51 protein-coding genes and 1 pseudogene (1 of these 52 running past the window's edge) are annotated in these 56635 nt (G+C 73.3%); 33 read left to right on the top strand and 19 right to left on the bottom strand.

Annotated features, from left to right (window positions below; all coding sequences use genetic code 11):
- The 3 genes from QRN23_RS12780 to QRN23_RS12770 all read left to right on the top strand — a co-directional run.
- On the top strand, positions 1 to 619 hold the final stretch of the coding sequence (locus QRN23_RS12780) for an MmgE/PrpD family protein (RefSeq protein ID WP_285063728.1). Its footprint begins 1049 nt before the window's first position; 619 of the gene's 1668 nt are visible here — the last part of the coding sequence; the start codon falls outside the window, past its left edge; it ends in the stop codon at positions 617 to 619.
- A complete protein-coding gene (gene prpB, locus QRN23_RS12775; protein ID WP_056049418.1) occupies positions 619 to 1518 on the top strand; it encodes a methylisocitrate lyase in 900 nt (299 codons plus the stop codon). Before QRN23_RS12780 ends, prpB begins: the two co-directional genes overlap by 1 nt.
- Positions 1519 to 1704: 186 nt before the next feature.
- On the top strand, positions 1705 to 2724 hold the full coding sequence (locus QRN23_RS12770; RefSeq protein WP_285063727.1) for a hypothetical protein: 1020 nt from the start codon (positions 1705 to 1707) through the stop codon (positions 2722 to 2724).
- 161 nt (positions 2725 to 2885) lie between these two features.
- Here QRN23_RS12770 and QRN23_RS12765 read toward each other — a convergent pair whose 3' ends face one another.
- Complete coding sequence (locus QRN23_RS12765) at positions 2886 to 4097, bottom strand: M20/M25/M40 family metallo-hydrolase (protein ID WP_082460627.1); 1212 nt, start codon at positions 4095 to 4097, stop codon at positions 2886 to 2888.
- 205 nt (positions 4098 to 4302) lie between these two features.
- Here QRN23_RS12765 and QRN23_RS12760 point away from each other — a divergent pair, with 205 nt between their 5' ends.
- The 3 genes from QRN23_RS12760 (at position 4303) to phoA (ending at position 10683) form a co-directional block, all read left to right on the top strand.
- Complete coding sequence (locus QRN23_RS12760; protein ID WP_285063726.1) at positions 4303 to 5499, top strand: exonuclease SbcCD subunit D; 1197 nt, start codon at positions 4303 to 4305, stop codon at positions 5497 to 5499.
- Positions 5496 to 8492 carry an AAA family ATPase gene (locus QRN23_RS12755; protein WP_285063725.1) on the top strand — a complete coding sequence of 999 codons (2997 nt, stop codon included), beginning with the start codon at positions 5496 to 5498 and terminating at the stop codon, positions 8490 to 8492. The genes QRN23_RS12760 and QRN23_RS12755 overlap by 4 nt, the downstream gene beginning before the upstream one ends.
- Before the next feature lie 256 nt (positions 8493 to 8748).
- On the top strand, positions 8749 to 10683 hold the full coding sequence (gene phoA / locus QRN23_RS12750; protein ID WP_285063724.1) for an alkaline phosphatase: 1935 nt from the start codon (positions 8749 to 8751) through the stop codon (positions 10681 to 10683).
- Positions 10684 to 10767: 84 nt separating this feature from the next.
- Here phoA and QRN23_RS12745 read toward each other — a convergent pair whose 3' ends face one another.
- Positions 10768 to 11022, bottom strand: a complete 255-nt coding sequence (locus tag QRN23_RS12745; protein WP_043593189.1) for a DUF6458 family protein — start codon at positions 11020 to 11022, stop codon at positions 10768 to 10770.
- A gap of 155 nt (positions 11023 to 11177) precedes the next feature.
- Between QRN23_RS12745 and QRN23_RS12740 the strand changes: the two genes are divergently transcribed.
- Positions 11178 to 11648: a DUF805 domain-containing protein gene (locus QRN23_RS12740; RefSeq protein ID WP_056049404.1), complete on the top strand. Its 471-nt coding sequence runs from the start codon at positions 11178 to 11180 to the stop codon at positions 11646 to 11648.
- A 298-nt stretch (positions 11649 to 11946) separates the two neighbouring features.
- Here the strand turns inward: QRN23_RS12740 and aroD are convergent, their stop codons facing one another.
- Together aroD and QRN23_RS12730 are read right to left on the bottom strand one after the other, a co-directional pair.
- The gene (aroD, locus tag QRN23_RS12735; RefSeq protein ID WP_285063723.1) at positions 11947 to 12786 is read right to left on the bottom strand and encodes a type I 3-dehydroquinate dehydratase; all 840 of its coding nucleotides are present in this window, start codon (positions 12784 to 12786) and stop codon (positions 11947 to 11949) included.
- 2 nt (positions 12787 to 12788) lie between these two features.
- The gene (locus QRN23_RS12730) at positions 12789 to 13664 is read right to left on the bottom strand and encodes a shikimate dehydrogenase (protein ID WP_285063722.1); all 876 of its coding nucleotides are present in this window, start codon (positions 13662 to 13664) and stop codon (positions 12789 to 12791) included.
- A gap of 129 nt (positions 13665 to 13793) precedes the next feature.
- Between QRN23_RS12730 and QRN23_RS12725 the strand changes: the two genes are divergently transcribed.
- The 4 genes from QRN23_RS12725 to recQ all read left to right on the top strand — a co-directional run bounded on the left by QRN23_RS12725 (position 13794) and on the right by recQ (position 19979).
- Positions 13794 to 14213: a GNAT family acetyltransferase gene (locus tag QRN23_RS12725; protein WP_159826766.1), complete on the top strand. Its 420-nt coding sequence runs from the start codon at positions 13794 to 13796 to the stop codon at positions 14211 to 14213.
- 196 nt (positions 14214 to 14409) lie between these two features.
- Positions 14410 to 16698 carry a bifunctional metallophosphatase/5'-nucleotidase gene (locus QRN23_RS12720; RefSeq protein ID WP_285063721.1) on the top strand — a complete coding sequence of 763 codons (2289 nt, stop codon included), beginning with the start codon at positions 14410 to 14412 and terminating at the stop codon, positions 16696 to 16698.
- A gap of 145 nt (positions 16699 to 16843) precedes the next feature.
- Entirely contained in the window at positions 16844 to 17839 is a 996-nt protein-coding gene (locus tag QRN23_RS12715; protein ID WP_173151942.1) for a type II CAAX endopeptidase family protein, read from the top strand.
- A 31-nt stretch (positions 17840 to 17870) separates the two neighbouring features.
- Positions 17871 to 19979 carry a DNA helicase RecQ gene (gene recQ, locus QRN23_RS12710; RefSeq protein WP_285063720.1) on the top strand — a complete coding sequence of 703 codons (2109 nt, stop codon included), beginning with the start codon at positions 17871 to 17873 and terminating at the stop codon, positions 19977 to 19979.
- Here the strand turns inward: recQ and QRN23_RS12705 are convergent.
- Entirely contained in the window at positions 19940 to 20398 is a 459-nt protein-coding gene (locus QRN23_RS12705) for a hypothetical protein (RefSeq protein WP_157485546.1), read from the bottom strand. The genes recQ and QRN23_RS12705 overlap by 40 nt on opposite strands.
- Positions 20399 to 20793: 395 nt before the next feature.
- Here QRN23_RS12705 and QRN23_RS12700 point away from each other — a divergent pair, with 395 nt between their 5' ends.
- A complete protein-coding gene (locus tag QRN23_RS12700; protein ID WP_502874819.1) occupies positions 20794 to 21543 on the top strand; it encodes a lysophospholipid acyltransferase family protein in 750 nt (249 codons plus the stop codon).
- Positions 21544 to 21549: 6 nt separating this feature from the next.
- A complete protein-coding gene (locus QRN23_RS12695) occupies positions 21550 to 22458 on the top strand; it encodes an NAD(P)-dependent oxidoreductase (protein ID WP_285063759.1) in 909 nt (302 codons plus the stop codon).
- 33 nt (positions 22459 to 22491) lie between these two features.
- On the opposite strand, the gene QRN23_RS12690 is transcribed toward QRN23_RS12695, so the two are convergent.
- Positions 22492 to 23082 (bottom strand): TetR/AcrR family transcriptional regulator, encoded by a 591-nt coding sequence (locus QRN23_RS12690; RefSeq protein ID WP_285063718.1) that lies wholly within the window; start codon positions 23080 to 23082, stop codon positions 22492 to 22494.
- 22 nt (positions 23083 to 23104) lie between these two features.
- Here QRN23_RS12690 and QRN23_RS12685 point away from each other — a divergent pair.
- The 5 genes and pseudogenes from QRN23_RS12685 to QRN23_RS12665 form a co-directional block, all read left to right on the top strand.
- A pseudogene (locus QRN23_RS12685) lies at positions 23105 to 24082 on the top strand (MFS transporter); the annotation flags it as partial.
- A gap of 261 nt (positions 24083 to 24343) precedes the next feature.
- The gene (locus QRN23_RS12680) at positions 24344 to 25429 is read left to right on the top strand and encodes an alkene reductase (protein ID WP_285063758.1); all 1086 of its coding nucleotides are present in this window, start codon (positions 24344 to 24346) and stop codon (positions 25427 to 25429) included.
- 215 nt (positions 25430 to 25644) lie between these two features.
- Entirely contained in the window at positions 25645 to 26079 is a 435-nt protein-coding gene (locus tag QRN23_RS12675; RefSeq protein WP_123572105.1) for an HhH-GDP family DNA glycosylase, read from the top strand.
- 187 nt (positions 26080 to 26266) lie between these two features.
- Positions 26267 to 26893 (top strand): CDP-alcohol phosphatidyltransferase family protein, encoded by a 627-nt coding sequence (locus QRN23_RS12670; RefSeq protein WP_192124097.1) that lies wholly within the window; start codon positions 26267 to 26269, stop codon positions 26891 to 26893.
- Positions 26894 to 26961: 68 nt separating this feature from the next.
- On the top strand, positions 26962 to 27924 hold the full coding sequence (locus tag QRN23_RS12665; RefSeq protein WP_285063717.1) for an SDR family NAD(P)-dependent oxidoreductase: 963 nt from the start codon (positions 26962 to 26964) through the stop codon (positions 27922 to 27924).
- A 79-nt stretch (positions 27925 to 28003) separates the two neighbouring features.
- Here the strand turns inward: QRN23_RS12665 and QRN23_RS12660 are convergent, their stop codons facing one another.
- The 4 genes from QRN23_RS12660 to QRN23_RS12645 all read right to left on the bottom strand — a co-directional run bounded on the left by QRN23_RS12660 (position 28004) and on the right by QRN23_RS12645 (position 32315).
- A complete protein-coding gene (locus tag QRN23_RS12660) occupies positions 28004 to 30718 on the bottom strand; it encodes a phosphoenolpyruvate carboxylase (protein ID WP_502874818.1) in 2715 nt (904 codons plus the stop codon).
- A 120-nt stretch (positions 30719 to 30838) separates the two neighbouring features.
- Positions 30839 to 31579 (bottom strand): aminoglycoside 3'-phosphotransferase, encoded by a 741-nt coding sequence (locus QRN23_RS12655; RefSeq protein ID WP_285063716.1) that lies wholly within the window; start codon positions 31577 to 31579, stop codon positions 30839 to 30841.
- Between the two features lie 106 nt (positions 31580 to 31685).
- A complete protein-coding gene (locus QRN23_RS12650; RefSeq protein WP_043595797.1) occupies positions 31686 to 31955 on the bottom strand; it encodes a GlsB/YeaQ/YmgE family stress response membrane protein in 270 nt (89 codons plus the stop codon).
- Between the two features lie 147 nt (positions 31956 to 32102).
- Positions 32103 to 32315, bottom strand: coding sequence for a hypothetical protein (locus QRN23_RS12645; RefSeq protein ID WP_056049364.1), 213 nt, complete (start codon positions 32313 to 32315; stop codon positions 32103 to 32105).
- Positions 32316 to 32511: 196 nt separating this feature from the next.
- Between QRN23_RS12645 and QRN23_RS12640 the strand changes: the two genes are divergently transcribed.
- Genes QRN23_RS12640 through QRN23_RS12630 form a run of 3 tightly spaced genes read left to right on the top strand, consistent with a single transcriptional unit; the run spans position 32512 to position 36028 of the window.
- Positions 32512 to 34266 carry a circularly permuted type 2 ATP-grasp protein gene (locus QRN23_RS12640; protein WP_285063715.1) on the top strand — a complete coding sequence of 585 codons (1755 nt, stop codon included), beginning with the start codon at positions 32512 to 32514 and terminating at the stop codon, positions 34264 to 34266.
- Entirely contained in the window at positions 34260 to 35186 is a 927-nt protein-coding gene (locus tag QRN23_RS12635; protein ID WP_056049358.1) for an alpha-E domain-containing protein, read from the top strand. The genes QRN23_RS12640 and QRN23_RS12635 overlap by 7 nt, the downstream gene beginning before the upstream one ends.
- Positions 35183 to 36028, top strand: coding sequence for a transglutaminase family protein (locus QRN23_RS12630; RefSeq protein ID WP_056049355.1), 846 nt, complete (start codon positions 35183 to 35185; stop codon positions 36026 to 36028). Before QRN23_RS12635 ends, QRN23_RS12630 begins: the two co-directional genes overlap by 4 nt.
- A gap of 16 nt (positions 36029 to 36044) precedes the next feature.
- Here the strand turns inward: QRN23_RS12630 and QRN23_RS12625 are convergent, their stop codons facing one another.
- The gene (locus QRN23_RS12625; RefSeq protein ID WP_285063714.1) at positions 36045 to 36917 is read right to left on the bottom strand and encodes an endo alpha-1,4 polygalactosaminidase; all 873 of its coding nucleotides are present in this window, start codon (positions 36915 to 36917) and stop codon (positions 36045 to 36047) included.
- A gap of 38 nt (positions 36918 to 36955) precedes the next feature.
- On the bottom strand, positions 36956 to 38038 hold the full coding sequence (locus QRN23_RS12620) for a hypothetical protein (protein WP_285063713.1): 1083 nt from the start codon (positions 38036 to 38038) through the stop codon (positions 36956 to 36958).
- Between the two features lie 175 nt (positions 38039 to 38213).
- On the opposite strand from QRN23_RS12620, the gene QRN23_RS12615 reads away from it, so the two are divergent.
- Positions 38214 to 39065 carry a cation-transporting ATPase gene (locus QRN23_RS12615; RefSeq protein WP_285063712.1) on the top strand — a complete coding sequence of 284 codons (852 nt, stop codon included), beginning with the start codon at positions 38214 to 38216 and terminating at the stop codon, positions 39063 to 39065.
- 144 nt (positions 39066 to 39209) lie between these two features.
- Positions 39210 to 40244 carry a YdcF family protein gene (locus QRN23_RS12610; RefSeq protein WP_285063710.1) on the top strand — a complete coding sequence of 345 codons (1035 nt, stop codon included), beginning with the start codon at positions 39210 to 39212 and terminating at the stop codon, positions 40242 to 40244.
- 23 nt (positions 40245 to 40267) lie between these two features.
- On the opposite strand, the gene QRN23_RS12605 is transcribed toward QRN23_RS12610, so the two are convergent.
- Together QRN23_RS12605 and QRN23_RS12600 are read right to left on the bottom strand one after the other, a co-directional pair.
- Positions 40268 to 41650, bottom strand: a complete 1383-nt coding sequence (locus QRN23_RS12605) for an MFS transporter (protein ID WP_159825865.1) — start codon at positions 41648 to 41650, stop codon at positions 40268 to 40270.
- The gene (locus QRN23_RS12600) at positions 41647 to 42108 is read right to left on the bottom strand and encodes a MarR family winged helix-turn-helix transcriptional regulator (RefSeq protein ID WP_055978010.1); all 462 of its coding nucleotides are present in this window, start codon (positions 42106 to 42108) and stop codon (positions 41647 to 41649) included. The genes QRN23_RS12605 and QRN23_RS12600 overlap by 4 nt, the downstream gene beginning before the upstream one ends.
- Positions 42109 to 42209: 101 nt before the next feature.
- Here QRN23_RS12600 and QRN23_RS12595 point away from each other — a divergent pair, with 101 nt between their 5' ends.
- Both QRN23_RS12595 and QRN23_RS12590 read left to right on the top strand, forming a co-directional pair.
- Complete coding sequence (locus QRN23_RS12595; RefSeq protein ID WP_285063707.1) at positions 42210 to 43436, top strand: multidrug effflux MFS transporter; 1227 nt, start codon at positions 42210 to 42212, stop codon at positions 43434 to 43436.
- A gap of 147 nt (positions 43437 to 43583) precedes the next feature.
- The gene (locus tag QRN23_RS12590) at positions 43584 to 44003 is read left to right on the top strand and encodes a VOC family protein (protein ID WP_285063706.1); all 420 of its coding nucleotides are present in this window, start codon (positions 43584 to 43586) and stop codon (positions 44001 to 44003) included.
- A gap of 112 nt (positions 44004 to 44115) precedes the next feature.
- Here QRN23_RS12590 and QRN23_RS12585 read toward each other — a convergent pair whose 3' ends face one another.
- Positions 44116 to 44820: an HAD family hydrolase gene (locus QRN23_RS12585; protein WP_285063705.1), complete on the bottom strand. Its 705-nt coding sequence runs from the start codon at positions 44818 to 44820 to the stop codon at positions 44116 to 44118.
- A gap of 171 nt (positions 44821 to 44991) precedes the next feature.
- Here QRN23_RS12585 and QRN23_RS12580 point away from each other — a divergent pair, with 171 nt between their 5' ends.
- From QRN23_RS12580 to lplAB, 6 genes are all read left to right on the top strand, one after another.
- Entirely contained in the window at positions 44992 to 45744 is a 753-nt protein-coding gene (locus tag QRN23_RS12580; RefSeq protein WP_056047333.1) for an SDR family NAD(P)-dependent oxidoreductase, read from the top strand.
- Positions 45745 to 45877: 133 nt separating this feature from the next.
- Positions 45878 to 46555, top strand: a complete 678-nt coding sequence (locus QRN23_RS12575; RefSeq protein WP_056047329.1) for a response regulator transcription factor — start codon at positions 45878 to 45880, stop codon at positions 46553 to 46555.
- On the top strand, positions 46548 to 48155 hold the full coding sequence (locus QRN23_RS12570) for a sensor histidine kinase (protein ID WP_236556911.1): 1608 nt from the start codon (positions 46548 to 46550) through the stop codon (positions 48153 to 48155). The genes QRN23_RS12575 and QRN23_RS12570 overlap by 8 nt, the downstream gene beginning before the upstream one ends.
- A 230-nt stretch (positions 48156 to 48385) precedes the next feature.
- Positions 48386 to 49063: a PepSY domain-containing protein gene (locus QRN23_RS12565; RefSeq protein WP_159825868.1), complete on the top strand. Its 678-nt coding sequence runs from the start codon at positions 48386 to 48388 to the stop codon at positions 49061 to 49063.
- 72 nt (positions 49064 to 49135) lie between these two features.
- On the top strand, positions 49136 to 50011 hold the full coding sequence (locus QRN23_RS12560) for an alpha/beta fold hydrolase (RefSeq protein WP_285063703.1): 876 nt from the start codon (positions 49136 to 49138) through the stop codon (positions 50009 to 50011).
- 9 nt (positions 50012 to 50020) lie between these two features.
- Positions 50021 to 51070 carry a lipoate-protein ligase LplAB gene (lplAB, locus tag QRN23_RS12555; RefSeq protein WP_285063702.1) on the top strand — a complete coding sequence of 350 codons (1050 nt, stop codon included), beginning with the start codon at positions 50021 to 50023 and terminating at the stop codon, positions 51068 to 51070.
- A gap of 93 nt (positions 51071 to 51163) precedes the next feature.
- Here the strand turns inward: lplAB and QRN23_RS12550 are convergent, their stop codons facing one another.
- Complete coding sequence (locus QRN23_RS12550) at positions 51164 to 51448, bottom strand: GNAT family N-acetyltransferase (protein ID WP_123571960.1); 285 nt, start codon at positions 51446 to 51448, stop codon at positions 51164 to 51166.
- Positions 51449 to 51519: 71 nt separating this feature from the next.
- On the opposite strand from QRN23_RS12550, the gene QRN23_RS12545 reads away from it, so the two are divergent.
- Positions 51520 to 52380, top strand: coding sequence for a DNA-methyltransferase (locus QRN23_RS12545; RefSeq protein ID WP_159825869.1), 861 nt, complete (start codon positions 51520 to 51522; stop codon positions 52378 to 52380).
- A gap of 114 nt (positions 52381 to 52494) precedes the next feature.
- Here QRN23_RS12545 and QRN23_RS12540 read toward each other — a convergent pair whose 3' ends face one another.
- The 3 genes from QRN23_RS12540 to QRN23_RS12530 all read right to left on the bottom strand — a co-directional run bounded on the left by QRN23_RS12540 (position 52495) and on the right by QRN23_RS12530 (position 55634).
- Complete coding sequence (locus tag QRN23_RS12540) at positions 52495 to 52665, bottom strand: hypothetical protein (RefSeq protein ID WP_157485415.1); 171 nt, start codon at positions 52663 to 52665, stop codon at positions 52495 to 52497.
- A 143-nt stretch (positions 52666 to 52808) separates the two neighbouring features.
- Entirely contained in the window at positions 52809 to 53405 is a 597-nt protein-coding gene (locus tag QRN23_RS12535) for a MarR family winged helix-turn-helix transcriptional regulator (RefSeq protein ID WP_285063701.1), read from the bottom strand.
- 399 nt (positions 53406 to 53804) lie between these two features.
- Complete coding sequence (locus QRN23_RS12530; protein ID WP_285063700.1) at positions 53805 to 55634, bottom strand: MDR family MFS transporter; 1830 nt, start codon at positions 55632 to 55634, stop codon at positions 53805 to 53807.
- Positions 55635 to 55771: 137 nt separating this feature from the next.
- Here QRN23_RS12530 and QRN23_RS12525 point away from each other — a divergent pair, with 137 nt between their 5' ends.
- Positions 55772 to 56581, top strand: a complete 810-nt coding sequence (locus QRN23_RS12525; protein ID WP_123571957.1) for a M15 family metallopeptidase — start codon at positions 55772 to 55774, stop codon at positions 56579 to 56581.
- The last annotated feature ends 54 nt before the right edge of the window (positions 56582 to 56635 follow it).

Below are 56635 nucleotides of genomic sequence, written 5' to 3'. Positions count from 1 at the left end.
CCGGCGGCTCGGCCGCGCGCACCCCGCCCTCCGCGACCCGGCGCAGGTGCGCCGCATCGTGCTGCACACCAGCCACCACACGCACGTCGTGATCGGCTCGGGCGCCGGCGACCCGCAGAAGTACGACCCCACGGCCAGCCGCGAGACGCTCGACCACTCCATCCCCTACATCGTCGCCGTCGCCCTGCAGGACGGCGAATGGCACCACGAGCGCAGCTACGCCCCGGCCCGGGCGCAGCGTCCCGACACCGTCGAGCTGTGGCAGCGCATCACCACGGCGGAGGACCCCGCCTGGACGGCCCGCTACCACTCGACCGACCCCGCCGAGAAGGCGTTCGGCGGCCGCATCGAGGTCGAGTTCGTCGACGGCACGACCCTCGTCGACGAGATCGCCGTCGCCGACGCACACCCCCTGGGGGCGCGGCCCTTCGGACGCGAGGACTACGTGCGCAAGTTCCGCACGCTGGCCGAGGGCGTGCTGCCCGACGCCGAGGTCGAGCGGTTCGTCGACCTGGCCACGCGCCTCCCCTCGTTGACGGCGGTCGAGGTGCGGCAGCTGGGCATCGTCGCTCCCGACGCCCTCGCGGGTGCCGCCGCCCAGCCGGGCGGGCTCTTCTGATGCTGTACTCGACGGTGTCGCCTGCCGACAAGCGCGCGGCGTTCCGGGCCGGGCTGGCCGACGAGCGCACCCTGGTCTTCCCCGGCGCGTTCACGCCGCTCACCGCGCGCCTGATCGAGCAGAAGGGCTTCGACGGCGTCTACGTGTCGGGCGCCGTGATGGCCAACGAGCTCGGGCTGCCCGACATCGGCCTCACCACGCTCACCGAGGTCGCCACGCGGGCCGGGCAGATCGCGTCGATGACCGACCTGCCCGTGCTCGTCGACGCCGACACCGGGTTCGGCGAGCCGATGAACGTCGCCCGCACCGTCCAGGCGCTCGAGGCCGCCGGCGTGGCCGGGCTGCACGTCGAGGACCAGGTCAACCCCAAGCGCTGCGGCCACCTCGACGGCAAGCAGGTGGTGGACGCGGCGACGGCGGCCGGTCGCATCCGGGCCGCGGTCGACGCGCGCCGCGACCCGTCGCTCGTGATCATGGCGCGCACGGACGTCCGGGCGCTCGACGGGCTCGAGGCCGCGGTCGACCGGGCCCGGGCCCTGGTCGACGCGGGGGCCGACGCGATCTTCGCCGAGGCGATGGCCGACCTCGGCGAGTTCGAGGCGATCTGCTCGGCGCTCGACGTGCCCGTGCTCGCCAACATGACCGAGTTCGGCAAGAGCGCCCTCTTCACGCACCAGCAACTGCACGACGTGGGCGTGAGCATGGTGATCCACCCGGTGTCGCTGATGCGTGCCGCGATGGGTGCGGCGTCCCGGGCGCTCGACGCGCTCGTGGCCGACGGGTCGCTCGACTCGCAGGTGCCGACGATGCAGACCCGTGCCGAGCTCTACGAGCTGATCGACTACCCCGGCTACGCCCGCTTCGACGCCGGCGTCTACGACTTCACGCTGGAGGGCTGAGGTCGGGCGCCGGTGCCGGACGCCGCCGAGTGGACAGCGCGCCGCGTCATGCGGCGGCGCGCTGTCCACTCGGCGGTTCTCGGTGCGCATAGGTCGTCTCGTCGACATGACGCGGTGGGCGGGCGGTCGTCCACAGCGAAGTTCTGGAGGCGCGGCCGGGTCCGATCGACGGGCGAGCATCGAGGGATGGACGACGACCTCCCCGATCTGATCTTCTCCGCCACGCCGGGTGCGCAGTCCCGTGAGGCGCGCGCCCTGCGACGCGACGCCGCCGCGGGACGTCTCGTGCGCGTCCAACGGGGCGTCTACGTGGCGACGGAGGACTGGGGCCGACTGAGGCCCTGGCGTCGCCACGTCGTCCGGGTGCGGGCCGCCGTGTCCGCGCTCCCCGCCGACTGCGTCGTGTCCCACGGCTCGGCCGTCGCCGTGCACGGGCTGCCGAGCGTCCAGGGCGACCCGCGCCGGGTGCACGTGATCGACCGACGTCGGGCCTCGACCCAGTGCACGCCGGTCCTCGTCAAGCACGGGGTCGGTCTCGAGGACGACGAGATCGAGTCGGTGGGCGACCTGCTGGTCACGAGTGAGCTGCGCACCGCCTTCGACGTCGCGAGGTCATCCGGGTTCGACGACGGCGTCCTCTGTCTCGACGGCGTGATGCGTCGTCGGCTCTTGGTCACGAGTCGGCTTCCGAGAGCCGCCGAGATGCGCACCCGAGTCGACGATCTGCGTGACGAGTTCCGGCTCCGGTTCGGGGCGATGGCCGACGGCGTGGTCGGACGGCGGGGTGAGCTGGCACTCGGGCGAGCGATCTCGTTCGCCACGCCCCTGTCCGAGAACGGCGGGGAGTCGCTCGTGCGAGTCGCGTTGCATCGGCTCGGTGCGCCTCAGCCGATCCTGCAAGAGGAGTTCTTCGACGCCCGGGGATTCGTCGGACGATGCGACTTCTTCTTCGAAGGGTTCGGGTTCGTGCTCGAGTTCGACGGTTTCGGCAAGTACTCGGACCCTCGCTTGCTCGCGGGCTCGTCCCCGGCCGAGGTCGTACGCCGTGAGAAGAAGCGCGAGGCTCGATTGTTGGGCACGGGGCGGGTCCGACGCATCGAGAGATGTGACATCGATGACGCGCTCGATCCGCGACGGCTGGCGGCGATCGTGCGCCGTGGCGGGGTGCCGCTGCGGTCGGGCCGCACCTCGGCGTCGTGGTCGTGAGGGTGCGCTATTCGCACAGCGTCGTCGGCGCCGCGGCAGCGAACCGCCGAGTGGACAAGGCGCCGTGTCGCGCGGCGGCGTCGTGTCCACTCGGCGGTGCGGAGCGGTGCAGAGCGGTGCAAAGCACTGCAAAGCGGTGCGGTGGGGTTGGTTGGGGCGGACTAGGCGAGGTCGGCGAACAGGGCGCTGACGAACTCGGTGCGCTCGACCATGCCGTGCACGCTTATCCACTCGTGTCGGGCGTGCGCTCCGCCGCCGACGCCGCCGACCCCGTCGAGCACCGCCAGGCCCAGCGCGGCGGCGAAGTTGCCGTCGCTGGCGCCGCCGACCGACACCTCGCGCAACTCGAAGCCGAGCGAGGTGGCGACCCGGGCGGCGCGTTCGTACAGCGCGCCGGTCGCGACCGAGCGCTCCATCGGCGGGCGGTTCCAGCCGCCGGTGACCTTCAGCGTCGCGGCGGGATCGTGCGCCGCGAGTCCGGCGAAGACCCGCTCGATGCGCTCGGCCTCGGTCGACGAGGTGACGCGGACGTCGACCATCGCGCGGGCGTAGCCGGCCTTGACGTTGGTGCGGGTGCCGCCCTGCAGCACTCCCACGTTCAGCGAGGTGCCCGCCTCGACGTCGGCGGCGGCGTGCAGGGCCAGGACGACGCGGGCGATCTCGTCGACGGCGCTCGCCCCGGAGCGCGGATGCAGGCCGGCGTGCACCTCGACCCCGAAGGCCTCGACCTCGAAGATGCCGACGCCCTTGCGGGCGGTCTTCACGGCACCGTCGGCGGCCGACTCGAAGACGAACACCGCGCCTCCTCGTCCGACCTCGCGCTCGATCGCCTCACGCGAGGCGATGCTGCCGACCTCCTCGTCGCCGTTGAGCAGCAGGCGCACGTTCGGACGTGGCAGCCCCAGGCGGTCGCCGATCGCGAGGGCGTTGCCGAGCTGGATCAGCCCGGACTTCATGTCGAAGACGCCCGGGCCGGTCATGCGGTCGCCCTCGACCGTGACGGGCCACCCGGCCAGCGTCCCCTCGGACCAGACCGTGTCGTAGTGGCACAGGGCCGACACCCACTCGGTCGAGCCCGACGGCGACGGGTAGTCGAGGGTCACCGTGTCGCCGTAGCCCTCGACGACGTGCACCCGGCGCTCGGCCGGCGGGCCGACGGTCTCGCCGAGCCAGGTCTCGATCCAGCGGAGCCCCGCCTCGAGCAGGTCGACGTCGTCGGACGGCGTCTCGAGGCTCGCGTAGGTCGTCAGGTCGGCCACCATCGCGTCGAGGCGGGCCTCGACCTCGCGACGGAGGGCGGTGACCTGGTCGGGCTGCAGGGCGTCGTGGCTCACGGTCTCGCTCTCGTCGGGCCCGCCACGGTGTGCGGGCATCTGACCATCTCACTCCCGTGGGCGGGGCGGCGACCGGTGGGGAGGCGCGGCGCGGGACCCGAGGAGGCGCGGCGCCGGACCGAGGAGGCGCGGCGCGGGACCCGAGGAGGCGCGGTCGGCTCTGTCGGAGGCCCCCGATACAGTCGGGGGCACCGACTCCGGCACCCGTTGCCGCACCGACCGCGACATCCACGAGAGGGGCCCCGTGCGCATCCTGCACACCAGCGACTGGCACCTGGGGCGCACGCTGCACGGGGTCGACCTGCACGAGCCTCAGCAGGCCTTCGTCGACCACCTGGTGGGGCTCGTGGTCGAACGGTCGATCGACGTCGTGGTGGTCGCGGGCGACGTGTACGACCGGGCCGTCCCCGCGGTGCCCAGCGTGCGCCTCCTCGGCCGGGCCCTCGCGGGCCTGACCGAGCACGCCACCGTGATCGTCACGCCGGGCAACCACGACTCGGCGGTGCGTCTGGGGTTCGCGGCCGAGCTGATGCGCCCGGGCCTGCACCTGCGGGCGTCGGTCGACCTGCTCGACGAGCCCGTCGTCGTCGACGACCCGGAGGGGCCGGTCGCCTTCTACGGGCTGCCCTACCTCGACCCCGACAGCGTCCGCAGGTCCCTGGCACCGGCGGGAGCCGACGAGCCGTTGCCCCGGTCGCACGCGGCCGTCGTGGGTGCGGCGATGCAGCGGGTGCGCGACGACCTCGCCGGGCGACCCGGCACCCGGTCGGTCGTGGTGGCGCACGCGTTCGTCGTGGCGGGGCCCGCAGCCGACCGCGAGCCCGACGGCGCCCCGACGCCCGAGCGCAGCGAGAGCGAGCGCGACATCCGGGTGGGCGGCGTCGACTCCGTGCCGTCGGCCGCGTTCGAGGGCGTCGACTACGTCGCCCTCGGCCACCTGCACGGTGCCCAGCGCGTCGGCCCGTCCGGTCGCCTGCGCTACTCGGGTTCGCCCCTGGCCTTCTCGTTCGGCGAGCGGAACCAGGTCAAGTCGTCCACGATCCTCGAGCTGGCCGCCGACGGCTCGGTCTCGGTCGAGCTCGTCCCGGCTCCCGTCCCGCGACGACTGGCCGAGGTGACCGACTCCCTCGACGCCCTGCTCGACGGGCGCCACGACGACCTGCGCGACGCCTGGCTCCGGGTCTTCGTCACCGATCCGGTGCACCCCGAACGGCTCTACACGCGGGTGGCCGAGCACTTCCCGCACGCCCTCGCGATCCACCACACGCCCGTCGGAGCGGTCGAGGCCTCGGCGCTCGCCGCCGTGACGGCCGAGTCCGACCCGATCGAGGTGGCGGCCGAGTTCGTCGCCTTCGCCTCGGGCGGGGCGGCGAGCGAGACCGAGCTCGCCGTGGTGCGCGGCGCCTACGAGGCCGCACTCGCGAGCGAGGTCGGCGAATGAACCTCCACCGGCTGACCCTGAGGGCCATCGGGCCCTACGCGGGCGAGCACAGCATCGACTTCGCCGCGCTCGGCGCCTCGGGCACCTTCCTGCTCGAGGGCCCGACGGGTTCGGGCAAGTCGACCATCATCGACGCGATCGTCTTCGCCCTCTACGGCGGGCTCGCCGGTTCGGCCTCGACGCCCGACCGCCTGCGCAGCCACCACGCCGCCCCCGACGTCGAGCCCTTCGTCGAGCTCGTCTTCGAGAACGGCGCGGGCGTGCACCGCATCCGACGCACGCCCGCGTACCGCCGCCCGAAGGCACGCGGCACGGGCACGACGCCGGCGAACGCGACCGCCAAGCTGTGGCGCCTCTCGTCGCCCGACGCCGTCGACGGCGAGATCGTCTCGATCAGCACGCAAGAGGCCGGCGCCGAGGTCTCGCGCATCCTCGGGCTCACGCGCCAGCAGTTCGTGCAGACCGTCGTCCTGCCCCAGGGCGAGTTCGCCGCCTTCCTCCGCTCGACCGGCGAGAAGCGCAAAGAGGTCCTGCAGTCGCTCTTCGGCACCGAGATCTACGAGCGCACCACGGCCGAGCTCGTCGACCGGCGGAAGGTCGCGAACGCCGCCGTGGCCGCCGCCGACCGCGACATCGAGCTGGCGCGAGCCAGACTGCTCGAGGCGAGCGGCCTCGAGGCCGAGGCCCTCGACGAGGGGCTGGCCGCCGACGGCGGGGTCGCCCTGCTCGGTGACCTCCAAGCCCAGGCCGTCGCCGCGTCGGCTCAGCGGTCACGGGTGGTCGAGGCCCGAGACGCGGCACGACGGTCCCTCGATCGCGTGCGGGCGCTGGGGGCGGCACTCGACCGACGAGCCGACCTGACTGTCCGGCGGACGCGCCTCGACGAGGGCGACGGCGAGATCGCCACGGTCCGCTCGCGTGTCGCCGCGGCGACCCGGGCCGCGACCGTGACCGACGCCCTCGCCGCGGTCACGCGGGCGACCGAGGCCGAGCGTGATGCGGCGTCACGCCTGGCCGAGGCCGCCGGGGTCGTCGCGGACGGCGAGACGACCGCGGCGAACGGCGAGGCCCCGCTCCGAGCCGACGTCGCCGCCCGTCGCGACGCCCGACTGTCGGAACTCGCCCTCCTGACCGAGGCGGCCCGGACCGAGAAGGCCCTGCCCGGTCGCCGCACCGCCCTCGAGGCGGCCGAGCAGTCCCTGGTGGATGCCGACGAGCGGCGCCGGGAGCTCGACGCGCACCTCGTCGCGGCCCCCGCCGTGCGGGCGTCGCTCGTCGTCGAGCGCGACGCCCTGGCCGACGCCTCGACCGACCTCGTCGCCGCCGAGCAGGCGACGGCCGAGGCGCGGCTCCGCCTGCGTGACCTCGACGACCTCGACGCCCTCGGCCGGGCCGTCGACGCGGCGTCCGCACGACTGGCCGACGACTCGGCGGCGGCACTGCGGGCCCTCGACGACGAGGCGGGCCTCCGCCGTCGGCAGATCGAGGGCATGGCGGGTCACCTGGCCGCGGCTCTGGTCGTCGGCGACCCGTGCCCCGTGTGCGGCTCGCGAGAGCATCCGGCCCCGGCGGCTCCCGGCACCGAGCACCCCACCGACGACCAGGTCGAGGCCGCGTCGCGGACGTCCCGAGCGGCCGAGGCCCGTCAGCGCGAGTCCGCCGCACGGCACGCGACCGCCGAGGGGCGGGCCGCGGAGGCCCGCCGCGCCCTGGGCGACCTGACCCGCGACGACGTCGAGTCCGACCTGGCCCGGCTCGCCCTGCGCGTGGCCGAGGCCACCCGGGCCCGTACCGCCCTCGCGGCATCCGAGGCGGCGCTCGTGGCCCACGACCGCGAGGTCGACGAGCTGCGGGCCGAGCGGGACGACCTCCGCGAGCGAGCCGCCACCGGCCGGGAGCGCGTGGCCGCCGACCGGCGGGCCCTGCTCGACGACGAGGCCGAGATCGCGCGACTGCTCGACGGTCGGGCCCCGACCATCGCCGAGCTCACCGCAGCGGTCGGTGACGGGGTCGAACGCGACACGCGCCTCCTGACCCTCCTCGACGCCGCCGACGTGGCGTCCGGCGCGGCGGCCGTCCGACGTGCCGAGCTCGCGGCCGCGCTCGGGCGCAGCGGGTTCGACGACGTCGACCAGGTCGCCGACGCCGCCCTCGAGGCAGGCGACCTCGCCGCGCTCGAGGCGCGGGTCTCGGCCCACGAACGCGAACGGGCGATCGTCGCGGCCGGGCTGGTCGAGCCCGAGGTCGCGGTGCTGACCGGCGACGAGGTGGCCGACGTCCCGTCGGCCGTCGAGGCCCTCGACCTGGTCGAGGCCGAGCTCGACGAGGTCACCGACCGCGCGACGCGCACCGGCGACCGGGCCGAGCGGGCGCGCCAGGCCCTGGCCGCCCTCGAGGCCGTGACGGCCGCGGCCGACGCCGCCGTCGAGCACGCCCGGGCGGTGGTGCGCATGGCGAACCTCGCCAGCGCCTCGACCGGCGAGAACGTCAAGGGCGTGACGCTCGGCACCTACGTGCTGCTGCGCCGGTTCGACGAGGTCGTGGCGGCGGCGAACGTCCGGCTGTCGGTCATGTCGAGCGGGCGGTACGAGCTCGCCTCGTCCGACGAGCGCGAGGTCGGGTCGCGCTCGCGCAAGACGGGGCTCTCGCTCGTCATCCGGGACGCGACCACCGACACCACCCGCGACCCCGGCAGCTTCTCGGGCGGTGAGACCTTCTACGCCTCGCTCAGCCTCGCCCTCGGCCTCGCCGACGTCGTGCAGGCCGAGGCCGGCGGGCTCGAGCTCGGCACCCTGTTCGTCGACGAGGGGTTCGGCTCGCTCGACCCCGAGACCCTCGACGCCGTCATGAGCGAGCTCGGTCGCCTGAGTGCCTCGGGGCGGGTGATCGGCATCGTCAGCCACGTCGACGAGCTCAAGCAGCGCATCGCCGACCGGGTCGAGGTGCGCCGTCGCCCCGACGGGTCGTCGGTGCTCCGCTCGACGGCCGGCTGAGCAGGCAGGGCAGCGCGGATCGGCTGAGCGGGACGGGTCGGCTGAGCAGGGCAGCGGGGCGGGGCAGCGCGGCGGGCCGGCTGGGCGGGGCGGCGGGGCGTGCCAGCCGAGCGGGCGACCCCCGTCCGAGGGTGTTCACCCGCGCGCACGGCCTCGTTCACGTGGCGGCCACCCGGCAGGAGTCTGCTGGTCCCCGCCCCGCGGCGACTCCGTCGCGTGGCGACCGGATCACGATCACGATCACAGGAGCAGAACCGTGTCGAAGAACACCCCGAACCGCCGGCGTGCGGCCCTGACGACGGGGGTCGTCGCGACGGCCGCCGCCGCCGCCCTCGCCCTCAGCCCCGTCGCCGCGTTCGCGGCCACCCCCGCGAACGTCGCCCAGAACGGTGGTGCCGCCCGCAGCATCGACGACAGCACGCAGCTGCTGCTCGACTCGGTGGAGGCCGGCCCCGCCAAGAACGTCATCCTGCTGATCGGCGACGGCATGGGCGACAGCGAGATCACGTCGGCGCGCAACTACGCCTTCGGCGCCGGCGGAACGCTGCCCGGCATCGACGCCCTGCCCCTGACCGGCCAGTACACGACGTACTCGGTCTACCGGGACGGCGCGAACAAGGGCAAGCCCGACTACGTGCCGGACTCCGCCGCGACCGGCTCCGCCTGGGCCACCGGCACCAAGACCTACGACAACGCCATCTCGGTCGACGTCGACGGCGTCCCGCAGGACACCCTGCTCGAGATCGCCAAGGCCAACGGCAAGAAGACCGGCAACGTCTCGACCGCCGAGCTGCAGGACGCCACCCCGGCCGTGCAGGCCGCGCACGTCGCCGCCCGCAGCTGCTACGGCCCCGACAGCGTCACCCAGTGCGGCGCCGACGCGCTCGACCAGGGCGGCCTCGGCTCGATCAGCGAGCAGATCATCGGCACCCGTGCCGACCTGACCCTCGGCGGAGGCGCGACCTCGTTCGGCCAGTCCGCCCGTGCCGGTCAGTGGCAGGGCGACACCCTGTTCGCCCAGGCGCAGGACCGTGGCTACCAGGTCGTGCGCGACGCGGCCGGCCTCGACGCCCTGACGACCGCCGACCAGGCGCAGCCCGTGCTCGGCACCTTCACCGACGGCAACTTCCCGACCCGGTACGCCGCCACCACGGCGACCGTCGGCGGGGCCGACCTGGCCCCGCAGACCTGCCTGCCGAACCCGGCCCGCCTGTCCACCGGCCTCTCGCTGCAGTCGCTGACCGAGAAGTCGATCGACCTGCTCGACACCGGTGACCAGGGCTTCTTCCTGCAGGTCGAGGGTGCCTCGATCGACAAGCGCGACCACAGCGCCGACGCCTGCGGTCAGATCGGTGAGGTCCTCGACCTCGACGAGGCCGTCCAGTCCGCCCTCGCCTTCGCGAAGGCCGACGGCAACACGATGGTCATCGTCACGGCGGACCACGCGCACACCAGCCAGATCGTCGACTCGACGCCGCCCGCCACGCTCAGCACCGCGCTGACGACGGTCGACGGCACCACGATGAAGATCGCCTACGGCACCGCCGCGGCGGGCGGGTCGCAGCAGCACACCGGCACGCAGTTGCGCGTCGCGGGTTACGGCCCCGGTGCCGCGAACGTCGTCGGCCTGATCGACCAGACCGACAACTTCTTCACCATCGTCAACGCCCTGCAGCTCGACCGCGACCTCGACGGCCTCAGCACCGACGCGACGATCTCGGCTCCGACCGAGGTCGCCCCCGGCGCCGAGTTCCCGGTCAGCACCGCCGGCCTCGCCGGCGACCGCCAGGTCACGGGCACGCTCGACGTCGACGGCACGGTGACCGACCTCGGCATCGCCGACGTGATCGACGGCGTCGCGACCTACACCGTCACCGCCCCCACCGAGCCCGGCAGCTACACGATCACGCTGACCGGCACGCAGAGCGGCACGACGCTGGCGACGACCGTCGCCGTCGTCGAAGGCGCCGTCACCCCGGCTCCGACGACCCCTCCCGCGGCGGTCCCCGCTGACGGCTCGAGCGCAGGAGGCGCGGGGACGGCCGGCAACGGGGGCGGGCCCCTCGCGTTCACCGGCTCCGACGCCCTGCCCGCCCTGCTGCTCGCGCTGATGCTGGCCGGCACCGGTGCGGCCCTCGTGCTGCGTCGTCGCCACCGCGCGGCGTCCGTGCAGGACGGCGTGCAGCTCTAGGCGTTCCCCGCCCCGACACACGGGAGGCGCGGTGCCAGCCGGCACCGCGCCTCCTGCGTTCTCGGGTCGCGTCGGACCCTCGGGTCAGACCAGCGGGTCGCTGTCGGTCGAGCGACGCTCGACGCGCTCGCCCGTGGCCGGGTCGACCGCGCTGCGGGTCGTGGAGACCGTCGAGCGGCGGCGCGACGCGAAGGCGATGCCGATGATGGTCACGACCACGCCGGCCGCGATGAGGATGTAGCCGATCAGTTTGATGTCGATGCCCGCGACCTGGAAGTCGAGAGCGAACGCGAGGACCGCGCCGATCACGATCAAGGCGATTCCGCCGCCGATGCTCATGGGGTCTCCTTCGTCTGGCGCCGCCCCGGATGGGCGACGGCGCCGACGCGAGGGTCGGCGGGCCCCACAGTACCGACGGGCCGCGCCGACGGGCCACGACGCGGCGGAGGCGCTGCGAGGATGGTCCTGCCCGTCACCCCACCGCAGGAGATCCCATGACCGGACCCGCCGGCCCCGTGCCGCTCGACCAGCCGTACCACCGCGCCTCGCCGAAGGTCGCGGTCGTCCGGTTCTGGCGCAAGTACGCCACGTTCCACGGGAGGGCGAGCCGCAGCGAGTACTGGTGGTGGTTCGTCATCGCGCTCGTGTTCCAGGGGGCGCTCCAGGCCTGGGCCACGGGCAGCGGCGGGACGTCGACCTGGGCCGGGGGCGACAACGGCGACTGGACCTACATCGACCCACAGGGCGTCGTCGTCGTGCTGTGGTCGGTGGTCAGCTTCCTGCCGACCCTGGCGCTGCAGTCGCGGCGCCTGCACGACGGGGGCTTCACCGCCTGGTACGTGCTCTTCTACCTGCTGCCGGTCCTCGGGTGGCTGACCCTGCTCGTCATGTCGCTGCTGCCCTCCCGCGCCTCGGGCGAGCGGTTCGACACGGGTGGCGAGCGGCAGTACCCGGGCCCGGCCTGACCCGACCGGACGGCGCCGGAGTCCCGCCCGGACACAACGGCGACGGCGTCGTCGAGGGCCCCGGTGCACTCCCCGTCCTCGTCGAGCACCACGTGGCGCTCGCGGGCGCAAGGGGGTTACGGGGTCGGGCCACCGACCGCTAACCTGTTCGCACTCCGGTGGGCCCGACCGCCGTGGTGGTCCCGTTGAGCGACGTCCGTCGCTCGTTTCCCGGTGGTGGACTCTGCGTGCGTCGGGCCTCCGGAGCCCTGACGCCCGAGGCCCCGGACGAAGCCGGTCCGACGCCGAGGCGACGCCGTCAGCCCTGCTGCGCCTCGTGCACCAGCTCGAGCGCCGCCCGCAGCCCCGACGCCGGGACCTGTCCGGGCGCGCTCGTCGCCCCCGCCGATCCGAACGTGACGCACGAGCCGAACGTCTCGCCCGCGAGCCGGGACACGACGCCGAGCGGCCCCATCGACATGGTGATCGCGGGCACGATGCCGGCACCCGCCCGGAACTCGGCCGTGGCCCGCATCAGGGTCAGCACGTCGTCCGTGCTGGACGGCATGGCGGCGAACTTCGCCACGTCGGCACCGTTCTCTTGTTGTTCGAGCAGGCGTGACACGATCTCGCCCTGCGTGGGGGTGCCGCTGAAGTCGTGCGACGACATCACCACGACGAGCCCGGCGTCGTGCGCGGCGTCGACGAGCCCGCCGAGCAGGTCGGGGTCGGTGTACATCTCGACGTCCACGGCGTCGAGCAGCCCGGTGGCCATGGCCGAGCGCAGCACGGCGTCGTAGGTCGCGGGGGCGACGTCGTGCTCGCCTCCCTCGGGCTCGGTCCGCAGGGTGAACAGCAGGGGCAGTTCGACGTCGAGCGCGCCACGCACCCGACGGACGACGTCGGCCACGAGGTCGAGGTCGGCGGCTCCCGTCGCCTCGGTGCCCGTGCGCACGGGCCCGTCGGGGTCCGGTGCCGCGGCGAACGCGGCGTCGACGAAGTCGATGCGCAGCTCGACCAGTTCGGCCGTGTCGGTGTCGAGCGCCGAGGCGGCGTCGACCAGCGCGTCGAGGGTCCGGGCCACGAGCGGGACGCAGACCGCGGGACGCCCGGTGCCGAGCGCGACCCGACCGATCGAGACCGGCAGTGGGGTCGCCATCGTCAGCGCGCCACGCTGTCGGTGGTCGACCGGTCGCGGATCGGCGAGCCCACGGAGGCGCGCATCGCGTCGCGCAGGACGCCCTCGTCGGGGACCGGCTCGTCCTGCGCCCGCCCGGAGAAGAGCCTGACCTGGCCGAGCGCCTGCTCGACGAGCATGTCGAGGCCGTTGAAGACGATGCCCCCGTCGGCCGACCAGCGCGACGCGAGGCGCGTCGGCCAGGGCTCGTAGGCGACGTCGAAGAGGACGGACGAGCCACCGGCCGGACGCAGGTGGAGGTCGTCAGCCGCGCCGCCGGGCAAGGTGCTGATGACGAAGTCCAACGGGCCGAGCGAGGGCAGCTCGGTGAGCGGGGCGACCATCACGTCGGCGCCCAGCTCGGCGGCCAGGGACGTCAGCTCGCCGGCGCGCATGGGGTTGCGCAGGTGGATCGAGAACGACCGGGCGCCGAGATCCCACGCGGCGGCCATCGCGGACAGGGCGGTCGCGCCCCCGCCGAGGATGGTGGCCGCGGCGGGCCGGGCGTCGTGGAAGCCCTCGACGCTGCGGACGATGCCGTCGACGTCGGTGTTGTGCCCGTGGCGGCGACCGTCGTCGTCGATGACGACGGTGTTGGCGACCCCGAGACGTCGGGCGAGCGGAGAGACGGTGTCGAGCAGGGGCAGCACCTCGCGCTTGAGCGGCATCGTCAGGCTCAGGCCGCGCCAGCTCGCGTCGAGGCCCCCGACGACGTCGGCGAGCCCGCCCGAGGCGACCTCGACCCGGTCGTAGTCGAAGGGCAGGCCGAGGTGCTCGTACGCCGTGCGGTGCAGCACCGGTGACAGCGAGTGCTCGATCGGCGACCCCAGGACGGCGAGACGTCGGCGAGCATCGGTCACGGGTGGGCCCCTCCCTGCGCCCGCGGCTCGGACGACGACCCACCCTAACGCGAGGGCCCTGAGGGGGTGCGGGGTGGTGGCGACCGGCACCGCGCCTCCTCGTCCCGTCGGGTCTGGCAGGGTCGGTGCATGCAGATCCGACCCTTCGACGAGGCCGACACCGAGACCGTCGTGGCGCTCTGGGAGCGCTGCGGGCTGACCCGCCCGTGGAACGACCCGCGACGCGACATCGAACGCAAGCTGACCGTGCAGCGCGAGCTGTTCCTGGTCGGCGTCGACGCCGAGGAGGCGCTGGTCGCGACCGCGATGGCCGGGTACGACGGCCATCGCGGCTGGGTCTACTACGTCGCGGTCGAGCCCGATCGCCAGGGGGAGGGGTTCGGCCGGCAGCTCATGGCCGAGGTCGAGCGGTCGCTCGAGGCGCTGGGATGCCCGAAGGCCAATTTCCAGGTGCGCACCGGCAACGAGCGGGTACGGGCGTTCTACGAGCACCTGGGGTACTCGGTCGACGACGCGTTCGGCATGGGCAAGCGGTTGATCGCCGACTGAGGCGCGGTGCCCGGAGGCTCCGGTGGCGCCCGTCGGCGAGCCCGTCGCTCGGCCTCGCGGCGTCGGATGAACAACATGTGACGATCTTCGGCGGACTCTTGTCGGGCACCCAGCGAGAACTTAGGGTCGTGTGGTGTGCCCCCTGTCGGGGGGTGCCGTCCCGCCCGAACCGTCTTCTCCAGGAGCACCGACGCCCATGCGCATCAGCCCCCCGTCATCCGAGTCCGTCCCGACGGGAGGCCGGCGGCGAGTCCGCGGTGCGGCCCTCGCGTCCGTCGCCACCGGCACCCTGCTGCTCGGCCTGGTCGCCGCGGCACCGGCCCAGGCCGTCCCGGTCACGATCGACCTCGTCGGCATCAACGACTTCCACGGTCGACTCGAGGCCGACGCCCCCGGTGCTCGCGCCTCCATCGCCGGCGCGGCCGTCCTCGCCGGCGCCGTCAAGTCGGTCGAGGCGCAGAACCCCAACACGCTCTTCGTCTCGGCGGGCGACAACATCGGTGCCTCGACGTTCACCTCGTTCATCCAGGACGACGAGCCGACCCTCGACGCCCTGAACGCCATGGGCCTCGACGTCAGCACGCCGGGCAACCACGAGTTCGACAAGGGCCAGGACGACTTCAACGGCCGTGTCCGGGCGAACAGCGAGTTCCCCTACGTGAACGCGAACATCCTCCGGAGCGACGGGACGCCCGCCTACGACCCCTACGTCGTCGAGGAGATCGGCGGCGTCCGCGTCGCGTTCATCGGCGCGCTGACCGAGACCATGCCGACGCTCGTCAGCCCGGCCGGCATCGAGGGGCTGACCTTCGCCCCCGTCGTCGAGTCGGTCAACGCCGTCGCGGACGACATCGTCGCGGCCGACGCGGCCGACGCCATCGTCCTGCTGCTGCACGAGGGCGCCGAGACCGGCAGCCTCGACTCCGTCACCGGCGACAACGCGTTCGGCGAGATCGCCCGCGGCGTCTCGGGCGACGTGTCGGCCATCTTCTCGGGACACACCCACCAGGGCTACGACTACCTCGTCTCGCCGTCCGACGGCGGCCCGCAGCGTGCCGTCGTGCAGACGGGCAGCTACGGGACGAACCTCGCCCGGGTGACCATGACGGTCGACCCCGCCGCCACCGCCTTCCGTGACCGCGTGGCCATCGCCTCGCACCGTCTGGTGCCGCTCTACGGTGCCTTCACGCCCGACCCCACCGTCCAGGCCATCGTCGCCTCGGCCGTCGACGTCGCCGCCGAGCGGGGGGCCGAGGTCATCGGTTCGATCAGCGACTCCTTCAACCGGGCCTACAACGCCAACCCGGACGCCAACGGGCTCCCCGTGTCGAACCGGGCCGGTGAGTCGACGCTCGGCAACTTCGTCGCCGACATCCAGCTGTCGTCGACGACGGCGAGCGGTGCCCAGCTCGCCTTCATGAACCCGGGCGGCCTGCGGGACGACCTGCCCTTCGTGGCGCCGGACGGCGACGTGACGTACAAGGCCGCCGCGGCCGTGCAGCCCTTCGCCAACACGCTCGTCGTGGTCGACATGACCGGTGCCGAGATCCGCCAGGTGCTCGAGCAGCAGTGGCCGACCGCCGGCCGTACCAGCACCCTGAAGCTCGGCACGTCCGAGGGTCTGACCTACACGTACGACCCCACCGCGGCGGCGGGCTCGCGCATCGCGGCCGTCTCGCTCGACGGCGTGGCCGTCGACGACGCCACGATCTACAAGGTGACGGTCAACTCGTTCCTCGCCTCGGGTGGCGACGGGTTCACCGCCTTCGCCAACGGTCGCGCCCACGCCGACAGCGGCAAGGTCGACCTGCAGAGCCAGCTCGAGTACTTCGACGCCCAGGCCGGCGACCCGTCCGACCCCGACTTCGCCTCGCGTTCGGTCGGCGTCTCGGGGCTGACCGCTGCGCCCGTCGGCGGGTTCGCCGCCGGTGACACCGTGTCGATGACCCTGTCGTCGCTCGTCCTGCAGCAGGCCGCCGCGGACGCGTCGGGCACCGTGACCGCGACGCTCGACGGCGTCGAGCTCGCCTCGGCCCCGATCGACGAGACCATCCTCGACAACTCCGACGAACAGGGTCGTGCCACGGTGACCTTCGTCGTCCCCGAGGGCATCACCGCTCCCGCTGCCGGACCGGTCACGCGCCAGGTCGTGCTCTCGGTCGCCGGCACCGGCACGACGGCGTCCGTCCCGGTCGTCTTCGCCGCGGCGGCCGCTCCCGTGGTCGTCCCGCCGACCGACCCCGGCACCACGCCTCCGGTCACGACCCCCGGCGGCACCGTGCCCGGCACCACCCCCGGCTCGGGCCCGGGCACCACGCCCGCCGGCACGGTCCGCAACGCCGACGGCTCGCTGGCCTTCACCGGCCAGGACGGCCTGGGTCTCGCGGCCCTCGCCGGTCTCGTCCTGATGCTGGCCGGCGGCTCGGCGCTCGTCGTCGCCCGCCGCCGTCGCCTCCGCGCGACGGTGACGCCCACCGAGGGCTGACGCCCCCGGCACCGCACCACCGACCGGACGTCGCACCACGGAATTCCGTGGTGCGACGTTCCTTTCGTGGTGCGACCATCGCGCGGCGGCGCGGAGGCGACGGCGGCACGACCGACCGGCACCGCGCCTCCCGTACGCTCGTCGGGTGACGACGTTCGCGTACCACCGCCTCTTCCGTTCCCTGCCCTCGTACCGGTGGTGGAAACCGCTGCTGGCGGCCGTCGTGGCGGCCGTCACGTACCTGCTCGCGTCGGTCGTGGTCTACGTGGCAGTCCTCGGGGTGACCACGGCCGTGGGCGGCACCGCCGCCGCCGAACGCCTGCAGCGCGGCATCGAGGGCGACGCCCTGGCCGCCGCCGACCCGCTCGTGCTCTTCACGACGCTCGCCTCGATCGCGGTCATGCTGCCGGCCATCATGCTGGGCACGCTGATCGTCGGCCCCGGCGCGGTCGGCAGCCTCTCGAGCGTCGCCGGGCGGCTGCGCTGGCGGTGGCTCGTGCGATGCCTCGTGCCCGCCCTCGCGTTCATGGCCTTGACGGTGGGGCTCAGCTACGTCGTGGTGCCCCCGCTGTCGGGCGAGCCGATCGGCACCGGCCCGGTCACCACGCCGGCCGACACCCTCGTCTGGGCGGTCGTCGTCATCCTCGTGGTCACGCCGCTCCAGGCGACGGCCGAGGAGTACGCGTTCCGCGGGCTCGCCATGCAGACGATCGGCTCGTGGTTGAGGTACCCGATCGCAGCGATCGTCCTTCCCACGGTCGGGTTCGCGTTCGGCCACGACTACAACGCGTGGGGCATGCTCGACGTCGCCGTGTTCGGCGTGGCTGCGGCCTACCTGACCTGGCGCACCGGCGGGCTCGAGGCGGCGATCGTCGCGCACGTGCTCAACAACACCGTGCTCTTCCTGTTGTCGGCCCCCTTCGCGGGCGTCGAGTCGAGCGACGGCAGCCCCCTCGCCCTGGCGGTGACGCTGGTCTCGACGCCGCTCTACGTGTGGCTCGTGCTGCGGGCGGCCCGACGCACCGGGCTCGTGACGGTCCGCAGCGCTCCTCTCGTGCCCGGCGCTCCCGCGCCGGGCGAACCCCTCGTCCCCGGTGCCCGTCCGACCGACGACCGTCCCCAGGAGGCGCGGGTCGACTGACCGCGTCGGCGGCCGCTCGTAGACTCGACGCGTGACCACCACCGCCTCGCCCGCCCTGGCTCCCGACGCTCCCACCGCAGCCCTCGACGTGCTGCACCGGGTGTTCGGCTACGACGAGTTCCGTGGACAGCAGGCGCAGATCATCGACCAGGTGGTCCAGGGCGGCGACGCCCTCGTGCTCATGCCCACGGGTGGCGGCAAGTCGCTCTGCTACCAGGTGCCCGCCCTCGTCCGCGACGGCACGGGCATCGTCGTCTCGCCGCTCATCGCGCTGATGCAAGACCAGGTCGACGCCCTCGAGGCCGTCGGCGTCCGGGCGGCGTTCCTCAACTCGACGCAAGACCCCGACCGTCGTCGTGCGGTCGAGCAGGCGTTCGTCGCGGGCGAGCTCGACATGCTCTACCTCGCGCCCGAGCGGCTCAAGCTCGAGTCCACGAAGTCGTTGCTCGACCGGGGCCACGTCTCGCTCTTCGCCATCGACGAGGCCCACTGCGTGGCGCAGTGGGGGCACGACTTCCGTCCCGACTACCTCGAGCTGTCGGTGTTGCACGAGCGCTGGCCCGACGTCCCGCGCATCGCGCTGACGGCGACGGCCACCGAGACCACCCACCGCGAGATCTCACGCCGCCTCGAGCTCGACGACGCGAAGCACTTCGTCGCCGACTTCGACCGGCCCAACATCCAGTACCGCATCGAGGCGAAAGACGGCCCGCAGCAGCAGCTGCTGCGGTTCATCCGCACCGAGCACGACGGCGACGCCGGCATCGTGTACTGCCTGTCCCGCAAGTCGGTCGAGAGCACGGCCGAGTTCCTGGTCAAGCAGGGCATCCCGGCGCTGCCGTACCATGCGGGCCTCGAGGCGCAGACCCGGGCACGCAACCAGGCGCGCTTCCTGCGCGACGAGGGCATCGTGATGGTCGCCACCATCGCCTTCGGCATGGGCATCGACAAGCCCGACGTCCGTTTCGTCGCGCACCTCGACCTGCCCAAGTCGGTCGAGGGCTACTACCAAGAGACCGGCCGGGCCGGCCGCGACGGCCTGCCCTCGACGGCCTGGTTGGCCTACGGCCTGCAAGACGTCGTGCAGCAGCGGCGCATGATCGACCAGTCCGAGGGCGACGCCGAGCACCGTCGCAAGCTCGGCGCCCACCTCGACGCCATGCTCGCCCTGTGCGAGACGGTCGAGTGCCGACGGGTGCAGCTGCTCGGCTACTTCGGTCAGGCGAGCACCGCCTGCGGCAACTGCGACACCTGCCTCTCGCCGCCCGAGTCGCTCGACGGCACGGTGCCCGCCCAGAAGCTCCTCTCGACGGTCGTCCGGCTGAAGCGAGAGCGCAACCAGCAGTTCGGCGCGGGCCAGATCGTCGACATCCTCGTCGGCAAGTCGACCCCCAAGGTCCTCCAGAACCGCCACGAGCAGCTGTCCACCTTCGGCATCGGCACCGAGCTGAACGACGTCGAGTGGCGGGGCGTCGTCCGGCAGCTGCTGGCCCAGGGGGTGTTGGCGGTCTCGCCCGACGGCTACGGCACCCTGCTGCTCACCGACGCGGCGGGCGAGGTGCTCTCGGGCGGTCGCACCGTCCGGTTGCGGCGCGAGCCCGAACGTCCGGCGCGCTCGGCCCGAGCGCGGAGCGGGTCGGGTTCGTCGGGCCGCGGCTCCTCGCGGGGTGCCGCCGAGCTGACGGGTGACGACGCCGCCCTGTTCGAGACGCTGCGCGAGTGGCGTGCCGGCGTGGCCCGGGCGCAGGGCGTCCCGGCCTACGTGGTGTTCGGCGACGTCACCCTGCGGGGCATCGCATCCGAACGGCCCACCTCGCTCGATCAGCTCGCGGGCATCAGCGGTGTCGGCCAGAAGAAACTCGACACCTACGGTCAGCAGGTGCTCGCCGTCGTGGGCGGCACCGCACCGGCCGAGGCGGCGGCCGTCGGGTCGTCCACGACGGCGTCGGCGCCGGCCGGCACGACGCCCCGCTCGTCCCGGGCGACCTCGACCGCCCCCGCTCGTGGTGCCCGCCGTGCCGCGCCGCCCGCCGTCGACGAGGTGCCCGAGGTGCCGGCCGACGATCTCTACGACGTGCCGGCCGACGCTCCCTACGACCCCTACGACGACGCCCCGCCGCCGCCCGACGACTGGCGCTGACCCGGGGTCGACGGGCCGAAGCCGAGCAGCGGGAACGCCTGCGACAGGACGACCAGCGCGACCGTCGTGATCACCATGGCCGAGAACCCGCCCAAGAAGGGCTGTCCGTTCATGCGGGCGACGTAGGCCGCCGCGAGCAGCACGGCCCCGCCCGCCGGGGGTGCCAACCCGATGAAGCGCATGCTCGTCCGGTCGAGCGCAGCGCCCCGTCGCGTCCGGCGGACCGACGAGACCGCCACGACGACGAGCGCGAGCCAGACGACCGCCGACAGCACGTAGAGCCCGGTCGCCACGACCGTCGCGGTGAGACCGACGCCGACCGAGGTGCCCGCGCCGACGATGCTGGCGACGGCGAAGTAGGTGGAGATCAGCGCGGTGGCGCCGAAGACGACCGGCAGGCGCGAAGGGCGGGTGGTCATGGTCTCGTCGTCCAAGGCGGTCCTCTCGGGTCGTCGGGGCTGTCGTCGGGGGATGCGGCGGGGCACTCGGGGCGCCTCGGGCCGTCCGGGGCCGTCCCCGGCTGTCGGAGCCGGGGCGCGGGGGGCCGTCCGCCCGGCCGGACCACCGCCCACGGGGACGGGCGGTGCGTCGCGGCGCTCGTCCCGGGTCTCGGGTCGATCCTCCGACGAGGACTCGTCGGAGGGTCGTGAACCGGACGAGCGTCCCGTTTCGGTCGGTCTCCGACGATAGGCCGCGGCTCCGGCGGCGGCAATCCTCCCTGAGGGGGACACCCGTTGTTCCCCGAATCGGGTGGTGCGGGTGGGTGCCGAGGGCCCCCGGGTGAGGCGCACAGGCGAACCATGCGCCTCGGGGAATGTGGCGTCGGGCACAGTGGAGCGTGCTCACAACCCTCAGCCGTTCGGTCCTGTCACCCCTGGTGCGCGCGGTCTGGCGCCCCCGGGTGATCGGGCGCCGCAACGTCCCGCGGCGCGGCGCCGTCATCCTGGCCAGCAACCATCTCTCGTTCATGGACAGCGTCGTGATCACCCTCATGGCACCCCGTCAGGTCTCGTTCCTCGCGAAGAACGCCTACTTCACCGGCTCGGGCCTCAAGGGTCGGGCGTCGCGGGCCTTCTTCACCGGCATCGGCGCGATCGGCGTCGAGCGAGGGGCCGGGTCCGCCGCGCAGCACGCCCTCGACCTGGGCCTCGGCAAGCTGACGGACGGTGACGCGTTCGCGATCTACCCCGAAGGGACGCGCTCCCTCGACGGGCGGCTCTACCGCGGCCGGACGGGCGTCGCCTGGCTCGCGCTCACGAGCGGGGCCCCGGTCGTGCCGGTCGCCCTCACGGGGACGCAGGAACTGCAGCCGGTGGGCACGCGCCTCCCGCGCCTCCGGAAGGTCACCGTCGAGTTCGGCGAGCCCATCGACCTCTCGCACCACGGGGAGGCGAAGTCGGGTCGGGCTCGTCGGCACGCCACCGACGAGGTGATGGCGGCCGTCCAGCGTCTCAGTGGCCAGGTCGAGGCGGGCGTCTACAACGATCCGCCCGCTCCCTCGGTCGTCGCCCGGGTGCGTCGCGCGATGCGGCCCGACCCCGTCGGGCCCGATCCGCTCGACTGAGCCGCGCTGCTCGCGCGTCCCGGGCGTAGCGTCGGAGCCATGAAGGTCGCAGTGCTCGGGACGGGCATCATGGGTCAGGGCGTGGCGGGGACACTGTTGCGCGAGGGGTTCGACGTCACGGTCTGGAACCGCACGAGGTCGAAGGCCGAGCCGCTCGCCGCCGACGGTGCCGTGGTCGCCGACACGGCGCGGCAGGCGGTCGAGGGCGCCGACGTGGTCGTCACCGTGCTGTTCGACGGCGACGCCGTGCTCGAGGTCCTCGACGAGGCCGCCGACGCGAGCGGTGCCGACACCGTGTGGGTGCAGGCCAGCACCATCGGCGAGGCCGACACGGCCCGCGTCGTCCGGACGGCCGACGGGCACGGACTCCGGCTCGTCGAGGCGATGATGCTCGGCACGAAGAAGCCGGCCGCGACGGGGAAGCTCGTCATGTTGGCCGCCGGCGACGACGCCCTGCTCGACGCCGTGCGTCTGGTCCTCGACGCCATGGGCTCCAAGACGATCGTCGCGGGCGACACGGTCGGGCAGGGCACGGCGCTGAAGCTCGCCGCCAACGCGTGGATCGCCACGATCACCGCCGCCACGGCCCAGTCGCTCGCGCTGACGGAGGCCCTGGGCCTCGACCCGCAGCTCTTCCTCGACGCCATCGACGGGGGCCAGTCGGACACCCCGTACGCGCACCTCAAGGGCGCGACGATGATCGCCGGCGACTACCCGGCCCAGTTCGCGCTCGACGGCATCCGGAAGGACCTCGACCTCATGCGGGAGGCCGCCCAGGGCACGGGCTTCGACACCGGTCTGCTCGAGGCGCTGTCCGGCGTCTACGCGACGGCGGCCGACCGGGGGCACGGCGGCGACGACATCGCCGCGGTCCGCACCGGCTTCGACCGGGACGGTTCCGCCGAGACCCGCTAGGACCGCCGAGACCCTCGTGCGCGCAGGAGGGTCTCAGCGGCCGGGGCTCGTGGGGCCGGTGGCGCCGGCGGCGTAGATGAGCGACGCCGCGACGGCCCGGCCCGTCGTCGTGTCGCGGTCGGGCTCGCGGAGTCGCATGGCGAGGTCGCCGGTGACCACCAGCAGCAGGCGTTCGGCGAGCCCCTCGGCCTCGGGGCCGACGAGCGGGCGTGCCAGGTCGGTGAGTCGCGTGCGCAGCGTCTCGGTGTCCAGCCGCACGGCCTCGGCGACGTCGGCGGGCGGATCGACGTACTCGGCCGCCGAGGCGAGGAACGCACACCAGCGCGCCCCCGTCGGGCGGGACCGGAAGTCGTCCAACGCGTCGAAGATCGCGAGGAGGCGCGGGCCGGCCTCGTCGCACCGGGCGACGGCGGCGTCCCAGGTGGCGAGCCAGTCGTGGTGGCGACGGGTCAGCGCTGCGGCGACCAGCGCCTCCTTGCTGCGGTAGCCGCGGTACATCGTCGCGGCCGAGACGCCGGCGCGGGCGAGGACGGCGTCGACGGGCGTCGCGGCGATGCCGTTCGTGAAGAACAGGTCGTCGGCGGCGTCGAGGATCTTCTTCTCGCTGGCCGGGCGCAGGGGCATGCGGACAGCTTAGGCTGTGAAAATGAAACGTACGTTTTCGAACGGCACCGGGCTCGTCGCGGCCGGCACGGCCCTGATCGCCGTGACCTACGGCCTGGTCCGCCTCGCCTACGGGCTCTACCTGCCCGAGACGCAGGCCGACCTCGGGTTCGACGCCGGCGTCGCCGGGTTGATCTCGTCGGGCGGATCGCTCGCCTACGTCGCCGGCGCGGTGGCGGGGTCCGCGGCGTCCGCCCGGCACCCGCGAGGCCTCGTCGTCACGGCGGGTGCGGCGGCCTCGATCGGTGCCGCGGGCATGGCCCTCGCGCCCGACGTGGTGCCGTTCGCGCTCGCGGCCGTGCTGAGCTCGGCCGGGGCCGGCCTCGCGTCGCCGGCCCTGGTGCGCCTCCTGCAGCGCGGTCTCGAGCACGGACGGCAGGCGCGCGGCCAGACGGTCGTCAACGCCGGCACGGGCCCGGGCCTCGTGGCGGCGGGACTCCTGGCGTCCGCCGTGCTGCCCGACTGGCGACTCGCGTGGTGGGCGGCCGTCGGGGGAGCGATCGTCGCGGCCGGGGCCGTCCTCGTGCTCGACCACCGCGGCTCCGTGGCTCGACCGAGCGACGCGACGGGTGCCACGACCTCGGTCGGGCGCGACCTCCTGCCTCCGCCGTCGTGGTTCGTCGACCACCGGTGGGTGCTGGTCGCGGCGCTGCTCGCCGGTGCCGCCTCGGCCGGGGTCTGGAACTTCGGGCGCACGTTGCTGGTCGACGCCGGGGTGGCGGCCGAGCTGTCGGTCGGGGCCTGGGTCTGCCTCGGCGCGGGCGGCACCGCCGTCATCGCCACCGCCCGACCGCTGGCGCTGCTGGCCCCCGGGACGGTCTGGACGCTCACGCTGGTCGCGATGGCGGCGGGCACGGCCGGGTTGGCGACCCTGCCGGGCGTCGTGCCGGTGGCGTTCGTGGCCTGCGCGGCCTTCGGCTGGGCCTACACGGCGGCGACGGGTGCGCTGATCGCCTGGACGGCCGAGATCGACGCCGAGCGGGCCGCGAGCGGGACGGCCCTGCTCTTCGTGCTGTTGGTGCTGGGCCAGGCCGTGGGGGCCGTCGTCCTGGGCGCGCTCGTCGGGACCGGCGGCTACGGCGTGGCCCTCGCCGTGGCAGCCCTCGGCGCCCTCCTCGCGGCGCTCCCGGGCCTCGTGGGCTGGGGAATGCATCGTGCAACGGGGGCGTTGTCTCACGAGCGCCCCCGCCCGAGGGCGCGTCACCGTTCGGAAGGACCACCCTTGGACCTCTTCTCTCCCGCCACCTTCGGCCAGCTCGAGCTGCGCAACCGCGTCGTCATGGCGCCCCTCACCCGTCTCCGCTCCGGCGACGACGGCGTTCCGGGCGACGTCGTGGTGGAGCACTACCGTCAGCGCGCCTCCTTCGGTCTGATCACGACCGAGGGCACCTGGCCCTCGCAGGAGTCCAAGGCCTACGACGGTCAGCCCGGCATCGTCACCGACGAGCAGGTCGCCGGCTGGAAGCGCGTCGCCGAGGCCGTCCACGCCGAGGGCGGCCAGATCGTCATGCAGGTCATGCACGGTGGCCGCGTCTCGCACACCGACATCACGCGCACCGACCGCATCGTCGCCCCCAGCGCGATCGCCATCGACGGCCAGGTGCACACCGCCACCGGCAAGGTCGACTTCCCCGTGCCGCACGCCCTCACGACCGACGAGGTCCACCAGGTCACGGCCGACATCGTCGCCGCGTCGAAGCGCGCCGTGCTCGAGGCCGGGCTCGACGGCGTCGAGATCCACAGCGCCAACGGCTACCTGCTGCACGAGTTCCTCTCGCCCGTCTCGAACGTCCGCACCGACGAGTACGGCGGAACCCCCGAGAACCGCGCCCGCCTCGCGATCGAGACCGCGACCGCCGTGGCCGAGGCGATCGGTGCCGGCCGCGTCGGCATCCGGCTGTCGCCCATGCACAACATCCAGGACGTCGTCGAGACCGACGTCGCCGACGTGACGGCCGTCTACCGTGCGCTCGTCGAGGGCCTCGCGCCGCTCGGCCTCGCCTACCTCAGCGTGCTGCAGGCCGACCTGCGCGGCGAGCTCGTCCAGGACCTCCGCACGCGCTTCGGTGGTGCCTTCATCGCCAACAGCGGCTTCGGTCAGATCACCACGCGCGACGAGGCCATCGCCGAGGTCGCCGACGGCCAGGCCGACGCCGTGGCCGTGGGCCGTTTCGCCATCGCCAACCCCGACCTGGTCGAGCGGTGGCAGGGTGACCACGAGGTCAACGAGCCGAACCCCGCCACGTTCTACGCCGAGGGTGCCGAGGGCTACACGGACTACCCGACGCTGGAGCACGCCGCGCGCTAGTCCGGCGCCCGCACCGCGGACCCCGTCCCGGGCGACCCACCACGTCCTCCCGTGGTCGGTCGCCCGGGGCGGGGTCCGTCGTCGTTCGGCCGGCCCGTGCGGCCGACCCGCGCGGCCGGTCCGTGCGGCCGGTCCGCGCGGCCGCCGGCGCACGGCGAGCCGAGGAGGCGCGGGTCGCGTCACCCGCGCCGCGCACCCGGCGTAGACAGGACGGCATGACCGACGTGAAGCACCCGTCCGACCTCGGGATCGACGTGAGCGAGGGCTCGCCGCAGCAGCTGTACCGCTGGCTGCTCGCGAGCGTGTTGTTCGGCCGGCCCGTGCAGCAGAGCGTGGCCGCCGAGACCTACCAGGTGCTCGTCGACCACGGGCTGACGAGCCCCGCACGCTTCGCCGAGCACGACCACGAGGGGCTGCGCCGGCTGCTCGACGAGGCCGGCTACGCCCGCATCGACCACGTGATGAGCGACGAGCTGCACGAGGTCATGGGGCGCATCGACTCCGACTGGGGGTCGGTGAACCACCTCGTGCGGTCGTCGGCCGACCGTGCCGAGCTGACCCGCCGCCTCACCGACCTGAAGGGCGTCGGCCCGAAGACGGCCGAGATCTTCACGCGGGAGCTGCCCGTCGCCCTCTACGGCACCGCCTGACGGCACCGTCTGGCGGCGCCGCCTGACGGCACCGCGTGACGGCACCGCCGGACGGCGAAGGCGTCCTCGGGTCGGGAGCGGGGCACCCGTAGACTCGAGGCGATCTCGGGGGCGCGACCCGCGCCTCCTCGGGTGTGATCGGTGCGACCGGCACCGACGGTCCGCGCGATCGTGCAGAGGGGGCCCCGTGACGCTCGTCGACAAGCTGTTCCGACAGGACGAATGGCGCACCGTGCCCAACGCCATCTCGGCGGCCCGGCTGCTGCTGCTGCCGGTGTTCCTCGTGTTGATCGTGGGGCAGCACTACTGGTCGGCGATGGTCGTCATCGCGGTCGTCTTCGTGACCGACTTCCTCGACGGGTTCATCGCCCGCCGGACGAACACCACCTCCGAGCTCGGCCGGTGGCTCGACCCGGTGGCGGACCGCATCACCGTGATCGTCGTCGTCATCGCGTTCGTCGCGGGCGGTCTCGTGCCGTGGCCGGTGTTGCCGCTGCTGCTCGTGCCCGACCTGCTGCTGAGCGCCTACGCCCTGTTCGTGCTGGCCGGGGCCTCGTTCCCGGTGACGTGGGTCGGCAAGATCCGCACCGCTCTCATCTTCGTCGGGCTGCTGCTCGTGCTGGTCGCGGCCGCGGTCGTGGACCAGTTCGGCGGATCAGGAGGCGCGGCGTCGGCCCCGCTCGCCGACGCCGGTGCCGTCGCCCGCACGATCGGCCTCGTGGTGCTCTGGGCCGGACTCGTCGGCCACTGGGTCGCCGCCGTCCTCTACGCCGCGGCACTCGTCCGCACCCGTCGCGCCCGCCGAACCGCCTGACGGTCCGGGGCCCGACCGCCGTCCAGGGCCTGACCGCCCGCCCGGGGCCCGGGCGTAGCGTCGACCCCATGACTCGCATCACCACCCCCTTCAGCGCCGCCACCACCGCGGACGAGGTCGTCGACGGCCTCGACCTGACCGGCAGGCGCATCGTCGTGACCGGCGCCGCGTCCGGCATCGGCATCGAGACCGCCCGCTCCCTCGTCGCCGCCGGCGCCGACGTGACCCTCGCCGTGCGCCGCCCCGAACAGGGAGACCAGGCCGTCGCCGACATCCGCGAGAGCACCGGCGACGGCGGCGGCACCGTCCGTGCCGCGATCCTCGACCTCGAGAAGCGCGACACCCTGCAGACCTTCGCCGACGCGTGGCAGGGCCCGCTCGACGTGCTCATCGACAACGCCGGCATCATGGCCACGCCCGAGACCCGCACCCCCGAGGGGTGGGAACTCCAGTTCAGCAACAACCACCTCGGTCACTTCGCCCTCGCGAAGGCGCTCCGAGGAGCCCTGGTCGAGGGCGCCCAGGCCTCGGGCACCCCGTCGCGACTCGTGTCGCTCAGCTCGACCGGCCACCACTTCTCGCCCGTCGTGTTCGACGACGTGATGTTCGAGCGTCGCGAGTACGACCCGTGGTCGGCCTACGGCCAGTCGAAGACCGCGAACTCGCTCTTCGCGGTCGGCGTCACGCAGCGCTGGGCCGACGACGGCGTGCTCGCCAACGCCGTGCACCCGGGCGGCATCATGACGCCGCTGCAGCGCCACCTGCCCAAGCAGGAGATGCTCGACCGCGGCTGGATCGACGAGGACGGCACCCCCAACCCCGCGTTCAAGTCGACGCAGCAGGGGGCCGCGACGTCGGTCTTCGTGGCCGTCCACCCCCTCGCCGAGGGCGTCGGGGCCCGCTACTTCGAGGACGTCGCCGAGGCCGAGCCGTTCCGCGAGGACGCCCGCGGTCGCGGCGTCAAGGACTACGCCCTCGACCCGGAGCAGTCCGACCGCCTCTGGGCGCTCAGCGAGCAGCTGCTCGCCTGACCGACGCAGGCACAGGACGCAGGAGGCGCGGGCCGGGTCGACGACCCCGCCCGCGCCTCCTGCGTCCTGCCCCTGGGCGTCAGCCCGTGTTCTGCAGCCCGGCGGCGATCCCGTTGACGCTCAGCAGCAGCAGGCGGTGGTCGGCGTCCGCCGGGTCGCCTCCGCCCGCGACGCGGATCGCCCGCAGGGCGCGCAGCTGCAGCAGGGAGAGCGCGTCGACGTAGGGCGACCGCAGCCGCACCGCGCGGCTGAGCACCGGGCGGCCGTCGAGCACCTCGCCGTGGCCGCTGACCGCGAGCACCCACTTGCGCGTGCGGGCCATCTCGTCGAGGACGCGTCCGGCGAGGTCGTCGCGGTCGGCCAGCGCCAGGTACTCGCGGGCGATGTGCTCGTCGGTCTTGGCGAGCGACATCTCGACGTTCTTGATCATGGCCGAGAAGAGCGGCCAGGTCGCGTAGGCCTCACGGAGCAGGTCGAGGTCGCCCACGGCCTCGAGGGCCGACCCCAGGCCGTACCAGCCTGCGAGGTTGATGCGGGCCTGGGTCCAGGCGAAGACCCAGGGGATCGCCCGGAGGTCTTCGAGGGACTCGACCGAGAGGCCTCGACGGGCGGGACGGGAACCCAGCGCGAGCAGTCCGACCTCCTCCATCGGGGTGACGGCCGCGAACCACGAGGCGAAGCCGTCGGCCTTGACGAGGCCGAAGAACGCCTCGCGTGAGGCGACGTCCATCGTGGAGGCGACCTCGGCGAACCGGGTGGCGGCCGTCGCGTTGGCCTGTTCGTTCGACGGGCTCGAGGCCAGCAGGGTGGCCGCGGCCATCTGCTCGACGTGCCGGGCGGCGATGGTCTTGTTGCCGTACTGGGCGAAGATGACCTCGCCCTGCTCGGTGATCTTGAAGCGACCGTCGACCGATGCCGGCGGCTGAGCCAGCACGGCCTCGTTCGCCGGTCCGCCGCCGCGGCCGAGGGCGCCGCCGCGACCGTGGAACAGCGTCAGCTCGATGTCGTTCTCGGCGGCCCAGTCGGCGATGCGGGCCTGGGCGGAGTAGAGCGCGAAGGTCGCCGAGACGGGCCCGACGTCCTTCGACGAGTCCGAGTAGCCCAGCATGACCTCGAGGCGGCGACCGGTCGCCGCGAGGCGCTTCTGCACCGCCTCGGTCTGCAGGGCCTCGTCGAGGATGCGCGTGCTGGCCTCGAGGTCGGCGAACGTCTCGAACAGCGGGATCACGTCGAGCACGGGTGCGGGCTCGTCGCCCATCGCGCGCTCGGCGAGCTCGTAGACGGTGGCCAGGTCGGCCGACGACTGCGTGAACGACACGATGTAGCGCGACGCGGCCCGCACGCCGTAGCGCTTCTGCAGGCCGGCGATCGTGCGGAACACCGCGAGGACCTCGTCGGTCGTCTCGCTGCGGGCAGGAGGCGCGGCGTCGGACCCGGCGTCGCCGCCGGCCGCCTGCGCCCCGCCGGCCACGGGATCGGCCGCCCGGAGCTCGGCGAGGGCCGTGCGGTGCACCTGCGAGTGCTGGCGCACCTCGAGCTCGGCGAGGTGGAACCCGAAGGTCTCGACCTGCCAGACGAGGCCCTGCAGGTCGCCGTTGGCGCTGCGGTGGGCGCCGGCCGCGCGCAGCGACTGCTGTACGACGCGCAGGTCGGCGAGCAACTCGTCGGGGTGGCCGTAGGCGAGCGGGGCCCCTTCGCGACGGGTGGCGTCGATGCGGGCCGCGACGAACATGAGCACCCGGCGGTGCAGCTCGTGGGGCGAGCGCACGCCGATGCGGGACGCGACGTCCGCGTCCATCCGGCGCTGCGCCTCTGCGAGGGACACCAGCTCGGCGGAGGCCGGGGTCTCGGCCTCGTCGAGGGTCAGGGTGCCGCCGATGCGGGTGGTCGCGCGGTGCAGACCCAGCAGCACGTGCTCGGCGGCGATGTCGGCGGCGGCCCGGGTGACCTCGGCGGTCACGTGCGGGTTGCCGTCGCGGTCTCCGCCGATCCAGGTGCCGAGGCGCATGAAGGCGGGGGCGACGGCGGGTTCGCGGCCGGCGGCGTCCCCGAGCAGGCGGTCGTCGAGCAGGCGGTAGACCTGCGGCACGATCTCGAAGAGCGTCTGGTCGAAGATGCTCATGGCCGTGCGGACCTCGTCGAGCGGGGTCGGCCGCGTGGTGCGGATCGGCGAGGTGCGCCAGAGCGTGTCGACCTCCTCGAGGAGGCGGCGCTCGGCCTCGGCCACGGCCACGTCGTTCTCGAGCCGGTCGCGGTCGGTCATCAGGTCGCTGATCCGACGGATGCTCGACGCGACCGCCCGTCGGCGGGCCTCGGTCGGGTGCGCGGTGAGCACGGGGTGGAAGCGCAGCGCGTCGAGTCGCTTGGAGGCCTCCTCGGCCCCGACCTCCTCGGTGAGCTGGCGCAGCGTGGCCGAGACCGAGTCGCCCGCGGCGCTCGCCTCGCTGCCGCGGCGGCGCAGCACGCGGACGCGGTGGTGTTCTTCCGCGAGGTTGCTGAGGTGGAAGTAGCAGGTGAAGGCGCGGGCGACCTGCTCGGCCAGCCCCTGGTCGAGGGCGTCGACCAGGCGCTGGGCGTCGTCGAGGCTCGCGCCGTCGGCTCCCTCGTAGGCGGCGATGACGGCGGCCCGGACGTCCTCGACGGCCTGGAAGAGTTCGTCGCCGCCGGATTCGCGCAGCACCCGGCCGAGCAGGCTGCCGAGGTAGCTGACGTCCTGACGGAGGCTGCCGTCGACGGCGCCGCTGATGTCGTCACGGCTGCCGTCGTGTCGTCGTGTGGTCTCGATGTCGGTCACCGCACCATCTTGGACGACCCGGGCGCTCCATGACGCCACGATGTGGTCACGCCGCCATGTTTAATCGTGGCGCGGTGCCCACATCGTGGCGTCGTGACCCGCGACACGGCGCGATCCGGCTCACGTCGCGGCCCAGAGCGCCCGGTAGTACGCCGTGCGGACGGGGTCGTCGGCGACGCCGTACGCGTCGAGGAAGGTCTGCTCGAAGCCGGGGCCGTGGTTCCAGCCGAGGCTCATCGTCGCGACGGCGAGGTCGGCCCAGCGGTCGGCGACGCCGAGGGCGTCGAAGTCGACGTGCCCCGACCAGAGGCCGTCGTCGCCGATCAGCGTGTTGGGCACGCACGGGTCGCCGTGGCAGACGACGAGGAGGTCGACGGGCGGCGGGTCGCCGAGGTCAGGAGGCACGGCGCGCGCCTTCTCGCTGGTCGCGATCCGGTCGTCCACCGACCAGCTGAACGGGCACTCGTCGACCGGCAACGCGTCGTGCAGTCGCCTCAGCCCCCGTCCCGCCTCGCGCACGGCGGTCGCCGGGTCCGCGGCCCGGAGCAGGTCGACGGCACTGCGCCCGGGCACGCCCGCCGTGACGAGGTACTCGCCCTCGTCGTCACCGCCGATCTCGAGCACGCGGGGGGCGGGGGTGAAATCGACGACCCAGCGCAGCCGCATCTCCTCGGCGTGCAGGTCGAGCCCGCTGCCGTGCGGGGCCCACTTCGCGAAGCGCCGGGTCGGGCCCTCGCCCAGGCGGTAGGTGGTGCCGCCGGCCTCGTTGCGCCACACCGCGGTGATGGCGTCGCCGCGCGCGGCCGTGACCACCGCCTCCGGCACCTCGGCGTCGGGGTCGGGCCGGTTCTGCGTCCACATGCGCCGAGTCTCGCACCCGCCACGGCACCCGCACCCGCCCCGCACCACGACGGAGCGGGCCGCCCCCGGAGGGACGGCCCGCTCTGTCGTGGTGCGGGGGAGCTGCTTACGCGCGGCTGCCCTTGCGGCCGGTGATGAAGCCCCAGATGACGAGGACGACGAGCGCACCGAGGATCGCGATGATCCAGCTCTGGATGCTGAAGAAGCCGTCGTAGCCGACGTTGAAGACGGCTCCGCCGATCCAGCCACCGATGAGGGCGCCGATGACACCGAGGATCAGGGTGGCGATCCAGCCGCCGCCCTGACGGCCGGGGAGGATGAGCTTGGCGATGGCGCCGGCGATGAGGCCGAGGAGGATGAAGGCGAGGAAGCCCATGATGTGGTCCTTTTCGTTGGTGCGCGGAGTGCGCGGGTGCTGCTGAGACGGTCGGGGTCGGGTGCGTGTCAGCGGGGTCTGGGTGACGACCGCATGCGAAGAGGCCCGTGAGAAGGTCGTCCTCTCGGGCCCCAGCGGTCGAGAGGACTAGTGCGCGGCCTTGCGGGCCTTCTTCACCGCGGCCTTGCGGGCCTTGGTGACGTCCTTCTTGGCCTGGGCACGCGCCTTCTTCACCTTGGGGTCGTTCCAGAACGAGCCGAAGAAGTTGCTGATCTCCTTGTAGCGGCCCTTCCCGGCCTTGGCGCCGTAGGTGTACGCGAGGAACGCGATGAGGGCGATGACGAGGTACTTGAAGCGCATGTGGTGGTCCTCCCGGTGGGACGTTCTTGTCGTTCGGGGGTGACGCTATTCCTCCTGGGAGTTCTCTGTTACAAATCGGATTGGTGGGAAGTTCCCGGTGTTCGCTTTTGTCCCCTCCCTCGCCGGGCTCCACCCCGACACACCCCCGCCGCACGACCGAAACACCCCGGCAACACCCCCTGGCTAGCGTCGAGCCATGGGTGAGCTCTTCGAGGGATACGCGACCACCACGGGTGCCGCGGCCCGGGCGACCGGCGCCCGCCCGCCGGCCGCCGCGTGGGACGAGATGTTCGAGCTCGACGGCACGCCCCGTCGGGCGTACCACGAGATCCACGCGACCCTCGAGGGCATGACGCAGGACGACCTGCGCGGCCGCACCGCGGCGCTGGCCGACTCGTACCTGGCGCAGGGGGTCACCTTCGACTTCGCCGGCGAGGAGCGGCCGTTCCCGCTCGACGCCGTGCCCCGGGTCGTCGAGCACGCCGAGTGGACCACCGTCGAGCGCGGCATCAAGCAGCGGGTCAAGGCCCTCGAGGCGTTCCTCGCCGACGTCTACGGCCCGCAGACCGCCATCGCCGACGGGGTCATCCCCGCGAGCCTCATCACGAGCTCGAGCCACTTCCACCGGCAGGCGAGCGGCATCGACCCGGCCAACGGCGTGCGCATCCAGGTCAGCGGAATCGACCTGGTCCGGGACGAGGCCGGAGCCTGGCGCGTGCTCGAGGACAACGTGCGCGTGCCGAGCGGCGTCAGCTACGTCATCTCGAACCGTCGCGTCATGGCGCAGACGTTGCCCGAGCTGTTCGTCTCGATGCGCGTGCGGCCGGTGGGCGACTATCCCAACCGGCTGCTCGCCGCCCTCAAGAAGAGCGCCCCGTCGGGAGTCGACGAACCGACCGTCGTCGTGCTGACCCCCGGGGTGTTCAACTCGGCCTACTACGAGCACACGCTGCTGGCCCGCCTGATGGGCGTCGAACTGGTCGAGGGTCGCGACCTCTACTGCTCCGGCGGCCGGGTCTTCATGCGGACCACCGGCGGACCCGAACGCGTCGACGTGATCTACCGCCGCGTCGACGACGAGTTCCTCGACCCGCTGCAGTTCCGGGCCGACTCGGTGCTCGGCTCGCCGGGCCTCCTGATGGCCGCCCGTCTCGGCACGGTGACGATCGCGAACGCGGTGGGCAACGGCGTCGCCGACGACAAGCTCGTCTACACCTACCTGCCCGAGCTGATCCGTTACTACCTGGGCGAGGACGCCCTGCTGCCGAACGTGCACACCTGGCGGCTCGAGGACCCCGGGGCCCTCGACGAGGTGCTCGACCGGCTCGACGAGCTCGTCGTGAAGCCCGTGGACGGTTCGGGCGGCAAGGGCCTCGTCGTCGGCCCGGCGGCCAGCCGCCGCGAGCTCGACGACCTGCGCACCCAGCTGCGACGCGATCCCCGCGGCTGGATCGCGCAGCCCGTGGTGCAGCTCAGCACGATCCCGACCCTGGTCGACGACGGACTCCGCCCCCGGCACGCCGACCTGCGGCCCTTCGCCGTGCACGACGGCGACGACGTCTGGGTGCTGCCCGGCGGCCTGACCCGGGTCGCGCTGCCCGAGGGCCAGCTCGTCGTCAACAGCAGCCAGGGCGGCGGCTCGAAGGACACCTGGATCGTCGGCGGCGACGTCAACGCCTGGGCCGGCCACGACGTCAGCGCCCTGATCGCCGAGCAGACGACCCCGACGCAGTCGCTCCCGGTGATCACCCCCGAGCAGGTCGCCGCGGCCGCGGCCTCGGCCGCCGACCACAGTCCCGACCACGCGCCCCAGGACGACCCCCGCAACGACCAGCAGGCGCAACAGCAACAGACGAAGGAGGGGCGGGCCGGGTCACGAAGCCGACCCGCGCCTCCTGCGTCCCGCGTTCCCGACCACGGGACGACCCCGACCGAAGGGCCATCATGCTGAGCCGCATCGCCGAGAGCCTGTTCTGGATCGGCCGCTACATCGAGCGGTCGGACGGCACGGCCCGCATCCTCGACGTGCACCTGCAGCTGCTGCTCGAGGACCCCTGGATCGAGGAGGACGTCGCCTGTCGCAGCCTGCTCGCCGTGATGGGCAGCGACGCCCCCGAGGGCGACCTCGCCCGCAGCGACGTCCTGTCGATGCTCGCGGTCGACCGGCACAACCCGGCGTCGATCGCCTACTCGCTCGGCGCCGCCCGCGAGAACGCCCGTCGGGCCCGCGAGATCGTGTCGACCGAGCTGTGGGAGTGCCTCAACACGACGCGCGCCCGCATGCCGCGCAAGGTCGCCGACGACAAGGTGCACGAGTTCTTCGCCTGGGTGCGCGAACGCAGCGCGCTCGCCGTCGGGATCATCGAGAGCGCGACGAGCCGCGACGAGGTGTGGCAGTTCTTCACCCTCGGCCGGTCGATCGAGCGGGCCGACATGACCGCGCGCCTGCTCGCGACCCGCACGCTCACCGAGGCGTCGGGCCCGTCGTGGACGACGATCCTGCGGTCGTGCGGCGCGTACGAGGCCTACCTGCGCACCTACCGGGGCGTGCCGAGCGCCCGCAACGCGGCCGAGTTCCTCCTGCTCGACCGGCTGTTCCCGCGCAGCGTGCTCTTCGCGATCAGCCGGGCCGAGGCCTGTCTGCGCGAGGTCGAGCCGACGACCCACCGGGTCGCGGCCTCCGACAGCGGGGTGCGCATCCTCGGGCAGATGCGCAGCGAGCTCGAGTTCCGGCCGATCGGCGACATCCTCGACGACCTGCCCGGGCAGATGGACACCGTGCAGGCCGCGACGAGCGCCGCGTCCGAGGCGATCAGGCAGCGGTACTTCCCGACGAGCGCCGCGCCCACCTGGGTGGGGGAGCGATCGTGAGCCGCCTGCGCATCCGGCACGTCACGGGCTTCTCGTACCAGGGCGAGGCCGTCGCGAGCTACAACGAGGCACGCATGCTGCCGGCGCACACCGAGGGCCAGTTCGTGCTCTCGTCGCACCTGCGCATCGAGCCGGTCGCCGCCTCCCACGAGTACGTCGACTACTGGGGCACGCGGGTGTCGTCGTTCGAGGTGCTGCTGCCGCACCGGCAGCTCTCGCTGACCGCGACGTCGCTCGTCGAGGTGCGGCCGCAGGCGCATCCGTCCGAGACGATCTCGTGGGACGACCTGGCGGCGGTCGCGGGGGCCAGCACGTCGTTCGTCGAACACCTCGAGCAGACGCCCCTCACCGCGCCTCCGGCCGACCTGGCCGCCGTCGGAACCGAGGCTCGGGCGACCCACGCCGATCCGTGCGCCGCCGCGATGGCGATCTGCGAGACGGTCGGAGGCGCGGTCCGGTACCTGCCCGGCGTCACGAACGTGAAGACCACGGCCGCCGAGTCGTGGGCCGCCCGGGCCGGCGTCTGCCAGGACATCGCCCACGTCACGGTCGGTGCGCTGCGGGCGGCGGGCATCCCGGCGCGCTACGTCAGCGGCTACCTGCACCCGAAGCCCTCGGCCGAGCTGCGCGAGACCGTCACGGGGGAGTCGCACGCCTGGGTGGAGTTCTTCTGCGGCACCTGGCACGGCTACGACCCCACCAACCTGATCGACATCGGCGAACGGCACGTGGTCGTCGGGCAGGGTCGCGACTACCGCGACGTGCCGCCGCTGCGCGGGGTCTACGCGGGGTCGTCGAACAGCGAGCTCTTCGTCACGGTCGAGATCACCCGCGAGGCCTAGGCCCGCGCGGCGCGGGTCAGCAGGCCGTGTAGGCGTGGGCCGGGTCGTCGGCCGGCACCAGGTCGTGGTCGCGCACGATGGTCGAGGGGGCCGGGTCGAGTCCGGTGACGCGGGCGCACACGTCGGCGACCGAGCCGCGCAGGTCGTCGGTGTACTCGACGTCGAACACGAGCCTGCCGTAGACGTCCGTGAAGGCGCCGCACTCGTCGTAGCGGTCGCACTCCTCGGTGACGGCGAAGTCGTAGCCGACCTCGTCGCGGCCCCGGGCGCCGAGGTCGGCGGTGTTCTTCTGCGCCGTGGCCAGCCCGGCCGCGTGGGCCCGTGCGACGAGCAGCGTCGCGAAGGCGACCGCGTCGTCCTCACCGAAGGCGTCGTCCGACCGCGTCCACGAGTCGAGGTTGTCGAACTCGACCGCCTGGTAGCCCGAGGCGGCGCAGCCGTCGATCGTCGACGCCTGGCGCTCCGCCACGGCCTGCCGGTTCGCCTCCGAGGACAGGTCGAACAGGTGCTCGTCCGGCCAGCCGGGGTCGACCAGCGGTTCGCCGTCGGACGTCCGCACGAGCAGCTCGTCCGGCCACTCGACGCCCGGTTGGGTCTGGAACCCGTTGACGTAGCAGATGCCGTAGACGTCGTCGGCGGGGTCGTCGGTGCTGTCGCGGGCGACGACCGTGGCTCCGTCGGGGATCGGCGACGCGCCTCCCAGTTGGTAGTCGAAGCGCGCGCCCTCGGGCGGCAGCACGACGCCGTCGGCCGTCGCGGCCCCCGAGGCCCCCACCGCGGACGTGGAGGCGCGCTCGGGTCGTTCACCGGCCCCGGCGTCGACGCCCGTGCAGCCCGTCACGACCAGCGCGATGCCGACGAGTCCGACGAGTCCGAGGCGTGTGCGCATGCGGCGAGCCTAGGTGAGTCGAGCGACCGGGCCGACCGTCAGGCGGTGTGCGACAGCGGCGCGGACTCGCGCTCGCCGACCGCGGCCTCGGCGGGGGTGGCCCCCGCGGTGACCACCGTGGCGGTGGGCGACGTGGCCGGCGCGGCAAGCGTGGCGGGGGCGCGGCGCGAGGTCAGGAAGTCGAGGCGCGCCGCTTCGCGGGCCAGTTCGCGGTCGTGCTCCGCCTGTCGGGCGGCGGCGCGGGCGTCCGCCAGGCTGCGCGCGTTCTCGCGGGCCCTGGCTGCGGCGGCGGAGGAGGCGCGACGTGCGGTCGCCCCCGTGGCCCGGGCGGCGACGACGGCACCGGCCGCGGTGGCCCGGCTGCCGTGACGCACGCCGTCCCAGGTCGAGCGGGCGGCCGGTCGGGTGCGCGTCGCGACGGTGGTGCCGGTCGTGCGGAACCAGGCGACGACGACCGGGGTGGTGCGTCGGACCCACGCGACCACGGCCAAGGAGGCGCGACGGACGCCCCGGGCCGTGGCACGACCGGCCCGGGCCAGGGCGTCACCCGTGGCGCGCACGGCGGACGCGACCCGGGTGGCAGCGGACGACAGCGCGGGGCGCAGGCGTTCGGCGAGGGTCGGCCCGGCGGGAGCCTGCTCGGGCACGGCGGAGGGGGTGGACGCCGTCTCGACGGGCGTGCCCGTGGCGGAGGCGATCGCCCGCGTCGGTGTGGCGGCGAGGACGGGGGCGGACGCGACCACGACGGCGGACGCGACCACGGGGGTGGCCGTCGGCCGTCCCGCGGACAGGACCCGCGCCTCCTGGATGGTCGGCCGGACGGGGGCCGGCGTCGTCTCGCGGACGGCCTCGTGCTCGAGAGGGTGCTCCGGCTCGTCGCGCGGCAGGGCGCCGAGCACCCGGTCGGTCAACCCGACGAGGGCGAGGGCGACGCCGCCGACGACGAGGGCGGCACCGAGCAGCCAGATCGCGATGGTGACGAAGTCGAGGTCGCCGATGGGCAGGAATCCGCCGGCGAAGAGCCCGACCGTGGCCAGGCGGAAGGTGGCGGCGAGGACGAGCGCCGCGCCCGAGACCAGCATCGCGAGGGCGACCCAGCCCGTGACTGCTGCCTTGCCCATGCGACACCTCCTGTGGATGGAGCGCGCGTCGCGGGTCGGGCCCGCGCGGACGTCCCCTGCGAATGTAACCCGGAGGAGGGCTCGACCGTAACCCGCAGCGGTGGACGCGCCGTTCCCGGGCGATGCTCGGCTCCTGCGGGGGCTTCTCGGATGCGGGCCCGGGATGATCGCTCGCATGGCCAACTTCGACCGTCTCCTGGGTGCCGCCGCGCGTGCGCTCGGCAACTCCTCTTCTTCTTCGTCCGGCCGCGGTGGCGCGTCCGGCGGTTCCACCGACTGGCGTGACGTGGTGCGCAAGGTCTCCGACAAGATGACCGGCGACGACCGCCAAGGCGGGCAGCCGCAGCAGGGCGGCCGCCAGCCCCAGCGCGACGGGTACGGGGCGCCGCAGCGCGGTGTCGGGCGCCCGGCCACCGGGGGCCACGCCCCCCAGGGGTCCGCCGCGGACCGCGCGGCCCTCGCCAAGTACGACTACCTGCTGCAGACCGCCCCGCCGCAGCAGCTCGAGCAGGTCCACCGCGACGCCTTCGAGCGCCTCACCCCCGAGCAGCGTCAGCAGGTGCTCACCCGCCTGAGCGCCGAGGTGCCCGCGGGCGAGCGTCCCGCGTCGAGCGCCCCGGCCGACCTCGCCCGGGCGGCGACCCGGGGCGAGACCGCACACCCCGGCCTGATGAAGCGCGTGCTCGGCAGCACGGGGGGCAAGGTCGCGGCAGGTGCCGCGGTCGGCGCCGGGGTGGCGGGGGTCGCGGGCCTCGCGGTCGCCGTGGCAGGGGCGGCCGCCGTCAGCAGCGTCGCCCTGCCCCTGCTGTCCGACGCCGTGACGTCGGGCATCGACTTCGACCAGCTGACCAACGGCTTCGGCTTCGAGGGGCTGGACGGCCTGACCGCGGGCGGCGAGGAGTACCTCGGCGGACTCGGCGAGCAGGTCGGCGGACTCGGCGAGCAGGTGGGTGGACTGGGCGACCAGCTCGGCAACCTCGGCGAGGGCTTCCAGATCCCCGGCCTCGGCAACCTCTTCGACCGCTGACCGCGCGGCTCGCGCCCGCGCGGCTCGCGCCGGCGCGGCTCGCGCCCGTGCGGCTCCCGTCCTGAGACCCCAGGAACTCGCCGAGACCTCCCGCGCGCGGGGTCCGAGCGCCTCCCCGGGGTCTCGTGTGGGTAGCCTCTGCTCATGACCGCGATCTCGGCCGGCATCGCCGTCGTCTTCCTGCTGCTCTTCGCCGGGTCGCGTCGGCGGGACGCCCGCCGGTTCCGCAACGGGGTGTTCCTCTTGATGGCCGGGGGCTTCGGAGTCGTCGCCGCCGCGAACGTCCTCGTCGCGGCGTTCCCGCCGCTCGTCTTCGTGTTCCTCGTCGCCGTGGCGCTCGTGCCCCTGCTCGTCCTCGCGCTCGCCGTCTTCGCGATGGCGAACGGCGTCACCATGCTCCGGTCCGAAGGGCGCAGCCTCGGCAACCTGCTGTCGTTGCTGGTCGGCATCGCGCTGATCGGCGTGCCGTTGCTCGTCGTCGTGATCGTCGAGGCCGGTCGCCGGTCGGACGTCGCGGCCCTCCAGGACGCAGCCGTGGGGCTCGGCATCGTCGTGGTCTTCGTCACCGGTTACGCCGCGCTCACGTTCGCCGCGTTCACCCTGTGGTCGCTCGTCTACGCCCGACCCCGGGTGCGCGAGCAGCCCGACGCCCTGATCGTGCTCGGCTCCGGACTGATCCGCGGCGAGGTGCCGCCGCTGCTGCGCAGCCGCCTCGACCGGGCGCTGGCGATCTACCGCGCGACCCCCGAGGGCGTGAGGCGGCCGGTGCTCGTGCCGTCGGGCGGGCAGGGTTCGGACGAGCCCCGGCCCGAGGGTGAGGCGATGGCGGAGTACCTGATCGCCCAGGGGGCCGACCCGGCCGACGTGCTGCCCGAGACCGAGTCGCGCTCGACCCGCGAGAACCTCGTGCTGTCGGGGAAGGTGCTCGCCGACGCCGGTCGGACCGGGTCGACCCTGGTCGTGACGAACAACTACCACGTGCTGCGCGCCGCGCTGCTGGCGCGGGACGCCGGCAGCAGCGCCGACGTGGTCGGGGCACCCACCGCCGCGTACTACGTGCCGAGCGCCTTCCTGCGCGAGTGGGTCGCCGTGATGGTCGAGCACAAGCTGCTCAACGTGCTGCTGATCGCACCGTTCGTCGTGCTGCTCGCGTCCCTGCTGGTCTACGCGCGCCTCTGACCCGCCGGCGCCGCGCCTCCCGGTCAGGACGGTCGCGTCGCCGTGCCCTCGTCGACGGCGAGCTCGGCCGCGGTCTCGTCGCGCGCCCGGACGGCGGCCGCGTCGCCGTCGTGCTGCAGGCGGTAGTGGAACCGGCCCGCCCCGAGCACGGGCAGCGCTCCGGTCACGGGCTCGGGCTCGCCCCCACGGACGCGGCGCACCCGCAGGTGTTGCCCGCGGACGAGCCAGACGATCGCGACGCCGGCCGCCACGAAGCCCGACGCCGCCGCGACGCCGATGGCCCAGCGCGGTCCGGCGACGTTCGCGACCCAGCCGACCATCGGTGCGCCGAGGGGCGTGCCGCCGGTGAAGACGGCCATGTAGAGCGCCATGACGCGCCCGCGCATGCGGGGTGCCGTGGTCAGCTGCACGGTGGCGTTCGCCGTCGTCATCAGGGTGATCGAGGCGAGTCCGACGGTGACGAGCACGGCCGCGAAGCTCCAGTAGGTCGGCATGACGGCGGCGACGAGGCAGGTCACGCCGAAGGCCAGGGCCGCCGTGACGAGCACGCGCCAGCGGGGCTTCTCACGTCGGGCCGAGAGCAGGGCGCCGACCAGCGACCCCACCGCGATCGCCGACGACAGCAGGCCGAACCCGCTCGCGTCGACACCGAACTCGACGCTGGCCATGGTCGAGGTGAAGATGGCGAAGTTCAGGCCGAAGGTGCCGATGACGAAGACCATGACGAAGACGACGACGAGGTCGGGCCTCTCGCGCACGTACCGGAATCCCTCGCGGATCTGGCCCTTGGCCCGCGACACGGCCGGCTTCAGCTCGAGCTGGGCGACCCGGATGAACCGCAACGACAGCAGCACGGCCGCGAACGAGCCGGCGTTGATCAGGAACACCCACCCCGTGCCGATCGTCGCGATCAGCACGCCGGCGACCGCGGGGCCGACCAGGCGTGCGCCGTTGAACGACGCCGAGTTCAGGCTGACGGCGTTCGTCAGGTGGCCGGGGGGCACGAGTTCGGACACGAAGCTCTGCCGCACCGGGGCGTCGATCGCGGCCGCGACGCCGAGCAGGAGGGCGAAGAGGTAGACCATCCAGAGCTGCACGCTGTCGGTGAGGACGAGCACGCCCAGGCCGAGCCCGAGCAGGCCCATGCTCAGCTGCGTGACCATCAGCAGTCGCCGCCGGTCGAACCGGTCGGCGATCAGCCCCGTGATCGGCACCATCAGGATCGGCGGGGCGAACTGCAGCGCCATGGTGATGCCGAGGGCCGTGGCGTCGTTGTCGGTCAGGTCGGTGAGCACGAGCCAGTCCTGTGCCGTGCGCTGCATCCAGGTGCCGATGTTGGACACGAGCGCCCCCGCGAACCAGAGGCGGTAGTTGAACAGCGACAGGCTGCGGAACATGGCGCTCACGAGCGGGTCAGCTTCCGCAGGATCTCGGTGGCGTCGGCCAGGGTGCGGCGCTCGTCCGCGGTGAGGGCCGAGAGGCGGGGCACGAGCCACTCGTCCCGACGTCGACGCGTCTCGAAGACGAAGGCGGCGCCGGCCTCGGTCGTCTCGAGCAGCACGCGGCGCTTGTCGTCGTCGTCGACCGTGCGACGCAGCAGCCCGGCGTCGACGAGCTTGCCGACGGTCCGGTTCATCGACGGGGGAGTGACGCCCTCGTGGGCGGTCAGCGCCCCGATCGTCAGCGGTTGGTTCTGCACGACGTAGCCGAGGGCGGCCATCTGGGCGTCGGTGACGTCGGCGTCGGCCTTCTGCTGGCGCAGGCGGCGGGCGAGCCGCAGCACGGCGCCGCGCACGTCGGTCGCGAGGTGGGCGTGCGGCACGGCCCGGGTGGCGGAGGGGGCGGGAGGCGCGGAGTCGGTCATCGCCGGGCCACGATACTCGTTTAGTTCGGCTAAGTAAACGTCTGGTCGCGGTCCGGGTGCGACGCGACCCCCCGGGGCGCCCCGCGCCTAGGCTCGTGCCGATGAGAGACGACGACGTCCCGGCCGAGCCGAGCCGCCCCTCCTGGTTGTCCGCGAGGGGAGCCGTGCTGACGGTGGCGATCGTCGTGGGCATCTCGCCCTTCGCGACCGACATGTACATCCCCGCGCTGCCGGCCATCGCGCGCGACCTCGGGGCGTCGACGGCCGAGGTGCAGCTCAGCCTGACGGCGTTCCTCGTCGCGTTCGCGGTCGGGCAGATCGTGATCGGGCCGGTCAGCGACGGTCGGGGCAGGAGGCGCATCCTGCTGGGCGGGACCGTCCTGTTCGCCCTCGCCTCCCTCGCCTGCGCCGTGGCTCCCGACGCGGCCACCCTCGTCGTCGCGCGCGCCGCGCAGGGCCTCGGCGGCGCGGCGGGCTCGGTGGCCGCCCGGGCCATGGTGGGCGACGCGACGACGGGCCTCGTGCGCAGCAGGCTCTTCGCGACGCTCGCCGCGATCAACGCCGTCGGCCCGGTCGTCGCCCCGCTCGTGGGCGGTGTCGTGCTCTCGGTGTCGAGCTGGAGGGCGACGTTCGTCGTGCTCGCGGTGCTCGGGGCCGCCCTGACCTGGGCGGCCGCGCGCCGTCTGCCCGAGACGCTCGTCCACCCCGAGCCGGGTGCCGGCTCGCTGGTCGCCTCGCTGCGACGGATGGGCACGCTGCTCGCGATGCCGCGCTTCCGGTGGTACCTCGTGACGGGGTGCGCCGCGACGATCGGGTTCTTCTCGTACATCGCGACGTCGTCGTTCGTCTTCCAGGAGCAGTACGGCTTCGGCGAGGGCCTCTACACGCTCGTCTTCGCCTCGAACGCGTCGTGCATGATCGCCTCGACCCTGGTGTTCCGCCGCCTCGTCGGGCGCTTCGCCGAGGACCACCTCTTCACCGTGGGGCTCGTCACCTGCACCGTGGGGTCGGCCCTCGTGCTCGTCGGTGCGCTGACCGGCGTCGGCCCGGCACTGATCTGGCCCGCGCTCGCCCTCGTGACGGCGGGCTGGGGCTGGGTCATCCCCGGGTCGATCACCCTGACGCAGGCGCTCGGGCACCGCGCGCCCGGTACGGCCGCCGCGCTCGCGGGCGGCCTGCAGTTCGGGCTCGGCGGGGCCGCGACCCCGCTCGCCGGGGCGCTCGGCGGCACCGCCGTCGTGATGGGCGCGCTGATGCTCGGGTTCATCGCCGCCGGTCTGGCCGTGCAGGTGTGGGCGTCGTCGCGAGGCGGCACCCCGGCGACCTGACCCCCGGGGCGGGGGGCGCACCCACGCGACCCGACCCCGGGGGGCGCGACCCGCGCCTCCTGCCGTCCATCCGGGGCTGGTGCGCCGGACCGGGCGGTGCCACCCTGGGCTCGACGCCGACCGGCGCCGTGACCCGAGGAGGACCCCGTGACCGTGCAGCTCACCCCGTACCTGGCGTTCCGCTCCGAGACGAGGGAGGCGTTCGACTTCTACGCTTCCGTCTTCGGCGGCAGCCCCACCTTCAGCACCTTCGGCGAGTTCGGCGTGGGCACCCCCGGCGAGGCCGAGAAGGTCATGCACGCCCAGCTGGCCACGCCGTCGGGCCTGCTGCTGATGGGGGCGGACCGCCCCGACTCGTACCCGCTCGAGGAGGCGAGCAGCGTGTCGCTCTCGCTCTTCGGCGGACCCGACGACGCCGAGACGCTGACTGGATGGTTCGACGCGCTCGCCGAGGGCGGCACCGTGCACGAGGCCCTGTCGCAGGCGCCGTGGGGCGACTCGTTCGGCATGCTCGACGACCGCTTCGGCCAGCACTGGATGGTCAACGTCGGCGGCGCCGCGGCCTGAGCCGGCGCCGCGGCCTGAGCCGGCGCCGCGGCCTGAGCCGGGGCCGCGGCCTGAGCCGGGGCACGCCCGTCGGACGAGGAGGCGCGGTGGCGGTCGCCGAGGACGCCCCGCCTCAGGCGCGTCCGAGCCGGCCGATCACGCTCTCGTCGAGTCGCGCGAGCAGGTCGGCCACGTCGTCGTAGACCTCGTCGGCCCCCGCCTCGACCAGCTCGGCCCGGGAGAAGCCGCCGCTCAGCACGCCGATGCAGGTCACGCCCGCCCGGTGCGCGGCCTCGACGTCCCACACGGCGTCGCCGACCATGACGGCGCGTTCGGCCGGCACGTCCGCCTTGTCGAGGGCGACCTCGACGATGCCCGGGTCGGGTTTCGCGGTCTCGACGTCCTCGCTCGAGGTGACGGCCCAGAGGGCGTCCTCGACGTCGAGCAGGTCGCGCAGCGCCGTCAGCTCCTCCTCGGGCGCGCTCGTGGCGAGCACGACGCCGTTCCCCCGGCGAGCGAGCTCGGCGAGCAGGTCGGTCGCCCGCTCGAAGACGTGCAGGTCGCCCCGCTCGCCGAGGTGCTCGGCGTAGTGGCGTGAGTGCGCGTCCTTGACGTCGTCGAGGAGGCGCGTGGCGGCGTCCTTCCCGACCAGCCCCTCGACCAGCAGGGACGAGTCCTTGCCGATCGACCGGTGGATGCGCCAGCTGCCGACGGGGTGGCCGACGTCGGTGAAGGCCCGCGACCAGGCGGCGACGTGCGCGAAGTTCGAGTCCACCAGGGTGCCGTCGATGTCGAAGAGGACGGCGGTGGACGGAGCAGAGGACGTGGGGGAGGTCATCCCGCCACCCTGCCCCCGAACGAGCGAAGGTGCACGGACTGCACGAGATCGGCCCGGATCAAGACGACACCTGTTGCTCATGGGTCCCTGCGGGCGTACGTTCGCAGACGGGCTCGTCGACGAGCCCGACCGGCCCCGACGGTCGGCCCACGAACGAGGAAGGCACGCACCATGGCACGGTTCAGCGACAAGACGGCACTCGTCACCGGCGGAGGCAGCGGCATCGGCGCCGCGATCTCGCGCTCCCTGGCGGCCGAGGGGGCATCGGTGGTCGTCACCGACATCAAGCTCGACGCGGCCCAGGGCGTCGTCGACCAGATCGTCGCCGCGGGCGGCACGGCCGTGGCGTTCGAGCAGAACACCGCGAAGCCCGAGCAGTCCGAGGCGGCCGTCGAGTTCGCGAAGACGACCTACGGTGCCCTCCACCTCGCGGTCAACAACGCGGGCATCGGCGCCCCCGCCGCCGACATCGGCGAGTACGACATCGCCGCCTGGGACCGCGTCCGCTCGGTCGACCTCGACGGCGTCTTCTACGGCCTGCGTTACCAGCTGCCCGCGATGGTCGAGGCGGGCGGCGGGTCGATCGTCAACATGAGCTCGGTGCTCGGCTCGGTCGGCATCGCCCAGAACGCCGCCTACGTCGCGAGCAAGCACGCCCTGGTCGGCCTGACCAAGGTCGCCGCGCTCGAGTACTCGAAGCGCGGCGTCCGCACCAACGCGGTCGGCCCCGGCTTCATCGACACGCCCCTCGTCCGCGCCTCGCTCGAGGGCGACGCGCTCTCGTACCTCGAGTCGCAGCACGCGACCGGTCGCCTCGGGACCGACGCCGAGGTCTCGGCGCTCGTCCTCTTCCTGCTGAGCGACGAGGCGTCGTTCGTCACGGGCAGCTACCACCTCGTCGACGGCGGCTACTCGGCGCACTGACGACGGTCCCTCAGGAGGCGCGGTGCGGGGAGTCCTGCGCCGCGCCTCCGCGGCCGGTCCGCTTCAGCCCGGCTTCAGCGCGCTCCCGCCATGATGGGCACGACGCGCACCCGGCGCGACCGAGGGAGGCCCCGTGCGCGTGCTCGTCGTCGAGGACCAGGCGACCCTGGCCGAGGGTCTGCGGCTCGGGCTCGAGGCCGAGGGGATCGCGGTCGACGTCGCGGCGACCGGCACCGATGGGCTCTGGCGGACCCGTGAGGGCAGCTACGACGTGGTCGTCCTCGACATCATGCTGCCCGGCATGAGCGGCTACGCCGTGTGCCGGGCGATGCGCGAGGGAGGCGACTGGACCCCCGTCATCGTGTTGACCGCCAAGGACGGCGAGTGGGACCAGGTCGAGGCCCTCGACACCGGCGCCGACGACTACCTCACCAAGCCGTTCTCGTTCGCCGTGTTGCTCGCCCGGCTGCGCGCCCTGGTCCGCCGTGGCGCCCGCGAACGACCGGTCGTGCTCGAGGCCGGCGACCTCCGCGTCGACCCCGCCTCGCGCAGCGTCCACCGCGGCGACGTCGAGGTCGAGCTCACGAGCCGTGAGTTCGCGGTGCTCGAGTTCCTCATGCGTCACGCCGGCAGCGTCGTGACCAAGCGCGAGGTGCTCGACGGCGTCTGGAACGACGACTTCGAGGGCGACCCCAACATCGTCGAGGTGTACGTGCGTCACCTGCGCAACAAGGTCGACCGGCCGTTCGGCCGAGAAGCCATCGTCACGCTCCGGGGGGCGGGCTACCGTCTGGAGGCGCGGGGTGGCTGAGCGGGCCCCTCGCGTCCCGGCTCCCGGGCCCGGGCCGTCCGCCGTCATCGGGCCGCGACGGGTGAGACGGGCGTCGCTGCGGTCGCGCATCACCGTGGCCGCCGTGCTCGCCGTGGCTCTGACCCTCGGGGTGTTCGCCCTCGTCTTCGCGCTCGTGCAACAGGCCGTGCTCGCCGACGCCCCGCGCCAGGCCGCCTCGGCCGACGTGGACCGCGCCGTGTCGGCCCTCGCGATCGGTTCGACGCCGAGCGTGGCCGTCGCGGGCGAGACGGACGGGTCCCTGGTCGTCGTGACCGACGCGTCCGGGCGCGTGCTCGCCGTGGGAGGCGACGACGACCTCGCCGACGTCGCCTCGTCGATCGCCTCGTCCGGTTCGGGGGACCGGGTCTCGCTCGACGGCGACGAGTTCGTCGTCGAACGCGAGGACGTCGGGGTCGAGAGCACCGCGACGCCGACGCCGGCCGCGTCGACCCCGACCCCGACCCCGACGCCGACCCCCACGGATGACGACGACGACGCCGACGACGACTCCGGGTCGGGCGGCTCGCGCTCCGACGACGGCGAGGCGGACGACGACGCCACGTCCTCCGCCGACGACGCCACCCCCGTCCCCGCCCGGGTCGTCACGACCGGGTACGGCGTCGTGGCCGCGCGCTCCCTCGAGGAGGCGAGCACCGCCTCCTCGGCCAGTCTCGTCACGCTCGGCGTGGCGATCCCGGTGGCCCTGCTCGTGCTCGGCGTCACCACCTGGCTCGTCGTGGGCCGTGCCCTGCGCCCGGTCGAGTCGATGCGCCGCGAGGTCGACACGGTCACGGCCCAGAGCCTGTCGCACCGGTTGCCCGACCCGGGCGGCGGCGACGAGATCGCCCGCCTCGCCCGCACGCTGAACGGGATGCTCGACCGGCTCGACTCGTCGGCGACGGCCCAGCGACGCTTCGTCGGCGACGCCTCGCACGAGCTGAAGACGCCGCTCGCCACCATCCGGCAGCACGCCGAGGTCGCGCTGCTGCACCCCGGCAGCATCGACGGCGCGGCCCTGGCCGGCACCGTGCTCGGCGAGGAGGCGCGGTTGACGGCGCTCGTGCAGGGCCTGTTGGTCCTCGCCAGGGCGGACGAGGGCGCCCTGGGCGTGACCCGCCGCCCGGTCGACCTCGACGACCTCGTGGTGTCGGAGACCGCTCGCCTGCGCGGCGTCGCCCGTCCCGACGGTCGGGGGCCGCTCGCCGTCGACGCCACGGCCGTCGGCCCGGCTCGCGTCGACGGCGACGAGGGGCTGCTCGGCCAGGTCGTGCACAACCTCGTAGCGAACGCGGCCCGGCACGCCGACGCCCGCGTCGCCGTGGCCCTCGCCGAGCGCGACGGAGGCGTGGTCCTCACCGTGGACGACGACGGCGCCGGGGTGGCCGAGGCGGACCGCGAGCGGGTGTTCGACCGGTTCGTGCGCCTGGACGAGGCCCGCGCCCGCGACGCGGGCGGCAGCGGACTGGGGCTCGCCATCGTGCGCGAGATCGTCCGGGTCCACGGAGGCGCGGTGTCGGCCACGGCCTCGCCTCTCGGAGGTGCCCGGTTCGTGGTCCACCTCCCCGCCGGTCCCGCCTGACCCGAGCGCCCCACCGGGTGGTCGGCGGGTTCCCGCCCTGCGGGGCGGGTGCGCGCCGACCCGCCGAGGGGCACGTGGACCCGCCCGCTCCGGTGACGCGACCCGCGCCTCCTGAACGGATCTTCAGGTCGCTTCAGGACCGCTTCAGTGCCCTCTCGCGAGAGTGGGGTCCATCGGCTCGAGAGAGCGACAGACCCGGCCGCCCGGCGGCCCCACGAACGGAGCGAACCATGCTGAAGAACACCCTCACCAAGAAGAAGTCCCTGCTGATCGCCGGCGGAATCGCGGGCGTCCTCGTGCTGGGCGGCGGCGGCGTGGCCCTCGCCTCGGGCCTCGACGACGGCGTGTCCGTGCAGACCCGCGACCGGGCCCAGGAGGCGGCGCTCGCCGAGACCGGCGGCGGCACCGTGACCGAGGTCGACACCCTCGACGACGGACTCGTCGGCTACGAGGTCGAGGTCGTCCTGCCCGACGGTCGCGAGGCGACGGTGCTGCTCGACGGCGACTACTCCGTCACCTCGAGCAGCGTCGACGACGACGACTCGCGCGGGTCCGGTGCCACCCCGACGCCCGTCGCCGGCGACGACCGCGACGACGACGACGACTCGCTCGGGTCGGACGCCACCCCGACGCCCGTCGCCGGTCCGGGGCGCGACGACTCGGCCAACGACGACTCGACCCGCGACGACTCGGCCCGTGACGACGACCTGACCGGCGCGGACTACGACCGGGCCGCGGCCGCCGCCCTCGCCGCCGCCGGTGGGGGCACGGTGACCGACGCCGACCGCAGCGACGACACCGGCGTGGCCTACGAGGTCGACGTGCGCCTCGACGACGGCACCGAGGTCGACGTCGACCTCGACCAGGCGTTCGGCGTGGTGCGCACGGACGTCGACGCCCGCCGCTGACGGGACGGGGCCCGGCCGTGCCAGGCCCGGCCCGGCCAGGCCTGCCGGGCCCCGTGATGGGAGACTGGTTCCGTGCCAACCTTCTCCGCCGCCCGAGGCGACTACGAGTTCACCGATGCCCACGGCGTGACCGTGCACTACTACGTCTGGAAGGCGGCGTCGCCCAAAGCCGTGGTGCAGCTCGCCCACGGCCTCGGCGAGTACGCCCTGCGCTACGAGGACCTCGCCCAGGACCTCGTGCGGGCCGGCTACACGGTCTACGCGAACGACCACCTCGGTCACGGCGAGACCGGCCTCGGCCAGTGGGGCGGTGACCACGCGAAGCTCGGCCGCCTGGGCCCGTCGGGGCTGCGCGGGGCGATGGAGGCGGTGGTCCGGTTGACGGGCATCGCGCGCTCCGAGAACCCCGGCTCGCCGCTCGTGCTGCTCGGGCACTCGTGGGGCTCGTTGATGGCGCAGAAGCTCGTCGACGAGGGCTCCGACCGGTTCGACGCCGTCGTGCTGAGCGGCACGGCCTACCGCATGCCCGGCAGCATGAACGCGGGCGACCTGAACGCCCGGCACGCCCACCTCGGCGACACCGGCTACGAGTGGCTCAGCCGGGACCAGGCCGTGGTCGACGCCATGGCTGCCGACCCCCTGTCGGTGCAGGCGACGGCCCGACAGCTGTTCGGCACGGCCGACACGCTGCGGCTGATGGGTCGCCCCTCGACCCGGCTCGCGAGCGACCTCCCCGTGCTCGTCCTCGTCGGCGACGACGACCCGCTCGGCGGCGAGGCCAGCGCCCGCAAGCTCGCCGACGCGTACGTCAACCGCAGTCGGCTCAGCGACGTCGAGCTCGTGGTCTACCAGGGCGCCCGGCACGAGGTGTTCCGCGAGACCAACCGCGACGAGGTCGTCGCCGACCTGGTGCGGTGGCTCGACGACCGCGTGGGGCACCAGGCATAGGCTGCGACCATGCACGGTGAGTACAAGGTCCCAGGCGGAAAGCTCGTGGTCGTCGACCTCGACGTCAGAGAGGGGCGCATCGCCGGGTTCCGTCTCGCCGGTGACTTCTTCCTCGAGCCCGACACGGCGCTCGACGCCGTCGACCGGGCGGTGAACGGCCTGCCGGTCGAGTCCGACGCGGCGACGATCGCGGCGACGATCAAGCAGGGGCTGCCGGCCGACGCGGTGTTGCTCGGCTTCTCGCCCGAGGCGATCGCCGTGGCGATCCGCCGCAGCCTCTCGAAGGCGACCGACTGGCGCGACTACGACTGGCAGATCATCCACGACGCCCCGGTGTCGCCCAACGTGCACCTCGCCCTCGACCAGGTGCTGACCGAAGAGGTCGGAGCGGGCCGTCGCGGGCCCACCCTCCGCTTCTGGGAGTGGGACCAGCCCGCCGTGGTCATCGGCAGCTTCCAGTCGTTGAAGAACGAGGTCGACCTCGACGCCGCCTCGACCCACGGCTTCGAGGTGGTGCGCCGCATCAGCGGCGGCGGCGCGATGTTCATGGACGCCCAGTCGATCGTGACGTACTCGCTCTACGCTCCGGGCGAGCTCGTGCAGGGCATGAGCTTCGCCGACTCGTACGCGTACCTCGACGAGTGGGTCATCACGGCGCTCAAGTCGCTCGGCATCGACGCCTTCTACCAGCCGCTCAACGACATCACCAGCGCCAAGGGCAAGATCGGCGGGGCCGCGCAGAAGCGCCTGGGCAACGGGGCCCTGCTGCACCACGCCACGATGTCGTACGACATGGACGGCGACAAGATGGTGAAGGTCCTGCGCATCGGCCGCGAGAAGATGAGCGACAAGGGCACCACCAGCGCCGCCAAGCGCGTCGACCCCCTCCGGAGCCAGACGGGATTGTCCCGCGCCGAGATCATCGAGCGGCTCAAGCAGACCTTCACCGGCCTCTACGGGGCGACCGACGGCCACGTCACCGAGGCCGAGCTCGAGAAGGCCGAGCAGCTCGTCACCTCGAAGTTCGCGACGCCCGAGTGGTTGGCGCGCGTGCCCTGAGCACCTGAGGGTCGCCGTCGAGGCGACCCGCGCCTCCTGCCGGGGGTCCGCCTCGGCGGTTTCGCCGCGGTCGCCTCGGCGGCCGCACCGCGGTCAGCGGTCGAGCAGCTCGCGGTAGTCGACGTGGTCCTCGACGAAGTCGACCACGAACGGGCAGAGCGGCACGACGCGAAGGTCGGTGTTCGCGCGCACGTCGTCGAGGGCGCCCTGGACGAGCCGGGCCCCGAGGCCGGCGGATCGTCGGCTGGGGTCGATCTCGGTGTGGGTGAAGCGGATCTCGTGGCCGGCGACGTCGTAGGCCGCGAAGCCGATCGTCTCGCCGTCCTCGACGAGGGCGTACTGGTTCTGGGTGGGGCGGTTCTCTACCTCGGTGGTCATCCCGACACGCTACGCGCCCCGGGCCGGGAGTCGGGCGCGTGTCGGTGCCCGCCAGGCAGCAGAATGGTCGGATGCCCCTCGACTGGACCACCGCCTCCCCGAGCCTCGTGGTCCACGGTGACGCCCTCGACGTCACGGCGCAGCTGCCCGACGGCGGGTTCACGATCGTCTACCTCGATCCTCCGTTCAACACCGGGCGGCAGCAGCGTCGCCGGTCGACGACGTCCGTGCGCAGCGCCGAGGACTCGACCACCTCGGTGGCGGGCTTCAAGGGCGTGCGGTACGAGCGCATCCGGGGCGACCTGATGGGCTACGACGACCGCTTCGAGGACTACTGGTCGTTCCTCGAACCGCGCCTGGCCGAGGCCTGGCGGCTGCTGGCCCCCGACGGCACCCTCTACCTGCACTTGGACTACCGCGAGGCGCACTACGCGAAGGTGCTGCTCGACGCCCTGTTCGGGCGGGACTGCTTCCTGAACGAGATCATCTGGGCCTACGACTACGGCGCCAAGAGTCGCACCCGGTGGCCGACCAAGCACGACACGATCCTGGTCTACGTCAAAGACCCCACGAAGTACCACTTCGACTCGACGAGCGTCGACCGCGAGCCGTACATGGCCCCGGGGCTCGTCACACCCGAGAAGGTCGCCCGGGGCAAGCTGCCGACCGACGTGTGGTGGCACACCATCGTGTCGCCGACCGGTCGCGAGAAGACCGGCTACCCGACGCAGAAGCCCGAGGGCGTGTTGCGTCGCATCGTGCAGGCCTCCAGCCGCGAAGGCGACTGGGTGCTCGACTTCTTCGCCGGCAGCGGCACCACCGGGGCGGTGGCGGATGCCCTCGGTCGTCGTTACTTGCTCGTCGACAGCAACGAGGAGGCGGTGGCCGTCATGCGCAGACGGCTCCCGTCGGCGCAGGTCGAGTCGGTCTGACGGCGTGCAGGTCGGCGGCTGAGACGGCCGTCGTGACCGACCCGCGGACGAACGACACGAGTTGCTCGTGGGTGAGACCCTGCATCTGCTGGGCGGAGAAGCCCGACGGGCACGTCATCGCACGACGCCGAGCGCGAGGAGCAGGGCGGCGACGAGACTGACGCTCGCGCCGGTGGCAGCCGTCGCGATGACGGCGAGCGTTCGCTGGCGGGCGGTGTCGCGCACCTCGGAGAAGGTGCTGCGGGCAGTGGTGCGGTCGCTGCGAGCGACGTCGATCGTGGTCATGTTCGGCTCGTCTCTGGCACCCCTGCGATGCCTGGCGGAACGGTGGGACTTCGGACGGTCACGACACCGCCGTGAATCGGTGTCGTGCGGTCAGACTGTCACGTCGATGGTTAGTCGATCTAGTCAGTTCACCAGTTGTTCGCTCAACGGCTAGGACGGATGGTGCCCGTGCCCGTGCCCGTGCCCGTGCCTGTGCCCGTGCCCGCTCGGTCGGCCGGATCGCCGTCGACGTGGTGGTCGTCGATCTCGATCGCTGCCGTCATGCGCTGCAGGAAGCCCACGACCACGGCCGCCTCGTCGGCGTCGAGCGACTCGGCCGTCGAGATCATGCGCGCGTGCATCGCCGCCATGGTGTCGCGCACCTCGGTGTTCGAGTCGCCCGTGGCGGTCAGCAGGACCCCGCGCTTGTCGGACGGGTGAGGGTGGCGCAGCATGTGCCCGCTCGCGACGAGGCGGTTGATCAGCACCGAGGTCGATGCCGAGGTGATCTTCAGCTGGGCGGCCAGTTCTTTCGCGCTGACGGGGTCGCCGAGCCGCTGGGCCCGGAGCAGGAACCGCAGGGCGGCGAGGTCGGTGTCGTTCATCTTCATCGACTTGCGGGTGCGGGCCCGCATCGCGACCTCGGCGGCACGGTAGGCGCGGAGGGTGTTCAACACCGTGACGCCGCGCTCTTCGGTGCTGCTGCTGTACCAATAGCCGGACGCGTCGAAGGGCGCGGCGGTGGCGTGCTGATCGGGCATGAGGGGGAGTCTAGCCCACGTCGCTAGTCCGTCTAGCAAAAAATCATTGCTGACCAGGTTTTTTCTCGTTGTCAACCCCTGTGCTGCGGCTCGTGGCCGTCCTAGGCTCGACACGTCCGCCTCGAGTGGGCAGAGGCGTCCCGCCGTGTCGACCAGAGCTTCACGCAGGGAATCGATTCGGTGGGGCGTCCCATGACGGAGAAAGGCCGCACACCCCGTGGGTGTGCGGCCTTCGGTCGTCTCGCCTCCCGCGTGAGCTTCACGGGCAGGGAACGCCGGACGCGGGACGAACCGTTCGGCACCGAAGCGCCGTCGAGGGAACGCTACCCGACACTTGCCGTGTCGCGACACCAGCTCGAGCGGATCGGGTGCCGGGCGGACGTCGCGCCGGGCACCCGATCAGCGCCGAGGCGAGGTGTCGCCCCGCCCTTCTTCCGCGGGCACGACGTCGATCGAACCCGTGTCGGGGGCGACCAGCGAACCGGTCTGCGCGGCGGCGGCCTGCGCCGCGAGCTCGGCGTCGGCGGCCACGGCGGCCCGCGCGTCGTCGGCTGCCTCGTCGATGGCCGACTTCTGGCGCAGCGGCGTGGCCTTGAGGAAGAAGCTCAGCACGAAGGCCACGAGCACCACCACCAGGGCGACCCAGAAGACCGTCACGGCTGCGTTCGCGAAGCCGTCGAGGAACGGCGCGGCGAGACGGCGGTCGGCCGTGTTGAGGAACGACGTGTTGCCGTCGAGTGCGCCGCCGACCTGCGACGTGTCGCCGCCTCCGGCCGCCTGGTAGAGCTTGAGGATCGCGGCGTTCGCCGGGTCGCTCAGCACCGACTGGTCGGCGAGGGCGGCCTGGGCACGGCCCTGCAGGCTCGAGTCGGCGAAGGCGTCCGCGATCGTCTGGGGGATGCGGCTGAAGAGCACGGAGAACAGCACGGCCGTGCCGAGCGTCCCGCCGATCTGTCGGAAGAACGTCGACGCCGACGTGGCCACGCCGATGTCGCGGGCCCCGACCGAGTTCTGCGAGGCGATGGTCAGGGTCTGCATCAGCTGTCCGAGTCCCAGGCCGACCAACAGCATGCCGACCATCATGAACCAGTACGGCTTGTCGAACGAGAGGTTCGTGAACCAGAAGAACCCGGCCGCCATGAACGCCGTGCCCGTGATCGGGAAGATCTTGTACTTGCCCGTCCGTGAGATGAGCTGGCCGGCGACGATCGACGAGATCATCAGGCCGGCGATCATCGGCAGCATCTGGAAGCCGCTCTCGGTCGGGGTCGCCCCGTTCACGAGCTGCAGGTACAGCGGAACCGTCAGCAGGGCGCCGAACATGCCGAACCCGACGAGCACGCCGAGCACGGTCGCCATCGAGAAGGTGGGGTTGCGGAACAGCTTGAGCGGGATGAGTGCGTCGTCGCCCATCGATCGCTCGATCACGACGAACGCGACGATGCCGATGGCCCCGATCACGTAGCAGGCGAAGGCCCCGGGCGAGCTCCAGCCCCAGGTGCGGCCCTGCTCGGCCACCAGCAGCAGCGGCACGGCGGCCACGATGACGGCGGCGGCGCCGAACCAGTCGATGCGCACGTTCTCGCGACGCTTCTGGCCCGGGATGTGCAGGAACCGCACGACGATGAACAGCGCCACGATGCCGATCGGCACGTTGATCAGGAACACCCAGCGCCAGCCGGTGACGAAGAGGATCTGGTCGGCCCCGGCGAACAGCCCGCCGACGAGCGGGCCGATGACGCTCGAGATGCCGAACACGGCGAGGAAGTAGCCCTGGTACTTCGCGCGTTCACGCGGGGCCAGGATGTCGCCCATGATCGTCAGCGGCAGGGCCATGAGGCCGCCGGCGCCCATGCCCTGGACCGCCCGGAAGATGGCGAGCTGGTACATGCTCTCGGAGAAGCCGGCCGCGACGGACCCCAGCAAGAAGATCGTGATGGCGATCAGGAAGAGCGGTCGCCTCCCGAAGATGTCGCTGAGCTTGCCGTAGATGGGCGTCGAGATGGTCGACACGATCAGGTAGGCGGTGGTCACCCAGGCCTGCAGGCTGAGCCCGTCGAGGTCGTCCGCGATCGTCCGCATCGAGGTGCCGACGATCGTCTGGTCGAGGGCCGAGAGGAACATGCCGGCCATCAGGCCGAAGATGACGTACAGGATCTGGCGGTGGGTCATCAGGCCCTGGCGCTCGGCGGGGGCCGTGGTCGTGGGTGCGGAGGCGGCGCTCGACATGGTGTCTCTTCTGTCTGGAAGGGGAAGGCGCGACGAGGAATTGCGCAGTACGCAAAGTTACTTCACGGGCAAGCATCCGACAACAAGAGGAATCGTCCGTCCCTGTCGGTCCGTTGCTCGTGACTAGGCTCGACGCGATGTCACGCCGCCCCTCCCTGCCGCACCCCGCGGCCACCGTCCTGGCCGTCGTCCTCTCGGCCGGCCTGCTGGCCGCGTGCTCGGGGGGCGCGCCCGAGCCGAGCCCGAGCACGTCGGCCGCGACCGTCTCGCCGACGCTCACCCCGACCCCGTCCCCGACCGAGGAGGCGCCTCCCACGTCCCCCACGACACCCGCGTTCGACAAGGCGGCCCGGTCGGTCGACGACCCCGCCAGCCTCTGGGTCGTCAGCGACAAGCTGCGCGCGCTCGACCCGGTCGACTACGTCCCCGGCGATCTCGTCACGCCCGACGTGGCGCACCAGAACCCGCCGACCCTCCGCGCCGAGGCGGCTGCCGCGGTCGTCGAGATGTTCCGGGCGGGCGAGGCCGAGGGGGCCGGGGCGTTCCAGGTGCAGAGCGCCTACCGCTCGTACGACACCCAGGTGGGCGTCTACGCCGGCTGGGTCCAACGTCTCGGGCAGGCACAGGCCGATGCACAGAGCGCCCGTCCGGGATTCAGCGAGCACCAGACCGGGCTCGCCCTCGACATCAGCCCCGTGCCGCTCAGTTGCGCGTTGCAGGCCTGCTTCGGGGACACACCGCAGGGGCAGTGGCTCGCGGCCAACGCGTGGCGCTTCGGGTTCCTGCTGCGCTACCCGGCCGACAAGGTCGCCGTGACCGGCTTCACCTTCGAGCCGTGGCATTTCCGGTACGTGGGCGTGCCCCTCGCCACCGAGATGCACGACACGGGCGTCACCACGCTCGAGGAGTTCTTCGGCCTACCGGCCGCCCCCGACTACGCGGGCTGAGCCTGTCGCCCGGCCGCCGCCGCCTGCCCGCCGCGCACCCCCGCGAACCGCGCG

The sequence above is a fragment of the Frigoribacterium sp. ME-P-080 genome, assembly GCF_030209595.1.
GTDB lineage: Bacteria > Actinomycetota > Actinomycetes > Actinomycetales > Microbacteriaceae > Frigoribacterium.
Note: the sequence above shows the minus strand (reverse complement) of the source record. Positions and strands in the feature narration are given on the sequence as shown.

Coding starts and splice junctions, on each gene's coding strand:
- prpB (WP_056049418.1), top strand. CDS start 619: ATGCTGTACTCGACGGTGTCGCCTGCCGACAAGCGCGCGGCGTTCCGG.
- QRN23_RS12770 (WP_285063727.1), top strand. CDS start 1,705: ATGGACGACGACCTCCCCGATCTGATCTTCTCCGCCACGCCGGGTGCG.
- QRN23_RS12765 (WP_082460627.1), bottom strand. CDS start 4,097: ATGCCCGCACACCGTGGCGGGCCCGACGAGAGCGAGACCGTGAGCCAC.
- QRN23_RS12755 (WP_285063725.1), top strand. CDS start 5,496: ATGAACCTCCACCGGCTGACCCTGAGGGCCATCGGGCCCTACGCGGGC.
- QRN23_RS12745 (WP_043593189.1), bottom strand. CDS start 11,022: ATGAGCATCGGCGGCGGAATCGCCTTGATCGTGATCGGCGCGGTCCTC.
- QRN23_RS12740 (WP_056049404.1), top strand. CDS start 11,178: ATGACCGGACCCGCCGGCCCCGTGCCGCTCGACCAGCCGTACCACCGC.
- aroD (WP_285063723.1), bottom strand. CDS start 12,786: ATGGCGACCCCACTGCCGGTCTCGATCGGTCGGGTCGCGCTCGGCACC.
- QRN23_RS12725 (WP_159826766.1), top strand. CDS start 13,794: ATGCAGATCCGACCCTTCGACGAGGCCGACACCGAGACCGTCGTGGCG.
- QRN23_RS12720 (WP_285063721.1), top strand. CDS start 14,410: ATGCGCATCAGCCCCCCGTCATCCGAGTCCGTCCCGACGGGAGGCCGG.
- QRN23_RS12705 (WP_157485546.1), bottom strand. CDS start 20,398: ATGACCACCCGCCCTTCGCGCCTGCCGGTCGTCTTCGGCGCCACCGCG.
- QRN23_RS12700 (WP_502874819.1), top strand. CDS start 20,794: ATGTGGCGTCGGGCACAGTGGAGCGTGCTCACAACCCTCAGCCGTTCG.
- QRN23_RS12690 (WP_285063718.1), bottom strand. CDS start 23,082: ATGCCCCTGCGCCCGGCCAGCGAGAAGAAGATCCTCGACGCCGCCGAC.
- QRN23_RS12675 (WP_123572105.1), top strand. CDS start 25,645: ATGACCGACGTGAAGCACCCGTCCGACCTCGGGATCGACGTGAGCGAG.
- QRN23_RS12665 (WP_285063717.1), top strand. CDS start 26,962: ATGACTCGCATCACCACCCCCTTCAGCGCCGCCACCACCGCGGACGAG.
- QRN23_RS12655 (WP_285063716.1), bottom strand. CDS start 31,579: ATGTGGACGCAGAACCGGCCCGACCCCGACGCCGAGGTGCCGGAGGCG.
- QRN23_RS12650 (WP_043595797.1), bottom strand. CDS start 31,955: ATGGGCTTCCTCGCCTTCATCCTCCTCGGCCTCATCGCCGGCGCCATC.
- QRN23_RS12645 (WP_056049364.1), bottom strand. CDS start 32,315: ATGCGCTTCAAGTACCTCGTCATCGCCCTCATCGCGTTCCTCGCGTAC.
- QRN23_RS12640 (WP_285063715.1), top strand. CDS start 32,512: ATGGGTGAGCTCTTCGAGGGATACGCGACCACCACGGGTGCCGCGGCC.
- QRN23_RS12635 (WP_056049358.1), top strand. CDS start 34,260: ATGCTGAGCCGCATCGCCGAGAGCCTGTTCTGGATCGGCCGCTACATC.
- QRN23_RS12625 (WP_285063714.1), bottom strand. CDS start 36,917: ATGCGCACACGCCTCGGACTCGTCGGACTCGTCGGCATCGCGCTGGTC.
- QRN23_RS12620 (WP_285063713.1), bottom strand. CDS start 38,038: ATGGGCAAGGCAGCAGTCACGGGCTGGGTCGCCCTCGCGATGCTGGTC.
- QRN23_RS12615 (WP_285063712.1), top strand. CDS start 38,214: ATGGCCAACTTCGACCGTCTCCTGGGTGCCGCCGCGCGTGCGCTCGGC.
- QRN23_RS12610 (WP_285063710.1), top strand. CDS start 39,210: ATGACCGCGATCTCGGCCGGCATCGCCGTCGTCTTCCTGCTGCTCTTC.
- QRN23_RS12600 (WP_055978010.1), bottom strand. CDS start 42,108: ATGACCGACTCCGCGCCTCCCGCCCCCTCCGCCACCCGGGCCGTGCCG.
- QRN23_RS12595 (WP_285063707.1), top strand. CDS start 42,210: ATGAGAGACGACGACGTCCCGGCCGAGCCGAGCCGCCCCTCCTGGTTG.
- QRN23_RS12585 (WP_285063705.1), bottom strand. CDS start 44,820: ATGACCTCCCCCACGTCCTCTGCTCCGTCCACCGCCGTCCTCTTCGAC.
- QRN23_RS12580 (WP_056047333.1), top strand. CDS start 44,992: ATGGCACGGTTCAGCGACAAGACGGCACTCGTCACCGGCGGAGGCAGC.
- QRN23_RS12565 (WP_159825868.1), top strand. CDS start 48,386: ATGCTGAAGAACACCCTCACCAAGAAGAAGTCCCTGCTGATCGCCGGC.
- lplAB (WP_285063702.1), top strand. CDS start 50,021: ATGCACGGTGAGTACAAGGTCCCAGGCGGAAAGCTCGTGGTCGTCGAC.
- QRN23_RS12550 (WP_123571960.1), bottom strand. CDS start 51,448: ATGACCACCGAGGTAGAGAACCGCCCCACCCAGAACCAGTACGCCCTC.
- QRN23_RS12545 (WP_159825869.1), top strand. CDS start 51,520: ATGCCCCTCGACTGGACCACCGCCTCCCCGAGCCTCGTGGTCCACGGT.
- QRN23_RS12540 (WP_157485415.1), bottom strand. CDS start 52,665: ATGACCACGATCGACGTCGCTCGCAGCGACCGCACCACTGCCCGCAGC.
- QRN23_RS12535 (WP_285063701.1), bottom strand. CDS start 53,405: ATGCCCGATCAGCACGCCACCGCCGCGCCCTTCGACGCGTCCGGCTAT.
- QRN23_RS12530 (WP_285063700.1), bottom strand. CDS start 55,634: ATGTCGAGCGCCGCCTCCGCACCCACGACCACGGCCCCCGCCGAGCGC.
- QRN23_RS12525 (WP_123571957.1), top strand. CDS start 55,772: ATGTCACGCCGCCCCTCCCTGCCGCACCCCGCGGCCACCGTCCTGGCC.